Source organism: Parabacteroides sp. AF19-14 (assembly GCF_003635485.1).
In the GTDB taxonomy this organism is placed as follows: Bacteria; Bacteroidota; Bacteroidia; order Bacteroidales; family Tannerellaceae; genus Parabacteroides; species Parabacteroides distasonis.
On sequence record NZ_QTMJ01000010.1, the window covers coordinates 115,343 to 173,013 of the forward strand.

Genomic DNA, 57,671 nt, shown 5'->3' on the forward strand with positions numbered 1-57,671 from the left:
GTATAAGAATAAGGTCAGTTTAGGCTAAATAAAAACATAGTTATGAATTCTTTGAACCTTAGTTATGGTTTGAGAATTTCATAACTATGTTTTTTAAGCTCATATCAGCGGACTTTCCCGGGGTTCTTAGCGATAAAATCCTTCCATCCCGTATACTTCTTTTCCGAGATCGGATTATTGGTTTGGAAATAATGACAAACAGCCGCCGCCAACCCATCCGTAGCGTCCAATTGCGGAAGCATAGACTCATCCGGTATCTTCAGATAGCGTTGTAGCATGCCGGCCACTTGTTCTTTCGCCGCATTTCCATTCCCCGTGATCGAGAGCTTGATTTTTAGAGGGGCGTACTCGAAGATCGGGATATCCCGCTCCAAGGCCGCCGCCATCGCTACTCCTTGTGCCCTTCCGAGTTTCAACATACTCTGTACGTTCTTCCCGAAGAAAGGCGCCTCGATAGCCAACTCATCCGGATGGTATTGATCGATCAAGGCCAAGACCCGTTCGAATATCTTACGCAGACGGAGATAATGATCCTCATATTTATTCAATTGCAGGATTCCCATAGCTTCCAGCTTCGGTTTATTCCCCTCGATCTTCAAGATTCCGTATCCCATCACGATCGTACCGGGGTCTATGCCTAATATAATACGGTCCTTGATCATTTAGGTAGCTCTATATCTTCCAACAGGGTAGAGAATCCAGCGATCTTCTCTTTATAACGTCCTATCAAATCTTGCTGCAAGGCTCCGCCTTCCTTACGCACCCACTCATTCAACGAATCGATATCCCTCGTATGAAACTGTACGGAAAAACTTTCACCTTCCTCATTCCGCGAATCCAAGATCCGTCTCAAATAAGGACTATAAAGGATACCGCTCTCGGAGGCTTTCGGTATATAACTATTCTTCAAATATTCCAGACACTCATCCACGATATCCTTATGGATATGAAAAGTCGTATTATAAACTATCATCTTCTTTCCTTTCTCTTGAAATTTCTTATACAAAGATAGCGCATATATCAAGAAAAGCCTTATATTTGCACATGAATTAACAAGACGGGGCATTAGCTCATCTGGCTAGAGCGACAGACTGGCAGTCTGTAGGTGATCGGTTCGAGTCCGATATGCTCCACAATTTAGCATATATCAAACATTTAGGGAATATCCAGCAACGGGTTTCCCTTTTGTCATTGATACTCTCTATGAGGCTTAGCAGGTATTGGTGTATTAGGTATCAGCCAACCTCTTGTCATAGTCACATATTCAGGGTAATCAGTTAAGACATGCGGCATTTAGTTTAAAACTCTTCTATACCCACACATTTATTTATTTTTTGTGAAGGAGGAATAACTCTTGAAACAGAAGGCTGTTGTGTATAATTTTGCATAAAGGTTATTTTTAAGGGAAACTACAATATATTATTAATCCTAGCCCAATAAAATCAAGGCCAATTGTAATTGGTTTACAACACCTAGAAAATAATATTGTGCAATGTAAAAATGAGGAAACCTTACGAGAAAAACAAGAAAGCCCCACTTTAAAATAAAGCAGGGCCAAAATTATTGTCAAACACTTCGAGCTTAAGCAAACTTAAGCGCAGTTTCATTTATCCTCTTACTCAAATCTAGCAGAGCTTCCGCAAAACGTTTACGTTCCTCTTCCGTAAATTGAGCGGGTTTACCATTAACCTTATTTCCATTTAAACGCTGGTAAAGCCAGTTCTTACTTTTTCCAAAATAAGCCTTCGCTATATAACTCAAAGAGATTGCATTCGCGACATCTCCTAATTCCAAAGCAAGTTTAACATCCTGCAATTCATTCTTAATCGCACGTAATCCTTCACGAGTAGAATCGACAAAAGCCTCACGTTCTTCCCCGGGCATTGATTCCATCTTACGGGCACGCTCTTCTTGAAACATCGCACGCTCCTCGGGAGACAGACTTTGGAACTTTTCAAAATCAGCCTGCATGTCCGCAGTTGGTAAAAATTTTGATAAGTCTCTCATAAATATATTATTTTTATCCCCCCAAAAGAGGGGTCTTGTTTATTACTCAGTTTTTTAGTTTTTCTTCGATCTCCGCAATCATATCCAAAATATCATTGATATATTGCTCGAACTCTGGATCTCCTTTTATTACTCGATTCCCTGTATGGAATTCAAAAAGCAACTTTAGGTTTTCCATTTGTTGAACGAGCTTCTCTCGCTCTTCTTTTGTCATCGACTTAAAATTTATCGTTAATACTCGTTTGGGTTGACAGCACAAATCTAATAATCCAAAGATTATTATACAAATAATCTTCGGATTATTTTCTGCAGTTTTATAGTACTAACAGATCATACCTGCACACCAACATTTGCTGAATGAATCCAGCTCTTCCCTCACTATTAGCAAGAAGGAATATAGGTCGTTATCCCTGCCTTGAATTGGTATGATAACGCTCAGAGCCGCATCTAGCATCTTATCGCCTTTACAGGATAAGGCTTGTACCCTTTTCTCCACCTCAAGGCATAATTCCACCTTGTCTGGCTCAGAACACCTTTGAAGTTTCACCATCAATTTCATAATGGCTCTACAATCGTACAATAAGGAAATTCGTTCTACAAAAGTGAATAATCCCATAAGACAAAATTTAAAGTTGCTTACCAGTTCCCTCTGGTAAGCTATTAAACACAAAAAAGGCGCAGGAACTACTGAATACTACCATCGTGAGGCTCTCGACTGCCCATCTCTAAGTAATAAACAATAGCCCTACGCCCCTATGGAGTATATTGTCCTTTCACAATGTGGAAAGGTATATAACAACATAGCGAGCGAGGGCGTTCTTGCCTATTATCCTTAGAGATTGAAATTGTCGAGATTTCACGATAGGATAATATGTCAAACGCACTTCGTTAACTAAATATGTCTTCCATCAGTGACCTAACGCCTTAGGTGTGACGGACTATAATGCAAAGTTACTAAATCGTTTGAATTGGAAAGAACTTATGGCTTATTAAATGCAAGGTAAACTTAATGAATATATCTAGGGGGGAGGTAGACATGAGGTCGTTCTTCTGTCCGGAATTAAAGGTAGGACATCTAAACTTGGAGCCCTATCGAGGAGTTAATTGTATGTAAATGGTATGTATTATCAACACAAAAAAAGGCAGCTACCATTACGATAGCTACCTTATCATGAAGAGCCGAAAGCCGGACTTGAACCGGCGACCTACGCATTACGAATGCGTTGCTCTACCAGCTGAGCTATTTCGGCAACATTTGTTTCTTTATTTCGGGCGCAAAGATACAGGGTTTATTTGACATCTGCAAGAAGATTCGCTAAAAAATCATCTAAATCCGCATCTAAATCTTTTAATAGAGGATCGTCCAGACGAAGCACATCATCGTCTATGAAGAGAAGTTCCTCTATCACAACAAAATCTTCATCAGTCAAGCTAACAGAAAGAGGTTTCATGAACCGGGGAGCGTCAAAAATATTCTTGGTGGATAAGATCGTAAGGACCGCCTTCACCGAAGCGGCAACCCGCTTATTGAATGCGTTCTCCTCCTCGTTCGAGTTCACCCAATCGAAGATAACGATCTTTTCGATCAAATGCTCCTCATCATCATAAATTTGCAGTTCCCCGCTTTCCGCATCGGCCTGCACATATAAGTCGCTTATAAAATTACCGGACTCATCCTTGGCCAGCTTTTCAATAGCCGACGTAAAAGCATTCTCGATGAGGGATTGAACCTTTGCTATATTTGCGTTCATATATTAATTCTCCTTTATTCGAATATGCGTCAAAAGTAATAATAATTCACCGAATAACGCCGTTAATCCTCACCAAATTGCACATTTAGTTTCTTATCGGAACGAATTCGTTCGGCCAACGCCTGCACATAGAGTTCCAATAATTTGGTACTCTTATCATTATCACCACTATTACGCTTGAATAAATCGTATGATTTATGAGCCCACTCATAGGCTTCTTTTAAATCTCCTCTCATCTCATGGCATAGGGCCAGATTAGAGGCCGCCTTCGCCCGGCTTTTCCAGTTTTCCGTACCCCGGTAAAGCCCGGACCAACGATCTTCCGCCATATCCCATTTCTCATTAGCCGCATAAGCGGAAGCCTCTTTCCAACGTGAACCCATTCCGGTAAAGTACCAACGAGTCTCCTTCTCCCAATGAGGAACAAAATTAGCGTAGACCTTCGCCCCGAAATATTTACCGGCTCCACGCAAAGCATTCTCCGGAGAGGGCAATACCTTATCCAAGATCGGCATATAATCCGCACTTTCCGCCCAATAAATACTATCTTTCATATGTACCGTCGCCAGTGGAGCCTCACGATCGGGAACGTAACTGCGTATCACGCCAGCCATCTGCACGTCGATCATTCCCATTACATACCCTTCGCCCAAGGTACCTACGCTTTTCTTCATATCGAACAGCAAGCGGTCGATGGAGATAACCGCATCGGCACCGGTCTCATCGCATAGCGACGCTACTTGCCCTTGGGTAAGTTTCGTATCCAGAAACGCCTGATTATCTTTTCGAACCGCATCATGGTAAAGCAATACGTCGTTAAAATAAGAAGCCTCCACGATAGCCTCCCCTAAAGTACGGCAAGCGTCAAACAGCGCACTATCCGCTTTCGCTTTGCAAGTATCCTGCTTTTCTCCCTGCAAGGTGTATTCGTAACCCGCATCCTCCGGTTGGGGGACGGCATTGTTTACGATAAGTACTTTAGCGACATTCTCTGGAAATGTCACCTCCGCAGGATTATACGTCTCGATACCTACATAATTAATCGTGCTACAAGCGGACAACAAACCCGCTATGCCTATAAAAAGAATGCTTCTCATCTTCATCTATTTAAAAGGGGGCGATTTACGCCCCCACATTATGTCAAATCACTCACAGCCTTGAAATAGCCGATAGACTCCGCGATCCCCAAGAATGGGTCTTTCATGTCTTTCTCGTATTCCAAGCTACACATTCCCGTGTAATTAACTTCCCGCATCATACGGATCAGCGCAGGGAAGTCGATCTTTCCACGACCGATCTCGATCCCGACTCCCGCCTTCGAAGAATCCGTCACGTCCTTGATATGCATATCAAACACCCGGGTGTGGTATTTCTTCAAGTCGGTCACAGGATCACAGCCGTTTCGCAAGTCATGTCCGACATCCAGACACATACCTATACGGGGGTCTAAATCCTTCGTATGCTCCCAAACGTCCGTAGCGTCGGGATACGTCTTGATATCAGGACCGTGCAAGTGGATGGCGTAATGGAAGTCATACTCCTTCACTTTTTTATCCACATAGGGTAAAAGCTCGTAATTCGGGACACCGACGATCAACTTCACTCCTACCCGCTTCGCATAATCAAACGCACGGTCTATCTCTTCCTCGCTCTTCATATAAATAGGACCTACGGCATATCCCGTCACTTTATGGGCAGCGCATTTATCATGAAAAGCCCTAATCTGCTCATCCGTACTATTCAACGGCAAATGGAAATCCTTGATGCAAAGATAATGGATATCTAATCGTTCCAACGTCTTCAACGTCGTATCTAAATCAAAATTAACGAAAGTATATCCCGCCATTCCCAGATGGAATGGATTTACGGCCTTCGGAGCCTTTGGTTTTACAGGGTCCGGCAAACCGGCCTTAGCGATAGCGGAAGTCCCCAACAAGAGAGCCCCGGCCAATCCTTGCTTAAAAAATAAACGTCTTGAGTGTTTCATGGTTTATATTATATATAATAATGTATACTATCATCATAAACAGTTTTCACCCCGCAAGATAATAAAAAGATCTTTACGAGCCAGCATTCGGACGAATCAGTGGCAAAGTTACATAAAAGATCGAGCCTTTTCCCAGCTCAGAGGTAACCCATATCTTTCCTCCCATTTGCTCTACCAATCCCCGACAGATAGCCAATCCCAGTCCAACGCCTTTGCTCCAACTGTCCAATTGGACAAAACGGCTGAATATGGAATCGATCTTATCTCTCGGTATTCCCTCTCCGCTATCCTCCACGAAAAACTCGACAGAAGCCGCCGTTCTCTTATATCCAAAACGGATGAACCCCTTCTCGGTATGCTTGATCGAATTCGTGAGCAAATTCGTAAGGATTTGTGTCAAGCGGTTCTTATCAGCCTCCATCACCAAGGCCTCGCAGTCGCTCAGTCGCAACTCTATGCCCGACGGCATACGCAACAAGATCATGCTATAAATCTCTTTCATCAGTAAACCAATATCCAGCTCCTTATAAATCAGAGGCATGGAATTTGACTCGATCTTAGAAAGATCGAGCACATCCCCGATCAACCGCTGCAACAACTCATTATTACTTTGGATGATATTTGAGAACTCAAGCCTTGTCTCCCGGTCTTCCTCATCCACCAATACTTGCGAGAAACCTACGATAGCGTTCAAAGGTGTCCGTATCTCATGATTCATGTTCGCTAAAAATGCGGACTTTAGGCGATCGGCTTCCTCCGCCTTTTCCTTAGCCCTCTCTAGCCTCAATCCGTACCGATGCCGGGAATACGAGATATATCCCAAGAAGCAACAGATGATCATCAAAATCGCAAGACCTCCCCCCATTGTCAATAAATTAGCACGTAGATGGCTCGCATCCAGTTCCATCTTCTTATTTGCCAATTCCAGTTTATCCACATCATGCTGGTTCCTCAGCATAGCCAAATCCGCATAAAATTCGGCGCTCATAAGCGAGTCTTTCAAATGCGTATATATTTGATAGGTCTTAGCGGATTTTATCCCCTCCCCTTTCTGTAAAAGGATATCCGCCTTTTTCGCCAACATCAATAGTATTTGGGTATTCTTCTTTTCAGAGCTAACGATAGAGAGTAACGTATCGACAAAGGTTAGAGCCCTGTCATAGTCTTTTATAAATATAGAATAGTCCAGCTCCAAGTTCATAACCGTTTGAGTCTCTCTAACTAAATTCGCCTCTTCCACACAACGTTTGGTCAATATTAAATGCGAATGGGCTAATTTGGCATCATTCATCTCGATACCTTGAACCGCATACGAACGGTGATAGAGATACTTAAGGTAATTCACCGACATCTCTTCATTCAATTCCGTAATCCCATTCCCGTCACAATAGTCGATATAGGCTTTCAACTTCTCCAGATAGCGTTTCCTTGTCTCGACCATCCTCCCTTTGTTCAATATCTGGCGAATGATATAAATCCGCTTGGGCAAAGGGGTGTCACGCTCCTCCATTCCCTGAAGCACCTCTTCGTATAAGGCGATACCTTCACTCATGAATCCCGTCTCGATATAAAAGTCCGCTAACGCTTGGTTCGCCATATCGGCACCCTCCGGGAAATTCAATTCTTTAGAAAGGGCCTTCAACGCATTCACCTCCCGCAGAACCCCATCATCCTCCCGGCGGCTCGTCATGGTATAGATATTCCAGCCTTTTACCCGAAACAGGTCCTCAATACGCCCTACCTCCAAAAACACAGGCTCCGCCTTTTGTATGAAATAGCGCATACTATCCGTATTTTTCGAATAGTAATAGCGAATTAGCCTATACAATTCGTCCGCCTCCTGCCGGCGCAAGCTATCACTCCCCGCCGCCAATATACGAACGGATGACAGTAAAAGCAGGAATAGGAAAATAATACGTAGTTGTCTCATACCGCAAGATTATAATAATTATCACTACGAGCTTATCCTCGGCCGTATCAATGGCAAAGTCACATAGAAGACAGAGCCTTCACCTACCCTCGAAGTAACCCGGATATTTCCACCCATCTGTTCAACCAAGCCTTGGCAAATAGCGAGCCCCAAGCCAACCCCCTTACTCCAGTTATCCAATTGCACGAAACGGCTGAATATCGTATCGATCTTATCTTCCGGTATTCCTTCTCCACTATCTTGCACGAAGAACTCCACGGATAAAGCCGATCTCTTATATCCGAAACGAATAGATCCCTCTTGTGTATGCTTGATCGCATTCGTCAACAGATTTGTCAGGATTTGAGTCAGACGATTCCGGTCAGTCTCCATAACCAGCTCCTCACAATCATATAATTCAAGCTCCACCCCCTCATGCATACGCAATAGGATCATGCTATAAATCTCTTTCATCAAGGTAGGGATATCTTGGTCCTTATAAATGAGAGGCATCGAATTTGACTCGATCTTGGATAGGTCCAGGACATCCGCGATTAACCGCTGCAACAGCTCGTTATTATTCTGGATAATGTCCGCAAACTCTTGTCTTGTTTCCCGATCCTCCTCATCAACCAATACTTGTGAGAAACCGACAATGGCATTTAATGGAGTACGTATCTCATGATTCATATTGGCAAGGAAAGCCGATTTCAGACGATCGGCTTCCTCCGCCTTATCTTTTGCCTGTTTCAATTGCAATCCATATTTATGCCGTGAATAAGAAATATACCCCAAAGAGCAACAAACCAGCAACAATAGAACAAGCCCTCCACCCATCACCAATAATTTCGTACGTGAATGAGCCGCCTCCAATTCCATCTTCTTATTTGCCAATTCCAATTTATCCACGTCATGACGAGCTCGTAAATTCGCTAAATCATTATAAAATGCAGCATTAGTCACTGAATCCTTCAAACTGATATACTCGCGATACGCATCCGCAGCCTCCATTCCATGACCTGAATTATAGCATATTATGGCCTTATCCTTCATCAATCCCAATACGGATACCGCCCTCTTACGTTGTAAGCAATAATCAATTAACTCATTAGCCAATGCTTTCCCCCGCTCATAATCGCCCGATATCCGATAATAGAGTAAACGGATATTAGAAATCGAGAGATATTCATTCCTCATGTTACAGTCTTTAACCAACTTCTCTGCACGAACTAGATGGTAAGATGTGAGGGAGACATCTTTCTTATCAATACCCAGCAAGGCGTAACTACGGTGATAGAGATATTTAACATAATATAAAGGAGTATCTTCGTCTAATTCCTCTATTCCTTTTTCTTCGCATTCCACGATATACTCTTTCAATTTCTTTAAATAAAACAGTCTCTTCGATGCTTGGATATTTTCATTTTGTAAATGCCGGATAACGGTAATCCTTTTGGCCAATGGGGAATCCCTTTTCTCCATATCCAGGAAAACCTCCTCATACAAGGCGATTCCCTCCGCGTCAAATCCCGTACTGAAGTAAAAATCCGCCAGGGCTTGATTCGCCATATCGATACCATCCGGAAAATCAAGTTCGCTGGATAGATCTTTCAATGCCTGTACATTCTCTAGCACCCTTTCCTTCTCGCCATTACTCGATAAAGCGTAAATATACCATCCTTTAATCCGGCAAAGATCCTCATAACGTTTTTGGGCTAAATAAATAGGCTCGGCTTTCTTTATGAAAAAATGCATACTGTCTATATTCCGGGAATAATAATACCGGATGATCTGGAACAAAGCGTTGCCTTTATAAGTATCATCCTTACTCAACTCCGCCTCCTTGAGCAATCTATCCGCATAATATTTATAATCCAGCCCTTGTCCTTTATCACTAGCAAGTTCATCCAACTTCACAAGCCTGTCACCCGAAGGCATTTTTGCCAGCACACATTCCATGCTATCGATATCAGTGGCCGCAGTAGCTACAAATATTGGGGTAAGAGATAAATATATTATTAACAGTATGTTTCGCATTTAAAGTTTACAAAATAGACATCAATTAGTTAACGTGTGGCAAGTTAGTAAAATTTAGACAACAGCGTATCATTATTTACAAGTTTAATATTATAATTTTCAACTCAATCAACAAAAAAGCCTATATCAATCAAAGAAAGATTGATATAGGCTCTTATTTCAAAGAAACAGCTGTTCTCTTTATTTTGTCAAGGCGGCGATACTTTCCTCGATAGACTTAATCTTCGATTCGGCATCGGCTTGCTTTTTCTTCTCCATCTCGATTACTTTCGCCGGGGCTTTGCTTACGAAATTCTCATTGCCTAATTTCTTCATGACAGAAGTCAAGAAACCTTTTTGGTATTTCAATTCTTCTTGAAGCTTAGCCAACTCTTCTTCCACATTGATCAGATTGCCTAAAGGTACGGCATATTCAGTCGTACGTACCAAGAACGATACAGCGCCGGCCGCTTTCTCCTCTACCTTGGAGATGGAAGAGAGGTTACACATCTTAGCGATCACAGCGTTGAATGCCTCATTGTGCTCACCCACGATCTGCAATTCCAGCGCATCCTTATTCGGTATATTCTTTTGCAAACGAATTGTACGGACACCGCCAACGATCTCTTTCACGATCTCGAAAGCATCCAAATAAGCGCTATCCGCAACAGCTACTTCCGGCATTTGGGCAACCATCAAGCTCTCACCTTCCTTACGAGGCTCAAGGGCTTGCCATAATTCCTCGGTAATAAACGGCATGAAAGGATGAAGCAAACGAAGCAAGGCATCGAAGAAACCGAGTGTAGCCTCATAAGTAGCCTTGTCGATCGGCTGCTGATACCCCGGTTTTACCATCTCCAGATACCATGAGGAGAACTCATCCCAGAACAATTTATAGACAGCCATCATCGCCTCGCTCAGACGATATTTACTGAAAGAATCGTCTACCTCGGCGATTGTCTTATCCAGCTGCATCTTGAACCATTTCACGGCGATAGCGGAAGCCTCCGGCTGGGCGATCGTATCGTCTACCGTCCAGCCCTTCACCAAGCGGAAAGCGTTCCATATCTTATTATTGAAGTTACGTCCTTGCTCGCACAAAGCATCATCGAAAGGAATATCATTTCCGGCAGGAGCCGCGAGCATCAAGCCCATACGTACGCCGTCCGCACCGTATTGCTCGATCAATTGCAACGGATCGGGAGAGTTTCCTAAAGATTTGGACATCTTACGTCCCAGCTTATCGCGAACGATACCCGTAAAGTAAACGCTCTTAAACGGCATTTTCCCTCTGTACTCATAGCCGGCCATAATCATACGGGCTACCCAGAAGAAAATAATATCCGGTCCGGTTACCAAATCACTGGTCGGATAGTAATAATTGATTTCCTCATTATCCGGGTTATTGATACCGTCGAACAGGGAGATCGGCCACAGCCAAGAAGAGAACCAAGTGTCCAATACGTCCTCGTCCTGACGCAAATCAGACATGGTCAGATTCGGGTTACCGCATTTCTCTTTCGCCAGTTCCAAAGCTTTCTCTTCCGTCTCGGCTACCACGTAACCGCCTTCCGGTAAGAAGTAAGCTGGGATACGGTGCCCCCACCAAAGCTGACGGCTGATACACCAGTCCTTGATATTCTCCATCCAATGGCGATAGGTATTCTTGAATTTCGGCGGATAGAACTTGATATCGTCGTTCATGACCGGCTCCAAGGCGATCTGGGCTAGATGTTCCATCTTCAAGAACCATTGCATAGACAATTTCGGTTCGATAGGCACGTTCGTACGCTCCGAGAAACCCACCTTGTTCTCGTAAGCCTCTACCTTCTCCAAAAGGTCAGCGTTACGCAAGTCTTCCTCGATTTGCTTGCGGACATCAAAACGATCCATGCCCACGTACAGGCCAGCGGCCTCGCTCAGCGTACCGTTATCGTTGAATATATCGATAGAAGGCAAATTATATTTCTCGCCCAACATATAGTCGTTTACATCGTGTGCCGGGGTCACTTTCAAACAGCCCGTACCGAACTCTATATCTACGTAATCATCCTCGATCACCGGAATCTCACGGCCTACCAGCGGAACGATCACTTTCTTTCCTCTCAGATGTTGGTTCTTCGGGTCGTTCGGGTTGATACACATCGCCGTATCTCCCATAATCGTCTCCGGACGGGTAGTGGCGACAATGGCGTATCCCTCCTCGCCTACGATCTTATAGCGAAGATAGTACAACTTACTATGCTCTTCCTTATAGATAACCTCCTCATCGGACAGGGCCGTCAACGCCTTCGGGTCCCAATTCACCATACGGACACCCCGGTAGATCAAACCTTTCTTATATAGATCGACAAAAACCTTGATAACGCTCTCCGAACGTTTCTCGTCCATCGTGAACGCCGTACGATCCCAATCGCAGGAAGCACCCAATTTACGAAGTTGCTTCAAGATAATGCCGCCATGCTCTTCTTTCCATTCCCAAGCATGCCGCAAAAACTCGTCGCGAGTCAGATCGGTCTTCTTGATTCCTTGCCCGGCCAAACGATTCACCACTTTCGCCTCCGTTGCGATCGAAGCATGGTCCGTACCCGGTACCCAACAAGCGTTCTTACCCATCATACGGGCACGGCGAACCAAGATATCTTGGATCGTATTGTTAAGCATATGTCCCATGTGCAATACGCCGGTGACGTTAGGGGGCGGGATTACAATCGTATACGGCTCACGGCCGTCTGGCTTTGACTTAAAGAAGCCGTTATCCAACCAATACTGATACCACTTCCCCTCTACTTCAGCGGGATTGTACTTACTAGCGATTTCCATATTTTTATAACTAATTAGTCTTTACACATTTCTCGATCCGCAAAAGTACAAAAAATATAGACAAAAAACGCTGAGCATCGGGAAATATAGTCGGCCGAGACAATAGGCATTCCCTGTCGGACACGCCACTATTCTACAAACCACGACGTGGTTTATACAGACCAAGCCGTGGATTGTACAGATCACGACGTGATTTATAAGGACCACGCCGCTATTTTGAAAATAGAGTGAATGGCAATTACTTTTACATCCGGGGATTTGAAGGTTTATTCCTATAACAAGCAAACTATTTATAACGGTTTTTCTATTCCGCGCTATTGCAGTTTCGCGTAAATGCCTGTATCTTCGCGTACTATAAAAAATAGATATGAGAAAGCGATCTGAGTATAAAGGAGGGGATAATCGACGTAAACCCTCTAAAGAACGACGGGTAACGGTGGGTGAAAGTAACACTTTGCTACCTTTCCTGTTCGAGTTATTAAAAGAACAAAGCCGTTCATCCGTGAAAGGATTATTGAGCAGGGGACAGATCTCGGTAAACGGGAAAGTCACCCGGCAGTTCGATGCCCCGCTGAACCCTAACGATACGGTCGGAATCAACTATGGAAGAGGGAAGGTGGAATTCAACAATCCGTTACTTAGAATTGTTTGGGAAGATGATGACCTCATCGTGATCAACAAGAGGGAAGGCTTGCTATCCGTATCTACCGATCGTGTTAAAGAGCGTACGGCATATCGCTTATTAAGCGATTATGTGAAACAATCCGATCCTCGTAATAAGATATTCGTTTTGCACCGTCTGGATCGGGATACGTCTGGTATCATGATGTTCGCTAAAAATCAAGGCGTAAAGGAACAACTTCAATCCAACTGGAGCGAAATGATTACCCAACGTACCTATGTAGCGGTAATAGAAGGCAGGCCGGAGAAAGATACGGATTTGATCGTTTCCAATCTTGTTGAGAATAAGAATATGCAAGTGTATGTGACGTTGGAGGGAGACGGAAAAGAAGCGATCACTCGCTACCGCCTGTTACAAACGAACAATAGCTATTCGCTTCTGGAACTGGAACTGGAAACGGGACGTAAGAACCAAATCCGCGCCCAGATGCAATCTATCGGTCACCCGGTAGCCGGCGACACCAAATATGGAGCGGAGACGAATCCTGCGGGACGTTTGATGCTTCATGCCCGTAAACTCTGTTTTATCCACCCGGTAACGGGAGAGGAAATGCGTTTTGAGACCCGGATTCCGGAGATCTTTTCATCAACAGCAAAGTAACTTTAGCAATAAATAATAAAAATGAAGAAACTCATCAGTTCGATCATGCTGGCGCTATTAGCGCTGGTAGCGCAGGCACAAATACTTACGCCTGTCAAATGGAAAATTAAACTAGACGACAAGGGCGGCGCACCCGAGAAAGAGATCGTCTTTACCGCCACGGCGGACAAAGGTTGGCACCTGTATGACATGAACCTGCCGGAAGGAGGTCCTGTATCTACATCTTTCACATTCGAGACATTGAATGGAGCTGAACTGATTGGTCAACCGGTTCCTTCTGTAAAGCCGACCACGGTTTACGACGAGCAATTCGCCATGAACCTTCGTTGGTATCCGGGTACGGTATCGTTCATCCAAAAACTAAAAATTACCGATCCCACTAAATTCAAGGTAGAGGGCGAGGTGGAATTTATGGCTTGTAATGACGAGACTTGCCTTCCCCCAGATCAAATACCTTTCTCTTTCGATAAGAAAAGTATCCATCTAGATCCAGCTCTGGCAGCTAATAGCTCGACTACAGAGGTGGATAAAGATGACGCCACGACCGTACAGCCGGATACGCAGGTCGTAGCGGAAGATGCTAGCGAGTTGAACACTCCGGACCCTGCCGCTAAAGAGACACCGGCTATGACATCTCCCAAAGCGTCCGACAGCTTAACCGATAGCCCGAATCTTTGGTCTCCGGTGATCGACCAATTGAAAGCGTTCGGTGATTCTACGGTATCGGCGGCAGATACCTCTTGGTTATTCATCTTCTTCGCAGGTTTCTTAGGTGGTTTGATCGCCTTATTGACTCCTTGCGTTTGGCCGATGATCCCTATGACGGTTAGCTTCTTCCTGAAACGTACGAAAGATCGTAAGAAAGCGATTCGCGACGCTATCACCTATGGATTATCTATTATCGTAATCTATTTGGTTATGGGCTTGTTAATTACCGGTATCTTCGGAGCGAGCGCATTGAATGATTTATCAACGAACGCGATCTTTAATATCCTGTTCTTCTTGTTGCTGGTAGTATTCGCAGTCTCCTTCTTCGGAGCCTTCGAGCTGGTATTACCTGCGTCATGGACCAGTAAATTGGATAGCAAGGCCGATTCAACGACCGGTATATTGAGTATTTTCTTTATGTCGTTTACGTTGGTATTGGTATCTTTCTCTTGTACGGGTCCGATTATCGGAACCTTGTTGGTACAGGCAGCTTCTATGGGTACGGCGGTAGGACCGGCTATCGGTATGTTTGGTTTCGCCTTGGCGTTATCCATCCCGTTCAGTGTCTTCGCCATCTTCCCGAATATGCTGCAAAGTATGCCGAAATCCGGCGGATGGTTGAATTCAGTGAAGGTCGTATTGGGCTTCTTGGAGTTGGCATTGGCTTTGAAGTTCCTTTCCGTAGCGGACTTAGCGTATGGTTGGCGTTTACTAGACCGTGAGGCTTTTATCGTGCTTTGGATCGTGATCTTCAGCTTATTGGGTGTTTATTTATTAGGAAAGATCAAGTTTAGCCATGATAGCGAAGTAAAATATGTATCTGTTCCTCGTCTGTTTATGGCGATTATCTCTTTCGCTTTCGCCATTTACATGGTTCCGGGACTTTGGGGCGCTCCGTTAAAGGCGATCAGCGCATTCGCTCCTCCGTTGTATACACAAGATTTCAATCTATACAAAAACGAGGTACACGCCGCGTTCGACGATTATGAATCCGGTATGGCTTATGCCAAGAAGGTAAATAAACCCGTCATGATCGACTTCTCCGGTTTCGGTTGCGTAAACTGCCGTAAGATGGAGGCTTCCGTTTGGACAGACCCTAAGGTGAAGCAAATGCTAGAAAATGATTACGTGCTAATCACTCTCATGGTAGACGATAAGACCAAGCTCCCGCAACCCATCGAGATCCAAGAGAACGGAAAGACTCGTAAGTTGAAGACGATCGGTGATAAATGGAGTTATTTGCAACGAAGCAAGTTCGGTTCTAATGCCCAGCCATTCTACATCTTATTGAATGACGAGGGACAGCCGCTCGGACCTTCATACGCATTCAATGAGGATGTTTCCAAATACATCCAGTTCCTTCAAAACGGATTGAAAGAATTCAAGAAAGAACAACAATAAAACACATACAGAGGGCCGGGTTCTACCCTGCCCTCTTTCTTTTACAATCATTATCGAATAAGTAAATAATATGGCAACTAGAGAAGAGAAGATGGAAGCCTTCGGGCAATTACTCGACATTCTGGATGAATTACGGGTAAAATGCCCATGGGATCGTAAACAGACAAACGAGAGCCTCCGCACGAATACAATCGAGGAAACCTATGAATTATGCGAGGCCCTGATGCGTGAGGATAACACAAACATAAAAAAGGAATTAGGAGACCTGTTATTGCACATCGTCTTTTATTCCAAGATCGGCGAGGAAAAAGAAGCTTTCGATATCAAGGATGTCTGCGACAGCCTTTGCCAGAAACTGATTTACCGCCATCCACACGTATTCGGAGATACCTCCGCCGATACCGCTCAAAAGGTAGAGCAAAGCTGGGAGCAGCTTAAGTTGAAAGAAAAGGGGGGTAACAAAACCGTACTGGAGGGTGTTCCCGCTTCCCTCCCATCCGTAGTAAAAGCGCATCGTATCCAAGATAAGGCCCGTAACGTAGGTTTCGACTGGGAACAACGTGATCAAGTATGGGATAAGGTACAGGAGGAATTTAATGAGTTGAAAACCGAGATAGACAGGATGGACGCAGATAAGATGGAAGCTGAGTTCGGAGATCTCTTCTTTAGCTTGATCAACGCTGCCCGCCTATACAAAATAAATCCGGACAACGCATTGGAACGCACGAACCAGAAGTTTATCCGCCGTTTTAATTATTTGGAGGAGCACACGATCCAAGAAGGTCGTTCCTTGAAAGAAATGACATTGGAGGAAATGGACCAACTATGGAATGAGGCCAAGGCCAAAGGCTTATAAAGCAAGGATAAGGGCAAAACAAAAGGGGAACCGACATCACGTCGCCACCCCTCCCTTAACTTAAACGCCAAAACTAAATCTAAACAAAAAACACAAATAATGATAATATTTTACTTTTTCTGTTTCTCTTCCTTCTTGTTGTCCCGGCCACTCTTCATGAAATTCCGGACAAACTTATATTCCGCATTTCGGTACTTATAGACCTTTTCGGGAGAAAGTATCTTCTTGAATCTCTCAAAATACTCTTTTTCCAACTGTGCCTCTTTTATCTCAACATCCAGACATTCGTCTATCACTTTGTTATAATCAGCATCTGTCGGATTCTCCTTATGTCGAATTTCTTTTGATAACTTACGACATTCACGACCTACCTCAAATTTTTTCTGTCGCAACTCATTGCATAAAGGAATAAATTGTGCAGCTTCCTCAGGTGTAAGGCCAACTTCAGCCGTAATAAAAGCATTCCGCCTTGCTTCGAATGCTTCTCTATCAAAATGTCTTTGCTCTTTCTTCTCTTGTGCCGTAGCATTGAAAGAGAGTAGAACCGAAATCGCCACAAATGTAATAAAAAATATTTTATTCATACAAGTATTATTACAAAAATCTTCGATAAAATTACTATTTTAAACTTTATTCAGAATAGGAAAGTTCCTCATCTAAGAGATAATTGGCGTACTGAGCTTCCAAATACTCCAAATACTCCTCATCTTCTTCCGCTTCAATAGCGTCTAAAGCCGTTGTCGGGACTTCCGTCCGGACCAGTAAAGAATCAGACGCAGTACTACCATCGGAACCGTTTATTCCCACGATAGCCTTGAAAAACAAACCAAGACCAGCGAATACCGCAGCCATGTACAACCACGGACGAACACGATCCATCAAGGAAATCCGTTTCGCCCTCTCCTCCGGCTTCTCGGGGAGCTGACTCATGATCCGCTCCGTAAGCCCTTCCATATACCCTTCCGGTACAGTGAAAGGATTAGTTCCTTTCAAGCGATCTAGGTTGTTTTCTTCTTTTTTCATACTTTTTCTCTTTTTATATTGCTTTGACAGCGATTCGGGCAAAAGGTTTAAACCTCTTTTGTTAAAAACTCCTCGATTTTTTTCACCGCATGATGATACGAAGCCTTCAAAGCCCCGACAGAGGTACCTAGTATCTCGGACATCTCCTCGTACTTCATCTCCTCGTTATACTTCATATTGAAAACCAAGCGTTGTTTCTCCGGCAAGGTAAGAATAGCGTTTTGCAATCTTACCTGTATCTCGTCACCATCGAAGTATTCATCCCCTTTCAAACGTTCCAGCAAAAAGGTATCCGCATCGTCGATAGATACGTTATTCATATTTCGCTGTTTGTTTAGGAAAGTAATGCATTCGTTGATCGCGATCTTATAAAGCCATGTAGATAATTTGGCCTCACCACGAAAAAGCTCGATGTTCGTCCAAGCTTTCAAAAATGTATTTTGGAGTAAGTCGTTCGCATCCTCATGATCCAGTACCATCTTTCGTATATGCCAATACAACTTCTCGCCATACAAGCTTACGACCTTGGCGAAGGCCTCACGTTGTCGGGCCGGGTCCCGAAGCTGTACTACAATTTCGTCTTCTGTATAGGATTGCATTTTTTCTATTTTGGGAAGTGCCCAGAACAGGACTCGAACCTGCACGATCGCAAAACCACTCGCACCTGAAACGAGCGCGTCTACCAATTCCGCCACCTGGGCTTTTTTTAATCATTCTGAAGCGCAACCTATCGGTATTGCGCATACAAAGGTAATCGTTTTTTCCAATTAGCAAGTAAATGAAAATAAAAAAAGCGACCGTCCCTTCCGGAACGGCCGCCCATATCATTAATCACGGGAGTCGATTACATCATACCACCCATTCCGCCGCCCATACCCGGGTTCATCGGAGGCATAGCCGGAGTCTCTTCTTTCTTCTCTGCGATCACACACTCTGTAGTCAAGAACATACCTGCGATAGAAGCAGCGTTCTCCAATGCTACGCGAGTTACCTTAGCTGGGTCGATTACACCAGCCTCGCACAAATTCTCGAAACAGTCCTTACGAGCGTTGTAACCGAAGTCGCCCTTGCCTTCCTTCACTTTCTGAACGATAACGGCACCTTCCTTACCAGCGTTAGCTACGATCTGGCGAAGCGGCTCCTCGATAGCGCGCTTAACGATCTCGATACCTGTAGTCTCGTCCTCGTTGTCGCCCTTCATGCCTTCCAATGCATCGATAGCACGGATATAGGCTACACCACCACCGGGCACCGTACCTTCTTCGATAGCGGCACGAGTTGCGTGCAATGCGTCATCCACACGGTCTTTCTTCTCTTTCATCTCAACCTCAGAAGGAGCACCTACGTAAAGAACAGCTACACCGCCGGCCATCTTAGCCAAACGCTCTTGCAATTTCTCTTTATCATAATCAGATGTCGTATTCTCCATCTGGATCTTGATCTGGCCGATACGAGCTTGGATAGCCTCCTTGTCACCAGCACCATTTACAATGGTAGTGGTATCTTTGTCTACCGTGATCTTCTCAGCGGTACCTAGCATATCCATTGTAGCACCTTCCAATTTCAAACCTTTCTCCTCAGAGATAACCGTACCGCCTGTCAATACAGCGATATCTTCCAACATAGCCTTACGACGGTCGCCGAAGCCCGGAGCCTTAACAGCGCAGATCTTCAAGGAACCACGCAGACGGTTCACTACCAATGTAGCCAAAGCCTCGCTGTCGATATCCTCAGCGATGATCAAAAGAGGACGTCCGCTCTGTACGGTCGGCTCAAGGATAGGAAGAAGGTCTTTTAATACGGAGATCTTCTTGTCATAAATCAAGATATACGGATTCTCCATCTGGCACTCCATCTTCTCTGTATCCGTTACGAAGTACGGAGAGATATAACCGCGGTCGAACTGCATACCCTCAACTACGTCAACTGTAGTTTCAGTACCTTTAGCTTCCTCAACCGTGATAACACCTTCAGTCTTCACACGTTGCATAGCCTCCGCGATCAACTTACCGATAGCCTCGTCACCATTTGCGGAGATCTTCGCTACATGCTCGATCTTCTCGAACTTATCACCTACAGCCTCAGCTTGGTTAGCGATGCTCTCTACAACCTTAGCGACAGCCTTGTCGATACCACGTTTCAAATCCATCGGGTTCGCTCCGGCAGTAACGTTCTTTAAACCGACACCAATGATAGACTGAGCCAAAACCGTAGCTGTAGTCGTACCGTCACCGGCGTTATCGTTTGTCTTGGAAGCCACTTCCTTAACCAATTGAGCACCCATGTTCTCGAACGGGCAAGTCAACTCAACTTCTTTAGCAACCGTTACACCATCTTTCGTGATGTGAGGAGCTCCGAATTTCTTCTCGATAATTACGTTACGACCTTTCGGGCCTAATGTTACCTTAACAGCATTAGCCAACTCATCCACACCTTTCTTCAAAAGGTCGCGGGCATCCATATCGTATTTAATCTCTTTTGCCATGATTGTATCTCTTTTTAATATTGTTGTTTATAAAAATGAATTAGATAATAGCTAAAACGTCTGCTTGGCGCATGATCAAGTATTTCTCACCATCTAGTTCGATTTCCGTACCTGCATACTTACCATACAATACGTTATCACCAACCTTTACAACCATCTCCTCGTCTTTCGTTCCGTTACCTACGGCTACAATCTCACCCTTTAAAGGCTTTTCCTTTGCTGAGTCTGGAATAATAATTCCACCTAATGTTTTCTCCTCCGCAGCGGCCGGCTTAATCAGCACGCGGTCTGCTAATGGTCTAATGTTCATTTTCTTGGTATTTTAAATGTTAATAATATTACGTTTTTAGTTTATGAACTTTGTGTTCACGCCTAAGTCTATGCGAATAGTGTGCCAAACGTATTCACCCGAGTTCGACTGACAATATTTCGGACGAAATAGACAAATATCCGAAGAGATAACTGACAACTTGTCTTTTTGCATCTCTCAAAAGGATTATCAATCGACCAGCAGCGTATTCATGGAATATGCTTTTACGATCGGAGTATAGACTCGATCGCCTATGCGGATGGAAAGGGAACGATCATCACTGGTCTCATTGGCGATAATCAAGGCGATACTGTTATCCGGGTTACGGAATGCCAGCAGATTCGTATAGGCTCCTTCCGTTTCTAATTTATATGCACCGGGCTGGACATAATGGCTGACATGTTTCATCACGTAGTATTCCGGAGTATATCGATAGCTCTTGGTTTGCGGATCTACGACAACCAATGAGTTTTGCGCCCATCCCCAACGACTGATCCCTCCATTTTCCAAAGATATATTCCAATACATATAGGCAGAAACGCCATTATCCAGAAAATGTCGCATCAACCCCCAAGAATACATGGCACCCTTCCAATCGTTCTTGCCATCTCCACATTCTTGCTCGGTTTGGTAAAGCTTCAACCCGGGATAACGTTTGTGGATTCCGGCGATAGCTCCCTTACCCGCCCATTGGAAACCGACACCTTTTACATATTTACCACTAGCGGGATCTGTCAATACCGTATCAACAAGCGACTCATTCGCACGTTCCATCGTGCCGAACATAATATCCACTCCTTGAACCTGCATGGCCGGCCCGAGATAATTACCGATAAAATTAGCCAAAGAAGCCGATGTCCAACAACAACTCGGGAATATTTGCGCAGAGTTGAACTCGTTCTGGGGCATTACGGCAAAGATTGGAATTCCGTGTTTCTTATAGGCCTCGATAAATTTAGAGAAATAGAGGGCATAGGCTTTCAGGTAAAGAGAGTCTTGGATAAACATATCCGTACCTTCATGGCCGACCTTATCGGCCGACAAACCATTTCGATACTTCTCGTCATAATTCTCACCCGTATAGGCTGAGGCATAGTGTTTGTTATATTTCATCCAAGCGGGAGGGCACCACGGGGAAGCCCACAAGCGTAAGTCTGGCTGATACTTCCGAGCGTTCTTGATAAAAGGGATCAACGTTTGTTGGTCATTGGCGATGGTAAAATGTTCCATCGTGAAATCACCGTCTACCTCATCATACGAATACCAATCACGGGAGAAATCATTTGCTCCTACAGGCATCCGGCAAATCGTGAAGTTGGCTCCGACTCCGGGGAAGAAAAGCTCTTCCATGATTTCCTCACGTACACTTGGCTCCAGCTTACTCAAGGAAAGCCAACCTAATTCATTAAAACAGGCTCCGAAACCATCAATTTGTTGTTGATGCTTTTCTGTTAGAATTGTTATATCAATATTAGGTATCGTATCCGCAAGGGCGGAGATCAGATCGGGTTGCTCAGCCCAAGGGGTATTCTCGGTTGTCGTTACCCACTCGGCCCGGGGGGTGAAAGAGCAGGAAGAAAGGTATAAAGATATTGAGAGTATAAAAACAGGTATTTTCATGGTCGTTTCATTAATTTATAAGTTTAGAACCATTTAAACACGGACTACACGGATGACACGGAACACACGGATAAATACTAATACCGTGTCATCCGTGTAGTCCGTGTTCCATAATCCACTATTCTCTAAAAGCGTTCTATCAGCTCCTCGATAGTCACAAGGGTTTGCTCACCCGTGAGCATATTCTTTAAGTTGATTTTATTCTCGGCCATCTCATTCTCTCCGACTATCGCGACGAACGGGATTTTCTTAGCGTCCGCATATCCCATTTGCTTTTTCATCTTAGTAGACTCAGGATATAGCTCTGTACGAATCCCCGCCTTACGAACCTTAGCGATCAGTGGCAATAAATAAATCTCCTCTTTCTGTCCGAAGTTCACGAATAGAAGCTGTGTAGTCTTCAAAGATCCTTCCGGATATAAATCCAATTGGTTCAATACATCAAAGATACGATCAGCGCCGAAAGAGAAACCGACACCAGATACGCCTTCCATGCCAAACACCCCTGTCAGGTTGTCATAGCGACCACCACCCGTGATACTACCGATCTGTACGTCCAAGGCTTTCACCTCGAAAATCGCACCCGTATAATAGTTTAAGCCACGAGCCAATGTCAGATCAAGCTCTAATTCCGCACGGATTGGCGTATGAGAGATGCGCTCCAAAATAAAATCCAATTCGGCTACACCTTTCAAACCAGTCTCAGACGCAGATAATACCTCTTTCAAGGTAGCGATCTTTTCTTGATTTGAACCCTGCAGCATAATGATCGGCTGCAAACGCTCGATCGCCTCCTCGGGTAAACCCTTGGAACGAAGCTCTTCATTCACGTTGTCCAAGCCAATCTTATCCAGCTTGTCGATAGCTACCGTAATGTCTACGATCTTATCCGCCTCGCCTATGATTTCGGCAATACCGGAAAGGATCTTACGATTGTTCATCTTGATACACACACGAATGCCAAAACGATGGAACACCTCGTCCATAATCTGGATCAGTTCCACCTCATTGATCAAGGAATCAGAACCCACAACGTCGCCATCACATTGGTAGAACTCCCGGTAACGTCCCTTTTGCGGACGATCGGCACGCCAAACCGGTTGGATCTGGTAACGTTTGAACGGAAAACTGATCTCATTACGATGTTGTACCACGTAACGGGCGAACGGAACGGTCAAATCATAACGCAAGCCTTTCTCACAAGCCTTAGCAGCAAATCTCAACGGGTTCTTTTCCATTAACTCCTCATCCGAGATACCAGCGAAACAATCACCGGAATTCAATATCTTGAAAAGGAGCTTATCCCCTTCCTCGCCATATTTACCCATCAATGTAGAAAGGTTCTCCATGGCAGGAGTCTCTATTTGCTGGAAGCCATACAAGTGAAATACTTCACGGATCGTGTTGAATATATAATTACGTTTCGCCATTTCCTCCGGCGAAAAGTCTCGGGTACCTTTGGGTATGGAAGGTTTTTGCATGATCTTATGTTTTAAATGATTATTCTGGCCGCAAAGGTAATGTTTTTTGCTCGAAATAAATAAGAAAATAACAATGCCCACTGTAAGGAGCTTACAATCGCAGTCATAAGCATCTTACAATGGGCATTCAAACATCCTTACAATGGGCATCCATGGAAAGCCTCTTCCGAGGCTTATCAATCCCGACTTCTTCCCCCCAAGAATATCATTATATAATATAATAATGTAGCAAGCGAACCTAACGCAGCGACCACGTACGTATAAGCGGCGGAACGTAAAGCATCCTCTGCCTTATCATGCGTATAAGCATTTGTTATACCGGCATTGCTCAACCACGCCAAAGCACGTTGGCTCGCATTGATCTCGACCGGAAGCGTGATAAAGCTAAATAGCGTAGTCGTAGCGAACAAGATTATACCGAATAACAATAACTGAGGAAACGTATGCAATAATAACATACCACCCAGCAACACCCATGTCATGATATTTGAGGCGAAACTAACAACCGGAACCAAAGCCGAACGCATTCTCAACGGAGCGTAAGCGGTAGCATGCTGCACAGCGTGACCGCACTCATGGGCGGCAACCGCGGCGGCGGCGATACTATTGCTATAATAAACCGACTCACTCAAGTTCACCGTCTGGTTAGCGGGATTGTAATGGTCCGTCAGATGTCCGGGTGTAGAAATCACCTTTACATCATAGATACCATTGTCATGCAACATCTTCTCTGCGACATCTTTTCCTGTCATGCCATTCGGCATAGGAATTTTCGAATACTTCTCAAACTTGCCCTGAAGACGGGATGACACCAGCCAACTCAATAGCGCAAATCCAATAAATATAATCCAATACATGCTCATAAATTTCTATCTTATTTAGTTTTATAAAACAACGACAAAAAGTTTGCCAAAGACAAAAATGGCAGGAGACACCCCTTGAGGAATGTGGTCTTCTGCCATTTTGTACGATTTATAACGAGTTTATTCTTCTGTATATCTGACAATCGTCTGTTCACGATCCGGTCCTACGGAAACGATCTTCACAGGCACACCCAGTTCTTCCTCCAAGAAAGAAAGGTAAGCGTTGAACTCCTCAGGGAACTCGTCCTCGCTCCGCATCTTCGTCATATCCGTCTTCCAACCCGGTAATTCCACGTATACAGGTTCGATCGTATCATCGATCTCATACGGGAACTCATTAGTCTCGACACCGTTCATCTTATAAGCCACGCAAGCCTTGATCGTATCGAAGGTATCTAACACATCACTCTTCATCATGATCAATTGGCTTACACCGTTGATCATCACGGCATATCTCAAGGCTACCAAATCAATCCAGCCACAACGGCGTTTACGTCCCGTAACCGCACCGAACTCATGGCCTAATTGACCGATCTTATCTCCCACCTCATCAAACAACTCGGTCGGGAACGGACCGCTACCTACACGTGTACAATAAGCCTTGAAGATTCCATATACCTCACCGATATTCCGGGGAGAAACCCCCAGTCCCGTACAACATCCGGCACAGATCGTGTTAGAGGAAGTCACGAATGGATAAGAACCGAAGTCTATATCCAGCATCGTACCTTGAGCGCCTTCCGCCAAGACCGACTTGCCTTCCTTCAAATAGTTATTGATGACATGCTCGCTATCAATCAATTTGAATTGTTTGAGGTAGTTCAAGGCCTCCAGCCATTGAGCCTCCATCTCGGTTATATCATATTCATAGTTCAATGAACGCAAGATCGCTTCATGTTTTGCTTTAGCGGCCGCATATTTCTCTTCGAAGTTATGCAACAAATCGCCCACACGAACACCGTTACGGCTAATCTTATCCGTATAAGTCGGGCCGATACCCTTTCCTGTCGTACCGATCTTTCCGGAACCTTTTGCGGCCTCGTAAGCGGCATCCAAGATCCGGTGAGTAGGTAAAATTAGGTGAGCTTTCTTAGAGATATAAAGCTGCTTGGTGATATCGTGACCACTCGCTGCCAATGATTCCGCTTCCTGCTTGAACAATAACGGGTCCAGAACGACACCGTTACCGATTACGTTTATCTTTCCACCTTGGAAAATACCGGAAGGAATCGAACGTAACACATACTTTTCCCCGTTAAACTCCAATGTATGTCCGGCATTAGGGCCTCCTTGAAAACGAGTTACCACATCGTAATTCGGAGTCAGCACATCGACAACCTTGCCTTTGCCCTCGTCGCCCCATTGCAATCCTAACAAAACGTCTACTTTCATCTTTTCTATATTTATTATAGGCTATTAATATTCTTATTTAACTGACCTTTGCAACTTAAACTTGCATTTACTGCATAGGCCATAAATGTACAAACAATAATACTCCGGCGTAAAACGAGAGACTTTCAAGTTTCTCATATCCGCTTTCAACGTACTGTTTCGCAGCTCCCGGATGGCCCCGCATCTCGTGCAAACCAAATGCAAATGCGTATCGGCATAAATCCTCAACTCATATTGCACCGACTGGACGGTTATTTGATGACGCACCACCAAACCGGCATCAACCAGTACATCCAACGTATTATAGAGTGTAGCCTTACTGACATGGAAGTTGTCTTGCTCCAACCGATCCGAAAGCATACACATATCAAAATGCCCGGGAAAAGCACATATCTCCTTGAATATAGCATATCTCTCCTCGGTTTTCCGCAGTTTCTTCTCCGTTAGATATTCGGTAAACAACGCACGTATTTCCGTATAAACTTTCGCTTCCATCTCCTAAAGACCGCACAAACGACAAAGTTAGCGCATTTATTTTAAACGCAAAGCCTTACCGATAATATTCAAACTCGAATTTTAATTCATTATAGATTTCTTGTAATTCCGGCGTGTTTCCCGCAGCCTCCTGAAATTCCTTGAAACCGTCTAGGATCCTTTCCGCATTCCCCTCGGATTGACGCCCATAAAACTTCATGGCTTGAATAGACGCTTGTTTCTCTTTCAGCGTAGATTTAAAATCCTTAGTCTCCGCTAGACTACTTAAGGTTTCTGCCAAGAAAGATCCTAAAACCACAGAAGATAAGCTGCCACCTCGCTTAAAATTCTCGGCCCAAGTAAGAAAGGCGACCGTGCGAGCGAACTCATTTTTCTTATCAGCAACCAGATCAGACGTGAAGTCCTCCATATAAGGCAGATGAACGAACAAGTTCCGGCAACAATGCTCCGCGATCTCTAAATAAGGAATCTCCTTGACCCAACGTTTCGCCTCATCCAAAGGCAACGTCTCGGCGGGTTGGAGAAAGGTCGCCAATATCTTAAACTCACGGATGTCTTCTTTCCATAAAGCCGCCGCTAGCTCTCCATTCGGTTTATGCTTACGGGCGATTCCCTTTATTTCGGGGTACGGAACCCCGAAATTTAACTTATATACGATACCTTTCTCACGCATACTCGTAGAAATCACCCCGTTCATCGCCAAACGAAGTTCCTTACGGATCTCCCTTATCTCGTCTTGTAAACTTTCCATCTATTAATCATTATAAGTCGGCAAGAAAGAATAATCACGGCCATAACGAAGCATCTGGTCCGTATAACCTTCCGTATAGTCTAAGACAATATCGGTAACCTCACCGTTAGAGTTCTTTACCTCTCTCATCACAGGGTTGACAAAACCTTTATAGGGAGCCAAGTTTAACTTAGCATAGCGCTCCAAGACCTCCGCATGCAACTCCGGATCTACTTTCACGCCGTATCCTTCAACAAGATTCTTTCCGGCCGCATAGTCACCCTCACTCTTGATACGTTGAATCTCAGCGAGCAATGTCCCAAACAACTCACGTAACCTTGGATAGTCATTCACAACCACATAGGTCTTTCCATTCCGTTTTTTCAGTTCGATCACATTCGCTTCCTTCCCTTTCTCGTAAGCCCACTTAGCGATCAACTGGCGGTTACGCATATGCGCCTCTTCTACATTCTTGCCTAGCTCGATGCGAACCAACTGGGTCATCAAGCCATTCATTATATATTTATAGTATTCCGACTTATAAGCCTCGCCGTCCGGAAGCAATCCCAGTTCCACCAGCTTCGGATCTGCCAAATAATACAGGCCAAACAAATCCGCACGGGTTTCCTCCAGTGTAGAGCTATAGGCTTTCAGCGCATCCGGGTCCGTATTTTCCAGCAATTTACCGGAACCATGTCCCAGACACTCATGTAAATCCGTATGTAGATTATCCGTTAAGAAACCGTACTGCCTCATACCGTTCCGCTCCACGTCACTCCAAACAAACTCTTCGCTAAAGCCATTTCCTTGAGACGCCTTATCATAAGCCTCCGTGATATTCTCTATCGTAACAGACTTCGAGCCATGATCCCTACGAATCCAATCCGCATTTGGCAAATTGATACCGATCGGGGTAGCCGGATAGCAATCACCTCCCAACATAGATACCGTGATTACCTTAGCGCTAACTCCTTTCACCTTCTCTTTCTTGAAACGCTTATCTACCGGAGAATGATCCTCAAACCATTGCGCATTATCACTGATGATTTTCGTACGCTTAGTCGCCTCCTTATTCGTAAAATTCACGGTAGACTCCCAGCTTGCTTTCATTCCTAACGGATCCCCATAAGTCTCGATAAAGCCATTCACAAAATCCACCTCCGAAGCTGTATCCTCTACCCAAAGGATCGAATAAGCATCGAACGTCTTCAAATCGCCCGTTTGATAATATTCGATCAATTTCCCAATGATCGCTTTCTGCGTATCATTCTCGGCGAAAGGCAAGGCTTGTCGCAATTGATCTACGATTTTTTCTATCGCGGCGGAATAAAGCCCTCCTACTTTCCAAACCTTTTCAACGACCGTACCGTTCTCTTTTACCAAACGGCTATTCAACCCGTAAGAGATCGGCGAGATCGTATCTTTTCCCATCTTCATTTGCGCATAGAAGTCCTCTACCTCTTTTTGACTAATGCCTCCCCCGTAATAATTATTAGAAGAAGCCTTGATCAGATCACCGTCACCGCTTTGTACGCTACGCTTTGACATAACACCCGGATCAAAGATTACCGGAGCGATCTCGATCATGAACTGATCCACGTTTTGATTCTCACGAAGAGGTAACTTCTTAGTGTCGATTTGGTGAATACAATCCATCAAGAACTCAGGAGAAAACCCCGGGGCAAACTTGTCCAACGCATAATGATGATGGATACCACTGGAGAACCACACCCGTTTCAAATAGGTTTCCAAAGCCTTGAATTGAGGGTCCTCCCGATCTCCCTTATAATTCGTATAAATAGCCTCCAGTGTCCTGCGGATCGCCAGATTATAGCGTCCATTCTGATCGAAGAATATATCACGTCCCATCAAGGCCGCTTCGGAAAGATGATATAATAGTTGCTTTTGTCGCAAGGACAGGGATTCGAAACCCGGAACTTTATAGCGAAGAATCTCCAGATCAGCGAACTGATCCACTACATAATTGAACTCCTTATCGGAATTTTGAGATGCCGTATCCGACTGTTGGCCTGTACAAGCCGTCATAACCATAGCTGTCATAAGCGATAACATTATTTTTTTCATACTTACTACGATTTGCTTTTCCTATAATATATTACATCTAAAGTACATAGTTTGAAGGCCCGCATTCCAATAAGGGCCAACCGCAAAGATAGAGAATATACAGTCAATATCAAAGGTTTGAGATTTTTTCTCTACTTTTGTAAGTTCAAAAGCAAAGACAAAAAAGAGAATGGAAATAGCGGCATTAGTTTCAGGAGGAGTAGACAGCTCTGTCGTAGTGCATCAACTCAAAGAGGCAGGATACGATCCGACCATCTTCTATATCCGTATCGGCATGGAAGACAAGGATGGCTATATCGATTGCCCGGCGGAAGAGGATATCGAGATCACCTCATATATCGCCCGCAAGTATGGATGCCGGTTCGAGATCGTCTCCTTACACGACGAGTATTGGGATCGGGTGGTAAGCTATACGATCGAATCTGTCAAACGCGGTCTTACCCCTAACCCGGATATGATGTGTAATAAATATATCAAGTTCGGTTGTTTCGAGGAAAAATGGGGCAAGGATTTCGATAAGATCGCTACCGGTCATTATGCCACGACCACGGAGATAGACGGCAAGATATGGCTTTCTACCGCCAAGGACCCGGTAAAAGATCAGACTGATTTCTTAGGGCAAATCACCCGCCTACAGATACAGAAACTCATGTTTCCGATCGGGCATTTAATGAAAAGCGAGGTACGTGCCATCGCCGAGGCCCAGAAATTGCCGAGTGCCAAGCGTAAGGATAGCCAAGGCATTTGCTTCTTAGGCAAGATTAACTACAACGACTTTATAGAGCGTTATTTAGGGAAACGCCCGGGAAAAATCGTGGAACTAGAGACGGGTAAGGTCTTGGGTAAACACAATGGATATTGGTTCCATACGATCGGCCAACGTAAGGGATTGGGATTAAGTGGCGGCCCTTGGTTCGTTATCCAAAAAGACATTAAGCGAAATATCATTTATGTCTCCAACGGCTACGACCCGGAAACGCAATATGGTAAGGTGATCAATATGCAAGGCTTCGATTTCATCACGGAAGATCCATGGGGAGAATTTGAGGGTGAGAAAGAAATCACTTTCAAGATCCGTCATACCCCGGAATTTACGCATGGCTACATCCGTCGTATCGGAGATCTATATCGTGTAGAATCCGACGAAAAGATTCAAGGTATCGCTCCTGGCCAATACAGTGTAATCTACGACAAAGACCATCACTTATGTCTGGGCAGCGGCATGATTATTGATGAGACCAAGTAACACATATTCAGATTTATTCTAAATAAAAAACGGTCGCCTCCAAAAAGAAGCGACCGTTTTTATTTTTCTATCTTATTCTATTAAATAGCATATAAAGAGCTGATAGACTCACCACTACATACACGACGGATCGCCTCTGCAAACATGTCAGCAACAGATAACACCTTTACTTTCTCGCATTTCTTAGCGTAAGGAATAGAATCCGTAAAGATCATTTCCGTTAAAGCGGACTGATCTACACGAGTAGAAGCCGGATCAGACATCACAGCGTGGCTGGCGATAGCACGAACAGACTTCGCGCCATTCTCCAACATCAAGTTCGCGGCTTTCGTAATTGTTCCGGCCGTATCCACCATGTCATCAACCAAAAGGACATCCAAGCCCGTCACATCACCGATAATACGCATCTCGGCCACCTCATTGGCACGCAAACGAGATTTGTGGCAAATGACCATCGGCAAGCCTAAATACTTAGAATAGCTGCTGGCACGTTTCGTACCACCAACATCCGGAGTCGCGATACACAAGTTATCCAAAGGCAAAGACGTCTTGATATAATCCAAGAATACGGAAGAAGCATATAAGTGATCCACCGGCACATTAAAGAATCCTTGGATCTGATCCGCATGAAGGTCCATCGTAATCAAACGATTGATACCTGCCGTGCTCAACATATCAGCGATCAACTTTGCGCCAATAGAAACACGAGGCTTATCCTTTCTATCCTGACGAGCCCAACCGAAGTAAGGGACTACAGCGATGATTGAATGTGCGGAAGCACGTTTAGCCGCATCAATCATCAGAAGCAACTCCATCAGATTGTCTGAATTAGGGAATGTAGATTGTACTAAGAATACATCTCTACCGCGGATAGACTCTTCATAAGAAACAGAGAACTCACCATCGGCAAAGTGCTGGATATTCATCTGTCCCAGAGGACAACCTAAACTGTTGCAAATTTTCTCTGCAAGATACCGGGAGTTCGTTCCCGAAAACACCAAGAAAGGAGTTTGTGCACTCATTATTCCGAATATTTATCTTAAAGTGAATAGATTTGAATTGTGCCGCAAAAGTACAAAACTTATTTACAATAACCTCTTTATATTTGGAAAACTTTCGCAGTTTGTAGAACTTAAATCAAAGGAAAAAGTCACCTAGCTTCATCGGGCAAGTATGTTAAGTTACTTTGGCATTTCACTTAAGTTACTTGCCCGATGAAGCTAGCTGTCCCGTATCAACCACCTAACTCCACCAATGAATTATCTATACAGCACTCCTAAACTTTTCAAGAAAGCTCTTACTTATGGAGAAAAGAGAACTTTAGCATTTTGCCGGAATAAGCCGGGAGTTTCACTTGATAAGGATAAGCGTCTGTTAGCGTACTGATAGTCGTTTCCCCGGTTAACAAGTCGGTCAATTCAGCCGGTTTGTTATCCTCAAAATCAAGAGCCTTGAATGCCTCGACCGGGATATTTACCCATACACATTGGTCGGCACGGTCGAAATTCACGACCACCAGAAGTACCTCGTTCTTCCATTTGCGCAAGAACGCATACTGACGGTTCGGATTGAAATAAGGATTACCGGAGTTCGCGTACATCAAATCATAAAACGCTCCCTCGACAATAACCGGCTCGGATCGTACCACATTCAATAACTTAGCGTACATCTCACGCAACGAGCGTTCTGCCGGCGTTAATTTAGCCCCATCAAAGAGTCCATTATTATTCCAGTTTCGCAAACTCTCGACGCTCCAATAATCGAAGATGGTCGTACGGCCATCACGTCCACTGAAACCTTCCGCGTCCATTCCTCTTTCGCCAAGTTCCTGACCACTATAGATCATAACCGGATTCGTATTCATGGCAGCGGAGACAATCATGCCCGGAATACCCGGACGAGCATCCCCCGCAAAAAAATCAGAAGCGACACGCTGTTCATCGTGATTCTCCAAGAAATTCAACATATTTTTCTGGATTCCCTCCAACGATTGCCAACAATGCGATATATTACTAGCCGGAGCCTGTCCGCACATCACCGCACGAACCGTATCATAAAGACCAACCTTGTCATACAAATAATCAAAGTGTCCCGTATAAATATAATTCCTATACTCATCCGGATTATACACCTCCGCTATAAAGATCACATCACGCACCTTCTTCACCTGAGGAATCACCCAGTTCCAAAACTCTACCGGGACCATCTCAGCCATATCACAACGAAAACCATCCACCCCCTTATCAGCCCAGAACAACAAGATCTCCAACATTTTCTCCCACGTATTGGGAATGGTATTGAAATGGCAAGCACCACCGTGCATATAATCCACGCCGTAGTTCAGCTTCACCGTTTCATACCAATCGTTCTGGCTTGGATAGGCATCGAAATGATTGTTACCGGTCACCTTCGCCGGAAACTCACTATAGGCAAAATCCTCCTCACGCTGCGGATCAAAACGAAGCGTCAAGGTCTGTCCCGGAAGATAATAAAAGTTATTATTCACATCAAAAGCCTTGGACACATTATCCGTTTGACCTAAGTCCTCCACGAAAGGTTCCCGTGCGTCCGAGAAATATTGACGTGCCACATGGTTGGGTACAAAATCGATAATAACCTTCATCCCAGCCTCATGCGTACGTTTCACCAAATCCTCGAACTCACTCATACGGTTCTGGATATTATCCGCCAAATCCGGATCTATATCATAGTAATCTTTTATAGCATATGGAGATCCGGCCTTACCTTTTACTACGGCAGAATGGTCTTTCCGGATGCCAAACATGGTGTAATCGGTTTTTGTAGCGTGCTCTATCACCCCTGTATACCATACATGAGTAACACCTAGTTCTTTGATTTTGGATAAAGCCAAAGGAGTAAAAGCCGAAAACTTACCCACTCCATTCTCGGCTAAACTACCATTCATTACAGGAGATGGTCGCAGATTCCCAAACCAACGCGGGAATACCTGATAAATTACCATCTTGTTTTTTTGTTCCATTGCGTTCATCTATATATAAAGTTTTTGTGGGAAAGCGCTTTGTCCAGACAGACGATTTGTCACGGCATCAGGCCTTTCTTTCTTGCCGCGATCGCTTTCACCAAGGTTTCATATTTATTCTCATCCAACACTTTCTCAAAGCAACGGGCGGCGGCGGAATAGCCAATATTACAAATCACGTCTACATTCTCAAGATCGAATGTCTTATATAAGCCAAACTCCTCCGCCTCTATTAAGACATCACACATCTCTCGATCCTCCAGCGTATTTGCCCGGAACATATAATGATAAGAGCGCTCGGCGATATGGAATATGGTCTGCTTATATTTTTGCGGGATCAACGGGCTTACGTTCACCCCGATAATACGCTCACATTCCTCACGGATGATGGAGACCGGAAAGTTGTGAAATAATCCTCCATCCACATAATGAACGCCATTGATGACTACAGGACTGAAAATAATCGGGATACTACAAGAAGCTGTCACCGCCTCAACAATAGGACCACTCCTAAATTCATGGCTTTCGCCATTATCCAAATCAGTCGCGACAATCACCATCGGAATCTGCAAGTCCTCGATGTTCTTGGTCCGCAAGTGTCGCCTCAAGAAATAACGAAAGCGCTTACTATCGAACAAACCCGCCTTAGGAATCTGCAACTGGGCGAATTCCGAGAACTCACGTCCGGTAAAAAGCTCTTGGATCTCCGCCGCCGAATAGCCATCGGCAAACAAAGTGCCCATTAAGGATCCGACACTGGTACCGGCTATGATATCCGGCTTCAGCCCGCATTCCTCCATCATCCGGAATACTCCGATATGCGCAAAACCTTTCGCTCCGCCTCCGCTAAGCGCCAAGCCCAACCTATAGGGTTTATGGTTTGTCTCTTCTGCCATTTATTTCTTGTCTCTTAATCTGGTAACAAATATGCTGTTTTTTTTAATTAGAAACATTATTATTAGGGAAAAAGTTTCCATCCTCTTTTATTTTTGCTACATTTACACGGAAAGCAAAGGTGTTGTCACATTGTTTTCTTAAGTATAACATTAAATCTACCATGTTATGATTACGAGTATTTTCTGGATTATTCCGTTAGCGTCTGTCCTAGCGCTAGCATTTGCCTGGTTCTTCTTCAGGCAAATGATGAAAGAGAGTGAAGGAACTGAGTTGATGAAAAAGATCGCCTCCTTTGTGCGTGAAGGGGCGATGTCGTATCTGAAACAGCAATACAAAGTAGTCGCCTCGGTTTTCGTTGTCCTAGTAATCTTATTCTCTATTATGGCCTATGGCTTCCATGTGCAAAACGAATGGGTCCCGATCGCCTTCCTGACAGGAGGTTTCTTTTCCGGATTAGCGGGTTTCTTAGGCATGAAGACAGCGACTTATGCCTCGGCCCGTACGGCGAACGCTGCCCGCACTTCCTTGAACAAAGGCTTACAAGTCGCTTTTCGAAGCGGGGCGGTCATGGGCTTAGTAGTCGTAGGACTTGGATTGCTGGATATCTCATTCTGGTATATCCTGTTAAATGCTTTCATCCCAGACGAAGCTTTGGACCCGACCCATAAACTCACCATTATCACGACAACCATGCTTACATTCGGAATGGGTGCCTCCACGCAAGCCTTGTTCGCACGTGTGGGAGGAGGAATTTATACGAAAGCCGCCGATGTCGGAGCGGATTTAGTAGGTAAAGTTGAGGCTGGGATCCCGGAGGATGATCCTCGTAACCCGGCGACAATCGCCGATAACGTAGGCGACAATGTAGGTGACGTCGCCGGTATGGGAGCCGACCTATATGAATCTTATTGCGGTTCTATCCTAGCGACCGCCGCATTGGGAGCCGCCGCGTTCGTTTCTTCCGGAAGCGTAGAATTACAATATAAGGCGGTTGTCGCCCCAATGCTTATCGCCGCTGTCGGTATCATTTTATCTATTATTGGTATTTTCGCCGTCCGTACGAATGAGAACGCAACGATCAAGCAACTATTGAAAGCCTTAGCCATAGGAACGAACTTGAGTTCCGTATTGATCGCTATCTCCACGTTCGGGATTCTTTATGTATTAGGCATGGAGAATTGGTTCTGGATCGGTTGTTCCGTGATCGTAGGTCTGCTAGTCGGAATCGTGATCGGGCAGGCGACAGAATATTATACCTCTCAATCCTATAAACCGACCCGGCTCGTCTCCGAAGCGGGACTGACCGGGCCGGCAACGGTTATTATCTCCGGTCTCGGACTGGGGATGCTCTCTACGGCCATCCCGGTACTTGCCGTCGTGGTCGGTATTATTTGTTCCTTCTTGTTCGCCTCCGGATTCGACTTCACGAACGTGGGCATGGGATTATACGGAATCGGTATAGCGGCCGTAGGTATGCTATCGACCTTAGGTATTACGTTGGCTACAGACGCTTACGGCCCCATAGCGGATAATGCCGGAGGCAACGCCGAGATGTGTAACCTAGGGAAAGAAGTCCGCAAGCGTACAGACGCATTGGATTCATTAGGAAATACGACTGCCGCTACAGGTAAAGGTTTCGCTATCGGTTCCGCCGCGTTAACCGGCTTGGCTCTGTTGGCCTCTTATGTAGAAGAGATCAAGATCGGTTTGCTCCGTTTAGGAGAGACCGTCCTGAATTTTACCGATGGCAGGAGTATCGAAATATCTAAAGCCTCATTCTCGGACTTTATGGTATATTATGATGTTACCTTAATGAATCCGAAGGTGCTGGCCGGAATGTTCCTAGGTTCCATGATGGCATTCATGTTCTGTGGCCTTACGATGAATGCTGTAGGGCGTGCGGCCGGGCACATGGTGGAGGAAGTTCGCCGTCAGTTCAAGGAAATCAAGGGTATTCTGACTGGAGAGGCACAACCGGATTATGCCCGTTGCGTTGAGATCTCGACGAAAGGAGCGCAACACGAAATGGTACTTCCCTCCGTTTTAGCTATTATCGCCCCCATCTTAACCGGACTCATATTTGGTGTGACGGGTGTTGTCGGATTATTGATCGGTGGATTAAGCACGGGCTTCGTATTAGCCGTATTCATGGCGAACGCCGGAGGAGCATGGGATAACGCGAAGAAATTCATCGAGGAAGGAAACCACGGCGGCAAGGGTAGCGAGGCGCATAAGGCAACCGTTGTCGGCGATACGGTTGGCGATCCGTTCAAAGACACTTCCGGCCCGAGTTTGAATATCCTTATCAAGCTGATGAGCATGGTAGCGATCGTGATGGCGGGATTGACGGTGGCTTGGAGTTTGTTTTAATAGTTGACCGTTAGTAGTTGGCAATTGACAATTAGAGAAGTAAATTGACAAATTAATAGAGAAAACTAAATAATTGTCAATTGTCAACTGTCAATTGTCAACTGTTTTGTATTTTTGCGTCGTGAAGTTACGAAAAGAGTGTAATTTATTGAAAATGAGCGTAGGTTAATTGCTCTTGATAGTAATAGGTTACGATTTAGTTAGTTATCTACTGCATTATCCTTCTGCGCGTCGCGTAACCTTCAAAGAACTCTTTGTATGCAAAAGTAGCTATTTTATCCGAGATTTTGATATAAACTCCCGGATTTTTTATCACCTCATTCATTAGTTTTTCCGTAAAAGCGGTATTGTTCGTCGGAACACCATTGCCCAAAACGAGTTTAGAACAAACGTGTGCCGACTACCGCATAGCCAGAGAAAAGGGCATTGCCTCACGCCTAAACGATGTTTAGACTGATGAAGCAATGCCCCTTTCTTTTGCGTCTATGCCAAGAGGTGCTTTTACGGGCTACCAGATGATTTTTCTTTTTTAGCTGTTTTTTGTGCCGGAAGCGGAAAGTGAATGCAGAGAGTGTCAGCCTGCCCCATAAATGAAACAAGCGGCCACACACAGCGGGCAATCCGGGAAGAATGATTGTTGCCACCCGGCTGGACAAGTCCCGTCGGATCGGAAAACAATCATACTCCCTTTGTTGTGGTTTGCCCTTTTCACGCTTCCGGTGATGTCTTTTTCCTTTTGGTGATTCCTTTTTTACGGATTTTCCCCTGAAGTTTTTTCTACCCAATCTGCCTCTGGTTTCGTTTACCTCCATTTTGCGCCTTTCAGTGAGCCGCATCAGTCAGTCATTTTCGTTCAGGGCGCAAAGGTAATTCCGGGATTGGACGGGAAAGCAAGGTCAAGCCTCCTGTTTTCTGCGGAAATCTCCAGCCCTTCGGGTAGTATTTCCCCGAAAAACCTTGCATTCCCTAATCCCTACCTTTTCAAGCACCCGAAACGAAAACGACCGATGCGACAGAAAGACGCATAAAAAAAATGTCGGATAAACGAGAGGCAGATAAGATAGTTTGAAACTCAACTCCCTCAGCTCTTGAATCCGCATAAAAAACAAAAAAATCAAAAACAGCGAAGATATGACGGCAACGGCAAATTTCAGACAAGTGGCGCAATACATCGGGTTGGCGATATGCGGCTTGATGATGCGCACCGCCTTCGGGGTGTTCGGCATCCTTTGGGACATCATCAGAGAGATTATAAACGGAGTGTTCCGAGTGGCGATAGGTGTAATCGTGGCTATCCTTTCCACCATTGCCTACTTCGGCTTCATCCTTTGGTTATTCACCCTTTAACCCTTACCGACATGGCAAAGAGAAACAGCAAGACGGTAGCGCAGCAGTGCAGATATTACGAGGTGGACAACATCTTCGTGTATATGGTGGAAACGTACATCAACGGTAATTTTGAAACTTTCCGAAGATTGTACCACGAACTGAACAAGGACACACGGAGGGACTTCATGGACTTCCTTCTCAGCGAGGTAGAGCCGACCTATTGGAGAGAGAGACTTAAACAGACAATCTAAAAACGACAGCGATATGAAAGGAACAGACCATTTCAAAAGAACGATACAAATGTATCTGGAACAGCGGGCGGAGGAAGATACGCTCTTTGCGAAGAAGTACCGCAACCCTGCCAAAAACATAGACGAGTGCGTGACCCACATTCTGAACTATGTGCAGAAAAGCGGTTGCAGCGGCTTCACGGACGGAGAGATATTCGGGCAAGCCATCCACTACTATGAGGAAAACGAGATAGAGGTGGGCAAACCTATGAACTGCCAAGTGGTGGTGAACCATGTTGTGGAACTCACGGAAGAGGAAAAGGCGGAGGCACGTCAGAACGCAGCTCGCAGATACCAAGAGGAGGAACTCCGCAAGTTGCAAAACCGCAACAGACCGCCAGCGAGAAAAGTAACCCAATCCCAACCCTCATTATTTGATTTAGGCTTATGAAACCGAAGACCAAGATACAGAAAAAGGTGGCAAGACTTTCAGCCAACCTTCGCCCCATATCAGCGACACAAATAGATTGGGCATACCGCCACTGTATTGAACATATCGGCTACCGCACCAAGAAAGGGAACATTACCTGCTCCGACTGCGGTCACGAGTGGTACAGCAACAGCGTACTGTGCGACACCCTTGAAGGCTGTACCTGCCCCAAATGCTATGCCAAACTCAAAGTGCAGGACACACGCAAACGTATCTACAAGGAAACGCAGTATTTCAGCGTGATAACCACCTGCAAAGGCTATCAGGTAATCCGTGTGGCGCAGGTCAGATGCGAGAGCAGGAAAGGCGAGCCGATGCACTTCTATTGCCACGAGGTTGTGCAGCGTTGGATTTCACCCGACGGTAAGGTTACGGACATGGCGTTGCTCCGTGGCTTCACATTCTATTACTGCGATGTATGGGCATTGTGCAGCGCGATGGAGATAAGACCGCACAACAGCCTATACGATGATGTTGTGGCAAGAAGCTGTGCATATCCTAAGATGAGGGTATTACCCCAACTCAGACGCAACGGCTTCAAGGGCGATTTCCACGGCATTTCCCCCGTGCGTCTTTTCAAAGCCTTGCTTTCAGACCCAAGAATTGAAACCCTTATGAAAGGCGATGAGATTGAGGTCATGAAACACTTTCTTTTCAATGCCCGTACTGCCGATGAATGCTGGGCATCATATCTGATTGCCAAGCGTCACAAGTATCGGATAGACAACTTCTCCATGTGGTGCGACTATCTGCGTATGCTCAACAAACTCGGTCAAGACCTCCGCAACCCGAAGAACATCTGCCCCGAAGATTTCATGGCGGCACACGACAACGCAACTCGAAAGATTGAAGCCATACACGAGAAGGAACGGGCCGAACAACGCCGCCGCTGGGAGATTGAAAGGCGTGAGCGTGAACAACAGCGGCAACTGCAAAGGGAAAAAGATGCGGAGGATTTCATTGCCAACAAATCCAAATTCTTCGGATTGGTAATCACTGACGAGGAAATAATCGTCAAGGTACTTGAAAGCATAGACGAGTATTACAGCGAGGGCAAGGCACAGAACATCTGCGTGTTCGGCAGTGAATACTACAAGAAAGCCGACACCCTCATACTCTCGGCAAGGATTGGCGGTGAGATAATTGAAACCGTAGAGGTGGATTTGCGGACACTCAAGGTGGTGCAGTGCCACGGCAAGTACAACCAAGACACCGAATACCACGAGCGCATCATAGACCTTGTGAACAAGAACGCCAACCTTATCCGTGAGCGGATGAAAGCGGCATAGCATAAACCCTAAAACAACATTGATATGGAAGTAAGAATCGAAAGCATGATTTGTGTGTGGGACGATAAAATCCCCACCTTGTTCCTTGAATTTGTAAATCTCCTCACTCTCTCAACAAGTGAGGAGGGATTAAGAAAGAGCGTAAAGGAGTTTGCCGAGAAGCACGAACTTGACAAGTTTTTCCTTTACGGCTTCGGCTCTCACCATTTCTACCTGCACCAACGCTACACGAGCAACCCCGAAATAGTGATGAAGAACAGAGTTCTGTCAGTACATTTTTAATCATCTAAAAAGCAACATTATGGCAACACGAATGACCATCAACGGAGTAAGCACCTGTACGGAAGCAGGGACGGAGAAATATGAGCGTTTCCAATCGGGTATCGGCAGACGCAAGCGGACACTTGTGCAGTACGACTACCGCCATACGGACGGAGAACTGTTCACTTGTGTCAAACCCACATTGGACGAGTGCCGAACCGCAAGGAACAAGTGGCTGAACGCAAAGCAGGGAAAGGAGGGCAACCGATGAACACGACCTATCAAACGCTGATAGTCAAATTCAGCGAACCTATCGCGGCATTGGACGGTATCTTTGACGATGCCCAAGCGTGGGGAACGGACACCCTCAAAGGGTGGATAGATGATTACGAAAGCACACGTTTCACCGCCACCGACAGCCATACGGCAGTCATCACGAGCGAGTACAATATGGAGTGTGTGAAGGAGTGGCTGCAACGGCAGACACCCATTGCCGAGATGCGAGAATTTTGAACAAGTTGGCGGTGTCCGCACCGCCAGCACTTAAAACCCTAAAAACAACGAATATGATAGCACAGACGATATTACAGCAGATAGGTGGAAAACGCTTTACCGCCATGACAGGTAGCCGAGATTACATCAATATGGGCAACGGCTTACGGATGAGCCTTGCAAGGAACAAGACAAGTGCCAACCGCCTTGACATCATCTATGATGCGGGGGCAGATCTCTACAATATGCGCTTCTACCGCAGGACATTCAGCAAAAAGACATTCGAGTGCAGGACGAAGGACATTGCCGTACACGAGGGTATCTATTTTGATATGCTGGAGGAAATGTTCACGATGGTGACGGGACTTTACACACGCTTTTAAGAAGAGGAACGGGCGGTAAAATCGCCGCCCGCTACTTTTGTCAGTGAGCAGTGGGCGGCACAAAAGTAGCAAAAAGCCCAAGTTCCAATCTGTGATACAATTTACAAAAACAAGTTTTAATCATGGAAGCAATCAGACAGAACGGAAAAATCATCTTGCACAGCAACGACGGCATAAGCATAAAGATGATTTTCAGAAACCTTACGGGAAGGAATTTTCAAGGTCAGGAGTATGCGGACTATATTAGCCACATCGCAATTGGGAGCATGGGGTTTACGCCCGGTAGCATTGAGCATTGCAGGGACGGTGGCGTGATAGACACGGGAACAATCCCGAATGTATGAAAAGCGGAAAATCCAATGAAGTTGGCGGCTTCATCGGATTTTTCCGAAATAATCATTAAGTATTTTAATTTTGAAATGTTTTTTGTAAGAATGTTAGTAGTTTAGACATATCTTCCTTTCGATATATCATTTCACAAACTTTTTGAACAAATACATTTTCTTCTATTCCTTGTTCTTTTAAGTTTTTAATGAGGTAATTATAAAACGCCTTGTCGTCATTCTTTTTGATTAAACTATCCACCACTTCTTTTAGTGATTTAACTTTGAAAAAACGGTCACCTATTTCCTTGAAAAAATCAGCATCTTTATTTACAATAATTTTTTCATGTAGGTATTTTTCCAAACTATGTATTGGCAGAAAATTTATTGTTAAATTAGTATATAATCCCTTTTGCTTATATAGTTGTTCAAAATCCGGTTTTACATCACCATCAAGAACACTTAATACTTTTGTTCCAACCCCTGCTAAATTTGACTTACAAATATCATCTTGCATTTTTAACACATTCTCCCAACCACCACTTGGTAGAATATTAATCAATTTACTTTTATACAAGGCATTTTCATCAATTATATTCTCCAATATATATTTAGCCAACACATCCTCTACTAAAATAAGAAAATCGTATCCCGAATGTTGATAAATATCTCGTGTTGCATATGATGGATAACATGGATTTACAATAGCGATATTATCCAACTCCTTTTGTAAATGAAAAATATTTGAAGGCTTTATTTTCCTAAGTAATTCTATTGAATGACTTGAAAAATATATAGCAAGATTATACTCTGTAGCCAATTTTTGCAAAAAATCAACTAACCTCATGATTGCAGATGGATGCAATGCTAATTCAATTTCATCTATCAATATAAGCCGTACATCTTCAGACTTTGCAGGGCGAACAATGACAACATTCAACATATGCAATAAGCTAATCAACATATTTTCTCCTGCACTCATACAAAACTGATTAACTATTCCATTAGTTCCTTCAATGAAATATGGAATTCCTTTGAACGCTTTAAGTTGTGCTAATGTTCTATTTTTAATGCGTTTAAGATTTGTATAGAAATCATAATTTCCATGCAAAATATAACTTAAATTGCGCGAAACAAACGAATCTGCATCAGTTAAAATTGTATTATTAACTCTTTCAGCTTTTAGTAATGTATCATAATTTGCATCTATAAAACGCATTCCATGTATTATGCTACCTTCATAAAAACCTTTTAGAGATATTATATCAGTTGAACTACAACTCCATCCTCTACTGGCTTTTGTCCAAGAATTTTCTTTTCCATCATAGGATATTGTGATTTTACTATTAGATGAATAATCATGAGGTTGAAAAACATTGAATGCAGAGTTACGTACAACCTTAGAAATGACTGTCATGATAGTACTTTTGCCTGTTCCATTAGCTCCAGTTATAGCATAAAGTCCTGTTTCTATTGGTAGATTTAACTCAATATTATTGATGTTCTTTAATTGTTCTATTTTTATATTTAATTTATTATTCATAATTGTTCTGTCTTTGGACGCAAAATTAGGCATTTTATACTGAATGACAAAATGTTATCATAAAATAATACAACTAAAGTAATATTGAGGTGATACATAATTACCCCTGCTCTTGAATTATAAAACAGAGGTAATTATTTTTTTTACGAATTTTGCATCAATCACGGGATATACAGCAGCGCAAACTCCACCTTTCTCCGTGTGAGCAGCATGGCATGGCGTTTTCCCTTGTAACTGCAAAAAGCAATATATTCATGGTAGATGTTCCTGTCGCCAGCCTCCAACTTCTTTATCAAGGTGCTTTTGGGGATTGTCTTGCTACCCAAAAGCCGGTATGGACCCACGTTGTAGGCAAGCGTGGCGAGTAAAAGGCTGTCTTTCCCGAACTGCCGGAACATCGCGCAGAACTTCCGCAAGTCTTTCCGCAGAAGCACGTCCGCCTGCCGCTTCGTCATGGTTCGTGCCGAATATCTTTCGTCCGGCAGAATTTTGTGACCCCAACCCACGTATGGGTGGTGTTTTTCCGAGTGCCAGCCCTCAAAATATTTCGTGCAGCACACCGCCCTCTCGAAAAGTGGCAAACGGTAGATTGCCGCCTGCCCGTCCATTCCCTCTCGGCGGCTGATCCGTGCGGACACGGAACAGACCGCCATAAGCGAACAGAGCATTACCATGAATACACGCATCATTTCAGCAAGGGGCTGAAGTTGCCGATGGGAACGATGGTCAAACCGTCATCCTTTACATTCCGGTTGTTGAAGTCAAATTCCAGCTCGAAGGAGTTGCCGAAGTTGTCCTCCACCACCACAATAAAGTTGTGCGCCTCTTCGCCCTCCGCCGTGTAGTACAGGCGGAACTTTTCGTTCTCCAGCAGGTAGCGGTCGTTGGGCAGGAAGGTGATGCCGTTATCCATTTTCAACTTTCCTTCTCCCTCAAACTGAAAATAGCGGATGGTATAAAGCGTGTTAGCGAAGTCGCCCTCCTTTTTCAGTTCACAGCGGATTTCCACCGTCTGCCCCTTTGTCACCTTGTTCGGCACGGGCATGACCTCCACCGTGAAGGGATAGGACTGTTGGATGTCCATGTCGTCATCGCACGACACGAGGGTGAATGACACAGCGGCTATCAGGCATAACGCCACCACCTTAAAGATGTTTGTACTCTTGTTTCTGTTGTTCAGTATGTTCATTGTTCTTCGATTTTTAGATGATTGTTTTTCTGTTTTTTCGTTGTCCGTTGCAGGTACTCATTCAAGTCCTTGCAACCGTCATAGAGGGAGGAACGGTCGGCGACACGCGCCCCATACCGTTTGGCAAGAGCGTCAAGCGTCCGCCGTCCGGCTTCGTCACGGTCAAGGAAGCATCCGATGCGCCCGTAGCCGTCCAGCAATTCCGCCGCCTTCTCCACGTTGGCGACAGAGTTCAGAACAAGGCAGTCAGCGTTACCGGTTACGCCAAGCGTCACAGCGGAGAGAAAGTCCATGAAGCCCTCAAACACGAGGCACTCGTCAGCCGGGATTTCCTTCGTCCTTGCCAAAGACACATCTTTTGGCGGGATGCACCCCTTGAAAAATCGGCTTCGGACTTCATATCCACCTGCCATATTCAGGAAACCGACAGCAAAATACCGTTTTCCACGCACACTGTAGTTCAGACGGCAACAGTGACGGGATGTGATGGCGATGGGTATGCCACGTTCCGCCAGATAGTCCGTCAACGGTGAGCGAAGTAACGGAGCGACCTCCACATCCTCAAAGACGGGTTCGGTCGGCTTCGGGAGATAGGCGGGCTTTTCCCATCCGGCAACCGTCATATTGGCGGCTTCCGCTATGAACTTCGCTTGCTTCATGAAGTCATCGCTTTGCAGAAACTCCCCGGCAAGCGTGAAGATGTCGCCGCCCTTGCCCAAACCGAAGTCGTACCAGAGCTGTTTCGCCACGTTCACACGGAAAGAGGGTGTGCGCTCGCCCCTGTACGGGGCAAGATACCACAGCTCGTTACTGCTCCTTCTAACAGGCTCATGCCCCAGCCGTGCGAGAAAATCCGTAAGCGGCATCCTTCTGACAGCATCTATTTCCGTCCTTTCCATGCCCGTGTCAGTTGATGATGAACTTGATACCGACCCCGAACTGCGTGTGAAACTTCCGCGTGTCGCCACCCCAAAGGCAACGCTCCCGCAGATTGGCAAGCAGGGCTATACGGTCTGCCACGTAGCATTCCACATCGAGCGTCAGCGCGCCGCCGTAGATGAAGGCGTCCCGGTCGTGCAGCGTAGAACCGTCATGCAGCACCTTCGTTCCCCAGTTCACCGACTCATATCCGGCAAGAGCCGAAGCCCCGGCATAGACGAACACGATTTTTCGAGCGTCCGACAGTATCTTGAAGTAATAGCCGCCCTCCGCCGTGAACTGCGCCACGGGTATCTTGGTGTTCTTGTAAGGATTGTTTTTCAGGAGGTATTCGCCACCGAACACCCACTTGTTTCCCCTCTTCGTGTAGGTGGAAAGAGACGCCCCGAAACTGTAGCCGCCGTCCTTGCCACCGGGATTGAAACCGTCCGCCATGTCCGCCCTTACCTCGATGCCATGCATCTTCGGCAGACACCGCTGGGCGTGCGCCTGCCCCGTGAAAAGGGCAAGCGACGCGATGATTATTGCGATGTATTTTCTCATGGTCAGCGCACTTGAAGTTCGTTAATGGTGCTGGCTCGTACCAAATCCTCGTTCTCAATCACGAAGGACTGGTGACGGCCGCCGTTCTTCTCGTTCAGCTCCACCACGAGGCACTTGTCGTCGGGGATGGTGAACTTCGCCATCGTGAAGACCGTGCGCTCACTTTTTTTGCCCGGCACGAGAGTGGCGTAGTTCTGCGCACGGAGCGGCAGAATGATCTGCTCCTGCACGGCGGTACGTTTCGCCACCTTCTTGTCCACGATTTTCCAAGTGATGTAGTCCACATCGAAAGGCACGTTGCTCTGGTTCTTTATCTCCGTGTGGAAGTAGAGTAAGCCGTTGTGCGTGTAGATGCCTTTCAACAGGTATTGGATGCCGAAACGCTTGCAGCCGATATGCTTCACCTCGCGCTTGTTCTGTTTGTGGATGGACTTCATGATAAGGCGCACCAGCATCGGGCTTTCGCTGCCCAGCTCTTTCAGATAGATTTCCTGCGCATTGTTCGGGCGGTTCACCGTACTGCCGTCATGGATGAAATCGCACATCTCCACGTTGAGTAACAGCGGTTCGGCGGCGTACTTCACGTTGAAGGTGTAGAAACTGCCGTCCTCCGTGATGACGGACATATTCGTTTCGTTGGGAAAATTTCTCACGGTAGCCTTCACGCGGATGACGTTCTCCGCTCCGTCGGCTTTCCCGGCAATCAGGTCGGGCGAGCCTAAATCGACATAGCGCACCTCCGCCGGAAAAATGACGTGGACGGTCTTGTCATAGGTCACTTCCAGTCCGTGCGGCGGTATCATGCGGTCGAAGGTCAGCTTGCGCGACAGACCGTGATACAGGTCGCCGTCCGCCTCCTTCTGCGGATAGACCTCCTTCGTCAAGGTCGGCTGTTCACTTCCTTTGGTCGTTTCAACGGTTACATTCTCCTGCGCGTTGGCAGTTGCGATGCCCATAGCGAGGGCAAACATGATGATTACTTTTCTCATTACTTTTGGATTTTAGTGGTAAATGTTTTTTTGATTGATTGTTGTTTTCAGTCCTTTTCCTGATAGAGCATGACCCTGTACCCGGCTTTCAGATGCACCTTTACGGTTCGCATCTTCTTGGCGATGTACTGGCTCGTGCCTTGTATCAGCCCCTTGCCCAAATCGGAGGCGAGCTGCGCCCCGGCATTGGTGGAGATGTTGATGCTGCTCCCTAACGAGCCGCCCATGTTGGCGGCGACCTCCCTGACGGCGTTCATCTCCATCGAGTTCGGGATGAAGATACCGGGCTGTCCGTCCGTGTCATAGACCGCAAGCTCCACCGGGATAATCGTGCCATCGTATTCCAGCGAGGTGACCTCGATGTCGAGCCGCTCACCCTGTATCTTGCCCGTGCCGACCACCACTGCATTGCGTGGGATTGTTCTGCCCGCCACCGCCATAGGCTCCAGCAGGCGCAACCTTACCGTCTGTCCGTCCGTCACGCTCTGCGCACCATGCACACATGCCGGGATGGTATTCCGGTCCGATACCTCTGTAGTGCCGACAGCCGTGTTGAACCCCCGGTTGCGCTCCTGCGAGAAGGTGGCGACAAACTCCGCGTTGCTCATGGGCTGTGCAAGGGAGGAAACGACTTGGCGGGTCACTTGCCTTACGGGTGTCGCCGTGTTCTTCTTTCCCTTCTGCACGGTGGAAGGCTCTGCCGCCTGTTCCGGCTTTCCTCCGTTCTGACCGCCCATGTACTTTGCCGCCAGCTCATAGGACTTCTCCATAAGTGCCACCTGTTCGTCCATAGATGAAGTCCTGCCCTTCTCGCTTTCCAGTTCCGACTCCAGCGAGGCGATGCGCTCCAACAGCTCATCCATCTCGGCATTGTCGTTCTTCGGCTGTTCGTAGAAGTTGCCGAGGGTGGCGTTCAGGTCACGGTAGGCGGCTGCGGAGGATTGGATGGTCTGCGGCGTGGCGGGCTGTGCCTTTTCCTCTTTGCCGCCCGGATTGGCGAGGTCGAAGTCCGTCCCGTCCTCCGTTCCAGCTATCTCGCGGTCGAACATGTCGCCCAGCTGCCCGATGGCACGGTTGCGGCTCTCCAGACGCTCTTCCATCTCCCCATGCTCGTAGGCTTTCAACTTGTCGCCGATAATCTGCCGGTTCGCCTTGTCCGCGTCGGGCATCTCGGTGTTGTATCCGTCTGTTCCCGGCTGTTGCTCCTTGCCGGAGGACGGGGCGAATATCAGCCACATCGCCCCGATGAACACCAGCACCATAGCGGGCAGGACTATCATCTTCTGCCGTTTCAGCCGCTGCGCCTCGGTCAGCGGTTCGCGCCCCTTTTTCGGCTTTCCCGTGTCGGGAGCGGCTTTGTTCTCTTTCGTCGGTTCATTCTTCGTCTGTTCCATATAAATAAGGTGTTAAGTGATTGTCAGTTTCCACCGGGGTCGGCAGTTCCACCCGTCCGGCGTGTCCCGTTTCCATGCGTAAGCCGTCGTTCCTGCCGATGTCATAGACGGCTCTGCCGAAGGTGTAGAGGGCAAGCACCGCGAAGGCGGCGAGCATCCCCAGTACGATGCGGCGGCGTGTTTCCGGCGGCAAACCGTCCAGATACCCTTTGAGCCTTGCCACCAGCCGTTTCCGTTTGTCGTGGAGCTTCCAGTACACGCCCCACATTGTTTTTCTGATACTTTTTACTTTCCGTTTCATAATCCGTTACCGTTTGATAGTCTGTAAATCCTTATTCTCGATGATGGTGAAACCCTCGATGGTGAAGCCGTTGGGATTGTCGTCCGACCGTGATGCGTTCAGCAGGCGGCAGGTGGTCACGAGGCTGCGCTCGGTGACGTTGCTTTGCCGGATGATTTTCTGCGTGGCGTAGGTCACGGCTCGGTAGGGATAGGCGTTGAAGTCACACACCACGCTGTCCACCTTCAACACTTGGTTGATGTTTCCGGCGATGATGCGGTTGTAGTACCCCTTCTCGGCGAAGTCCGAATAATAGTGGTACACGCTCTTGTCTGCCAGCAGCAAGGCACGTTTTACGTTGTGTTCAATCGCGCTTTTTTCAGGTGACAGCGTGAAGAAAAGCTCGTGGAAGCGGCGCACATGCTCCCGTGCCTCCGCTGGACGGTTCTGCGACAGATCCTGCGACAGCGCAAGCATCAGCGACTTGCCGTTGTCCAACACATAGATTTTCTCCCGTTGCTTCTCCGCGAAACGGTAGGAGTTCCACACGCTCCACACCGTCACCACGGTGCACAGCGAGAGGAAGACGATACCGAACAGGCGTATCTGCCTGAACGATGATTCGATGTTTTTAAGTGACTTAAATTCCATTGTTGTTTATTCGTTTTTAATTGTCAGTTGATTATTTCAGCAGTTTCCCGGCACGTCCGACCACGTTTCCTGCGGCTGCACCCGCCACGCTGCCCGCCATGCTTCCGGCTCGTCCCGCCATCTGGTTCACGTTGCGACCGTAACCGCCCATGCCTCCGGCTTGGATAATCCAGCCGGCAACGGTGGGAATGGTGAAGTATCCGATGATGCCGATGCAGAGGAACACGATATACACCCCGTCGCTCGAATCCAGCGAGAAGTTCGGGTCTGCCTGCATCCGCTCGATGTCGCTTTGCAGCATCAGCACCTGTATCTTCGCCAGTATGGTGCTGAACATGTCCGACACCGGAAGCCACAGATAGACCTGTATGTAGCGGCATATCCACTGCGTGAGCGTGCTTTGGAAACCGTCCCATACCGACAGGGCGAAGGCTATCGGACCGAGTATCGCCAGCACCACGAGAAAGAAGGTGCGGACGGTGTCTATCACGAGGGCGGCGGCTTGGAACAGCAGTTCCAGTATCTCGCGGAAGAAGTCGCGGATACTCTTCTTCATGTTGTACATTCCCCGGTCGATATACATTCCCGCCATCGTCACCATGTCGGAGGGCGACCAGCCGAGTTCCTCCAGTTGCTTGTCAAATTCCTCGTTGGACACGAGGTAGGCGGTTTCGGGGTTGCGTACCATCGCCTCGTATTCCAGCTTGTCCTTCTGCTCCCGGTATCGGTTCATGTCCAGCGTTTCCGCCTCCAGCATCTTTGCCGTGCCCTGTACGACGGGTGAGAGGATGCTGTTTATCGTGCCCAGCACCACAGTCGGGAAGAACATGATGCACAGACCGATGGCAAAAGGACGGAGCATCGGGAATACGTCTATCGGTTCGGCTCTCGCCAGCGACTGCCATACCCGGTAGGCGACGTAGAACAGCGCACCCAGCCCGGCGATGCCTTTCGCCACACCCGCCATGTCCCCACATAGCGGCATCATCTGCTCATAAAGTGAGCGTAAAATCTGATGAAGGTTATCGAACTCCATAGGCTTACCAGTATCTTTCGTTCATGTTCCCGTACAGCCCCATGATGCGGTCGAGGTCGTTCTTTTTCTTCGCACGCAGATAACTCACGGAGATGTTCTTGTTGGTGTAATAGCTCACAAGGTTGCGGTAACGCTTCATTTTGGAGTAGCAGCGTTCCACCACGTCCATGCGCTCCTTGTCGGTCATGGAGAGCGTGGTGATGTTCACCACATTCTTCAGTTCCGTCAATACTTCGTTGCTCTCTTCCAGCAGTTTCGTGTAACCGAAAGCGATTGCCGACAGCTCTTCTGGTCTGAAATTTCCATCACGGAGCATCCTTTGGAAACTGTTTACATAAATGTCGGTGATGTCGCCTACCATCAGGATGGTCTGCTGCACCTTGCGGGCGTCCTTGACGAGATTGTTCACCGATTTGAGGGCATCGTAATACTTTTTGCCCTGCTGATAGATTTTCACCGTTTCCTGAAAGTTGCTCACCATGTTCGTGGCAGTCTTGGAGGTATGGATGATGTTTTTGGAGGCATTGATGATACCCTGCGCCAGATTGCCCGGATCGCTTACGACCCACTGTGCGCTTGCCCTGCCTGCGAAAAGCAGGCACAGGCAGATAATCATTGTTATTCTTGTTCTCATGTTACTTTGGATTTTAGTGGTTGTTATTCTTCTGTCGGGTGTCCCGGCTGCGGTTTCACCCGCACATAGTCGCCGCCCGGCGAGAAGGTCAGCACGTCCGTTGCCTCGTTGTAGGACACGTCGATGCGGAAGCCGGTGTTCATGAACAGGTTGTCGTTTTCCTCCTGCAAGAGATAGGTTTCCGGTTTCAGCTTGCGGCGCAGACCGCTCCGGCGGAACACCGTCACCTTGTAGGCTTCGCCCTCCTTGTAGATAAGCACATCGGGCTTCCCCTCCACGCTCTCCCAGTTCCCGCACAGCATATCACGGCGGTTATCGACCACATCGCAGGATTGCAGCATCATGACCGCCAATCCGATCAGGCACTTGCTGACTTGCAGCATTTTAACTTTTGATAAATTCATACGCATTTCTTGTTTTTAGCTGATGATTAAATGATTAACTTTTGGTTCTCCGCTTCTCGGCAAGTTGCCGGATGGCGGCTTCGATGTCGCCGCCCAACTTCTCCGCCAGACGGTAAACCTCCACTTTCTCCGTTTCCTCGGTGGTGTACGCCAGATATTCTTCTGCACTGACCTCGGTGGCATAGACCGCCGATTGTGTGCCACCCAAGCCTATCCACACCTCCTTGTAGAGCCGTGAAGGGTTGTTCGCCATGTTGATGGAGAGTATCTGCCCTTTCTCCTTTTCCGTCAGTCCGAGCAACGCCTGTATCTGGTCGAACTTGTTCATGTACTTGCGCTGGTCGAGAAGTATCTTGCAGTCGGAGTTGTTGATGATGCTCTCCTTGACCACGGGAGAGGAAATGATGTCGTCCACCTCCTGCGTCACCACGATTGCCTCGCCGTAATATTTTCTGACCGTCTTGTACATATAGCGCAGATATTCAGCCATGTTCGCTGAAGAGAGAGCCTTCCAAGCCTCTTCCACAATAAGCTGTTTCCGTACCCCTTTTAGTCGCCGCATCTTGTTGATGAAGGCTTCCATGATGATGATGGTCACGACGGGGAACAGTTCGCGGTTTTCCTTAATCGAATCTATCTCGAAGACAATGAACCGCTTGCCGAGCAGGTCGATGTTCTCCGTGGAGTTGAGCAGGAAGTCGTAGCGTCCGCCCCGGTAATACTGCCGCATGGTGGTGAGCATGTTGTCGATGTTGAAGTCGGACTTCTCCACCTTGATGTCACGCTGTGCCAGTTCCTTGCGGTAGTCGTCACGCATATACTCGTAGAAGGTGTTGAACGACGGCACGATGCTACGGTCGGATTGGATGCGCTCAATATAGGCACTCACGGCACTGCCCAGCTCGCCGCTCTCCGTCTTTGTCACCTTGTCGTCCTCCGACTTCCAGAGCGTCAGCAGCAGGGTCTTGATGCTGTCCTTCTTCTCCACGTCGAAGATGTAATCGTCGGTGTAGAACGGGTTGAACGATATGGGCTTCTCTTCCGTGTAGGTGAAATACACGCCGTCCGCTCCGCCTGTCTTGCGTCGGATCATGCCGCACAAGCCCTGATAGGAGTTTCCCGTGTCCACCAATACCACATGTGCGCCTTGCTCATAATATTGGCGCACGAGGTGGTTCATGAAGAAAGACTTGCCGCTGCCCGAAGGACCCAGCACGAACTTGTTGCGGTTGGTGGTGATTAATCCGTACCAACATTTATTTATTTAATACTGAATATCAGTTAATTATGGTATAAAGCACATCAATATTAATATTTTTAAAGCATACAATTTGCATACAAATAGAGTGATTATAAGAAAACAGAAAAGGATATTTGTTGTTAAGGGGTAAATGTGGTAGGAGATGTTTTTATATCTGTTTTCTCTCGTTTTTCAGTGAAAAATAGACATGATACTGGCAAAAAGAGAAAGAAACTCTGTTTTTCTTTTTTCGCCAGCATATATAATTTGCTGTCTAAATAAGTTTAGTTCGTTTTGGATATACAGACAAAGAAACGTACTAAACCTTTGAACTTAAAAATATAACAAACATGTTATGTTACATACTTTTTTGAATATTTAAACAATGTAGTTAAGTACTATCAAGCATATTTCAGGCATTTTTTATACATTTGCACCAATGACAAGTAAATGATGACTGAATTTAATTCATATATGAGCAATATAGACATAGATTTTTTTAAAGAATTGTGTCTAAAACATGGAGAGTTACGACATTATAAAAAGAATGAGTTTATTCTCCATGAAGATGATGTATGTTCTTTCTTCGGGTTTATCTTGTCAGGCGTAGTCAAATACAGTTGCACCAACCGGACAGAAAACAAACCGTATAATGTCGGTTTTTCCTTTCCAAATGAATTTATAGGCGATTATCCCACTTGCTTATATGGCATGAAATCAGAATTGAATATACAGGCGATAATCCCGTGCGAGATTTACATCTGTTCTTCTGCATTCTTACAGCAAAAATTCGAGGAGAACAAAGAAAGCCAACGGATAGCCCGTATCGCAGCCGAACAGATGTTTTTCCAATCATATTCACGTTATTTGGATTTATTCAGATTCACACCGGAAGAGCGTTACCTCCAACTTTTAAAAAAATGCCCTGCAATCCTTCAAATGGTATCACTAAAAGAAATAGCATCCTACCTTAAAATTACACCCGTACACATGAGCCGAATCAGACGCAAGCAAAGTCTTGACAACAAAAAATAAACATAGGTTTAGAAATTTACATTCATAACAATATTCCAAGAGTATCTTAATCTGCCAAAGGATTCTTCTTTTTATCTTTGTCTTATCTTTGGTTGGTTCAACGAAGAGACAAAATAAAGATTGAATGAGTTAAACAAGAGATTAAAAAAGAGAATATGAAAACAAAAGAAATTCTTGGAATACTTATGCTATTCCTCTGTACATTCAGTTTTATAAGCTGCGACGATGATAATGAACAGACAAATGAATTAACCCCCGAAGCACTTTATCAGACTTCATGGCGTGGAACAGGACATTGTGAGGCTTGGACAGTACAAAATATGGGGGTCGGTATGCAATTTGTAGATACTCGGAAAGGGAAAGTAAATTGGGAAGGTTACGATGAAATTGATATTACTTATACAATAGAAGGGAAATATATCACATTTAATAGCAATGCTTTATATTTGGGGGGAGCCCCTTGGATTATCAAAAGCTATACCCAAAAACATATAACCATTATACAGAATGAAATTAGTCCAGATAAAGAGAAAGTAGCTACAATTGAATTAGAGAAAATAGATTAAACTGAATCATAGGAACATTAAGTTGCATAAATGTATGCTACAACAAAACAAAGAGAACCGTGAGATTCGCAAATTGAGCAAAGAAAGGATGAAAGAACATATAAATACCTTGTAAACAAAGGGAAAATGCAGATTCATCTAATATTCCTTTATGTGCTATTATCGGGCTGGTCTATGTGCTGAAATACAAGGAAAAGAGATTCACCTTGTTCTCTTACATAGGATTGGTTATTGGGATAGGATGAGCAATTTATATGCTACTGATAATAAGGTCAATGTAAATCAAAGTAATATGAAACTGAAATATATATTGAATGCTATAATATTTGTTTTGGCATTATCTTTTTTGTCTATGTGTATATTTAAGACTACAGAGTTAAGTTTGAAATGTATGCAATTTGCTGTATCTATCTCCTGTATAGGAGCAATGTTTTCTACAAAAAGATATAGATACATATTTGCATCTATTGCTTTAATCATTATAGGAATATCTTTTTTACTTTAGATGTCCATAATAACGATAATGATTTGATTGTTGCTAATGTCTTCATAATAGCATCTGTCAAGTATATTTACTTCAGCAAACGCCCCCGTAGGTGCAGTTCCTATTCACAATTAAATCATTGCCTAATCATCATCCAAACAATTCAGCGGATTGGGGATTTTGGGCTTTTCAAATTAGACTATCCGCAAATATAGAAAAAGTGCAATACACCACGAAGATGCACTGCACTTTTCTCCATATATTGGGTGGGCTTTAACATTTACAGTTTGTATCCCTTGTTTTCCCGGTTTATGGCTTGCCCAGTCGGTTGGCTTCCTTTTTCAACCGCTCGGCTTGTTCATTGAGCAGCCTTGCACGCTCCAACGCTTCCGCCTGCTTCCTACTGCGGTATTCAAAATCCGTCACCGAATCAGTCAAGTTTTGGATGAAAACGTTATCCCGTTCCCTACTGAAATTCGTTTCCAGCAAATCAAGGCAGTCCCCGTCCGCTTCCCCTTTCATCAGAATGTAGCGGTATTTCATATCGTTGTCCTGCAACTGCTGCATCCGTCCAGCCAAATGGATATTCAGGAACAAGGAAACGAAACAGATAACCAGCCCTGCCAAAAAGAGAAGCAGTTTCGGACGCAACAAACCGCTTATCCGCTGGGACAGCGATGCTGGTTCGGTTTCCGCTTTTTCAGTTGTGCGTTCCTTATGGTAAGAATCCAACGCATCCAGCATTTCTTTCAGACAACGGTAGGTAGCCGTTACAAATTTTCTCACTTCTCCTATGGATTGCTGCTGCTCCTGTTCCGTATTCTTTATGTCGGCAAGTTGGCTTTGGATAGCCTGCAATTCCTTTTCGGGAACAGCCGGATTATTGTGCAGTTCCGACAATGCCTGTTCGATTGCGTTCAGCCTTTCGATAGTTTCTTCCCGACTGGCTGGCGTTACCTGTGCTTCCTGCTTCTCTTTCAATTCCGTAACCATTGAGAGAAGCCCCTCTAAAATCAAATTTTCCTCCATGTATTTACAATTTAAGTTGTTTTTTCTTTTTCTTCTTCTTTCTCAAATTAAAATTAGGTTCTTCATCCACTGGGGGAGAAGAAGCGGAAAACAGACCGAGCGAACCAGTTATCAACGGACTGTCAGCCTTGCCCGGTACAGGTGCTTGTTCCCGAACGGGCGCGAAAGTTGTTTGCCGTTGGCTTCCGGCAACATTCATTCCTGCATACCCGAAACATTTGTCCAGTTTGGAAAAACTGAAACTCCGGTCTATCTCCGAACCCTTGAACGTGTATTCACCTTTGGAAAAGGATATGCCCTGTATCTCGTCGGTCTGTCCCTTTCGTTTGAACCGGACGGTAATACCCTTTTCTGCTAACCGCTCCTGTAACTGCTGCCAGTTACGGGATTTGCCGATTTCGTTCTTCACAGCCGTGTAAATCTCGTATTTCGACTTGTCCGGCTCTTTCAGTCGGTGCTGCTTTACCTGTTCTTTTCCACCAGCGAAATAAAGCCCGTGTTTGGCTTTCAGCTTCTTGCATACCTGTTCGTTACGGTACATATCGTTCCTGTCCGAAATGGTCTTGCCGTTATTGTCTATGCGGTTGAACACGATATGCACGTGCGGATGTTCCCGGTCTTGATGACGCACGATGATATACTGCGTATTGGTGATTTTCATTTCACGCATATACTCCTGCGCAAGCTGTACCATCTTCCCGTCTGTCAATTTGGGCGCATCCACTGTCGAATAACTTAACGCAATATGTCCGACAGGCTTCTTCAAATCGGGATTCATCCCGGTCTGCATACAGAAGCTGCGGATTATATCACCCCGGCTTTCAGTCAGAACCCCGTCCGCATGAAGCAAAACCGCCTGCTCCTTGCCGAGCACATAGTTCACACAGCCCTTAAAACCGCTTCCCTTTTTTATTTTTCCAATCATCCGACAAATGGTTTATGATTCCAATAATCCTGTTTTTGAGCTTCACCAGTTCCACCGCCACCAGTGCGAAACCTCCGGCATTCGCCCGGTGCGCCAACTGGTTGATGTTGTTGGCTTCCCCTGCCAGTTTGCGGATGGTGTCCGCATCCTGCCTGTTCAGCCGGGGTATGACCTCTGCCGAAACAACCGCCTGCCTTACATACTCACTGACACGCAACCCGGCTTCCCCGGCTCGCTTCCTGATGGCGTAATACTGCAACTCGGTCAGTTTCGTACTGACAACCCGTTGCTGCTTCTCTATCCGTTTCTTTGCCGGACGTCCCCCCGGCTTGTCCTTTATACTCGTCATGGTTTTTTACGTTTGAATGGTGTCTTAAAAATTGCGACCAACGGGAGAAATTTTCTTTGCGGTGAGCAAAGCAAGGTAGTTTCGGTTTACCGAAACATAACCTTGCTCTCCAAATAAACCGCCAGCCGTTGATAGTCCTGCCGGATTAAATGCCCCTGCCTCTCTTTTGTCTTGGGGCGGCACGTTGTCCGGTTTCCTGCTTCGTTTCCTGCACTTGGCTGGCTTCGTTTTTCTGTTCCTGCTTCCTGCCGCACAGGTAATCGTTCAAGTCCGAATATCCCCTGTAATTGTGTGAGAAGTCACGTACACGGTAGGAGTATTCCAACTCGATATCCCGTGTCGCTTCATATCCAGCCTTGTCATTGTCAAGCATACAGTGGATGCGTTCATACAGGGACATCACGTCAAGGGCTTTCGACACATTGGCGGTAGAGTTAAGAATGACATAATCCTGCCTGTCAAGGTCGGGCATGGTCGGACAGTTCCTCATGCGGAGCGTAAGGAAAGAGAGGTAGTCCATGAAACCCTCGAACACCAGACATTTCTCTCTCGGCTCTCCCTGCTGCCGTATATGGGTGATGTCTTTCGGGGCGATGCAGCCTTTGAAAAAAGAGTTGCGCACCTCATAACCTCCTGTCATGTTCGGGAAACCGATAGCGAAGAACGGTCTGCCGTTATTGGTAAAATGGAGTTCCTTACATTCTCTTTTTGCCAGTTCGATATTGATACCCCGTCCCTGCAAGTAACGGAGCAATGCCGGATGGGTAAGGTCACGGACTTCCAAATGCTGGAAACTCGGTTCTTTCCTACGCTGGGGAAAAGAAAAACTGACCGGACGGATGTGCGGTGTCTGTTCCGCTATCCGGTTTAAAAGGTATGGCAAGCTGTCTGAACAATAGAGTTCCT

The 57,671-nt window shown here is 45.8% G+C and carries 59 protein-coding genes, 3 tRNA genes and 2 pseudogenes (2 of these 64 running past the window's edge); 18 read left to right on the forward strand and 46 right to left on the reverse strand.

Annotation, left to right across the window (positions count from 1 at the left end):
- On the forward strand, nt 1-6 hold the 3' portion of the coding sequence (gene gdhA / locus DWX33_RS11810) for an NADP-specific glutamate dehydrogenase (RefSeq protein WP_005868539.1). Its footprint begins 1,329 nt before the window's first position; the window shows 6 of its 1,335 coding nt (coding positions 1,330-1,335); its start codon lies beyond the left edge, outside the window; its stop codon occupies nt 4-6.
- Between the two features lie 98 nt (nt 7-104).
- On the opposite strand, the gene ruvC is transcribed toward gdhA, so the two are convergent.
- Nucleotides 105-662 (reverse strand): crossover junction endodeoxyribonuclease RuvC, encoded by a 558-nt coding sequence (gene ruvC / locus DWX33_RS11815; protein ID WP_005858764.1) that lies wholly within the window; start codon nt 660-662, stop codon nt 105-107.
- Nucleotides 659-973, reverse strand: a complete 315-nt coding sequence (locus DWX33_RS11820; protein WP_005868538.1) for a DUF4286 family protein — start codon at nt 971-973, stop codon at nt 659-661. Before DWX33_RS11820 ends, ruvC begins: the two co-directional genes overlap by 4 nt.
- A gap of 86 nt (nt 974-1,059) precedes the next feature.
- Here DWX33_RS11820 and DWX33_RS11825 point away from each other — a divergent pair.
- A tRNA-Ala gene (locus tag DWX33_RS11825) sits at nt 1,060-1,133 on the forward strand.
- A 448-nt stretch (nt 1,134-1,581) separates the two neighbouring features.
- Here the strand turns inward: DWX33_RS11825 and DWX33_RS11830 are convergent.
- The 10 genes from DWX33_RS11830 to DWX33_RS11875 all read right to left on the reverse strand — a co-directional run bounded on the left by DWX33_RS11830 (nt 1,582) and on the right by DWX33_RS11875 (nt 12,493).
- Nucleotides 1,582-2,007, reverse strand: coding sequence for a DUF5053 domain-containing protein (locus tag DWX33_RS11830; protein WP_008772583.1), 426 nt, complete (start codon nt 2,005-2,007; stop codon nt 1,582-1,584).
- 46 nt (nt 2,008-2,053) lie between these two features.
- Nucleotides 2,054-2,221, reverse strand: a complete 168-nt coding sequence (locus DWX33_RS22560) for a hypothetical protein (RefSeq protein WP_008772584.1) — start codon at nt 2,219-2,221, stop codon at nt 2,054-2,056.
- Between the two features lie 108 nt (nt 2,222-2,329).
- The gene (locus DWX33_RS11835; protein WP_122377459.1) at nt 2,330-2,623 is read right to left on the reverse strand and encodes a hypothetical protein; all 294 of its coding nucleotides are present in this window, start codon (nt 2,621-2,623) and stop codon (nt 2,330-2,332) included.
- Nucleotides 2,624-3,184: 561 nt separating this feature from the next.
- Nucleotides 3,185-3,257: transfer RNA gene (locus DWX33_RS11840), tRNA-Thr, on the reverse strand.
- Between the two features lie 39 nt (nt 3,258-3,296).
- On the reverse strand, nt 3,297-3,758 hold the full coding sequence (locus tag DWX33_RS11845) for a hypothetical protein (RefSeq protein ID WP_008772585.1): 462 nt from the start codon (nt 3,756-3,758) through the stop codon (nt 3,297-3,299).
- 62 nt (nt 3,759-3,820) lie between these two features.
- Nucleotides 3,821-4,855, reverse strand: a complete 1,035-nt coding sequence (locus DWX33_RS11850) for a DUF6340 family protein (protein ID WP_036618298.1) — start codon at nt 4,853-4,855, stop codon at nt 3,821-3,823.
- A gap of 38 nt (nt 4,856-4,893) precedes the next feature.
- On the reverse strand, nt 4,894-5,745 hold the full coding sequence (locus DWX33_RS11855) for a sugar phosphate isomerase/epimerase (protein ID WP_122380459.1): 852 nt from the start codon (nt 5,743-5,745) through the stop codon (nt 4,894-4,896).
- A 73-nt stretch (nt 5,746-5,818) separates the two neighbouring features.
- A complete protein-coding gene (locus DWX33_RS22875) occupies nt 5,819-7,675 on the reverse strand; it encodes a sensor histidine kinase KdpD (protein ID WP_233570176.1) in 1,857 nt (618 codons plus the stop codon).
- 24 nt (nt 7,676-7,699) lie between these two features.
- Nucleotides 7,700-9,691, reverse strand: coding sequence for a sensor histidine kinase KdpD (locus DWX33_RS11870; RefSeq protein ID WP_122380460.1), 1,992 nt, complete (start codon nt 9,689-9,691; stop codon nt 7,700-7,702).
- Between the two features lie 180 nt (nt 9,692-9,871).
- Nucleotides 9,872-12,493, reverse strand: coding sequence for a valine--tRNA ligase (locus DWX33_RS11875; protein WP_005868508.1), 2,622 nt, complete (start codon nt 12,491-12,493; stop codon nt 9,872-9,874).
- A gap of 367 nt (nt 12,494-12,860) precedes the next feature.
- Between DWX33_RS11875 and DWX33_RS11880 the strand changes: the two genes are divergently transcribed.
- The 3 genes from DWX33_RS11880 (at nt 12,861) to mazG (ending at nt 16,740) form a co-directional block, all read left to right on the forward strand.
- Nucleotides 12,861-13,775: an RluA family pseudouridine synthase gene (locus DWX33_RS11880; protein WP_087346012.1), complete on the forward strand. Its 915-nt coding sequence runs from the start codon at nt 12,861-12,863 to the stop codon at nt 13,773-13,775.
- Between the two features lie 21 nt (nt 13,776-13,796).
- On the forward strand, nt 13,797-15,884 hold the full coding sequence (locus DWX33_RS11885) for a cytochrome c biogenesis protein CcdA (RefSeq protein ID WP_122380461.1): 2,088 nt from the start codon (nt 13,797-13,799) through the stop codon (nt 15,882-15,884).
- Nucleotides 15,885-15,954: 70 nt separating this feature from the next.
- Entirely contained in the window at nt 15,955-16,740 is a 786-nt protein-coding gene (gene mazG, locus DWX33_RS11890; protein WP_122380462.1) for a nucleoside triphosphate pyrophosphohydrolase, read from the forward strand.
- A 110-nt stretch (nt 16,741-16,850) separates the two neighbouring features.
- Here mazG and DWX33_RS11895 read toward each other — a convergent pair whose 3' ends face one another.
- From DWX33_RS11895 to DWX33_RS11955, 13 genes are all read right to left on the reverse strand, one after another.
- Entirely contained in the window at nt 16,851-17,324 is a 474-nt protein-coding gene (locus DWX33_RS11895) for a hypothetical protein (protein ID WP_005858783.1), read from the reverse strand.
- A gap of 46 nt (nt 17,325-17,370) precedes the next feature.
- On the reverse strand, nt 17,371-17,763 hold the full coding sequence (locus DWX33_RS11900; protein WP_009017030.1) for a hypothetical protein: 393 nt from the start codon (nt 17,761-17,763) through the stop codon (nt 17,371-17,373).
- 47 nt (nt 17,764-17,810) lie between these two features.
- On the reverse strand, nt 17,811-18,362 hold the full coding sequence (locus DWX33_RS11905; RefSeq protein WP_008772592.1) for an RNA polymerase sigma factor: 552 nt from the start codon (nt 18,360-18,362) through the stop codon (nt 17,811-17,813).
- 18 nt (nt 18,363-18,380) lie between these two features.
- Nucleotides 18,381-18,464, reverse strand: a tRNA-Leu gene (locus DWX33_RS11910).
- Between the two features lie 143 nt (nt 18,465-18,607).
- Nucleotides 18,608-20,248: a chaperonin GroEL gene (gene groL, locus DWX33_RS11915; protein ID WP_005858786.1), complete on the reverse strand. Its 1,641-nt coding sequence runs from the start codon at nt 20,246-20,248 to the stop codon at nt 18,608-18,610.
- Nucleotides 20,249-20,288: 40 nt separating this feature from the next.
- Nucleotides 20,289-20,558 (reverse strand): co-chaperone GroES, encoded by a 270-nt coding sequence (locus tag DWX33_RS11920; protein WP_005858788.1) that lies wholly within the window; start codon nt 20,556-20,558, stop codon nt 20,289-20,291.
- 189 nt (nt 20,559-20,747) lie between these two features.
- Nucleotides 20,748-22,178 (reverse strand): glycoside hydrolase family 30 beta sandwich domain-containing protein, encoded by a 1,431-nt coding sequence (locus DWX33_RS11925; RefSeq protein ID WP_122380463.1) that lies wholly within the window; start codon nt 22,176-22,178, stop codon nt 20,748-20,750.
- A 125-nt stretch (nt 22,179-22,303) separates the two neighbouring features.
- Nucleotides 22,304-23,659: a histidine--tRNA ligase gene (gene hisS, locus DWX33_RS11930; protein WP_009017028.1), complete on the reverse strand. Its 1,356-nt coding sequence runs from the start codon at nt 23,657-23,659 to the stop codon at nt 22,304-22,306.
- A gap of 176 nt (nt 23,660-23,835) precedes the next feature.
- Nucleotides 23,836-24,522 carry a zinc metallopeptidase gene (locus DWX33_RS11935; protein ID WP_005868492.1) on the reverse strand — a complete coding sequence of 229 codons (687 nt, stop codon included), beginning with the start codon at nt 24,520-24,522 and terminating at the stop codon, nt 23,836-23,838.
- A 120-nt stretch (nt 24,523-24,642) separates the two neighbouring features.
- The gene (locus tag DWX33_RS11940) at nt 24,643-25,914 is read right to left on the reverse strand and encodes an adenylosuccinate synthase (RefSeq protein ID WP_057316735.1); all 1,272 of its coding nucleotides are present in this window, start codon (nt 25,912-25,914) and stop codon (nt 24,643-24,645) included.
- 33 nt (nt 25,915-25,947) lie between these two features.
- Complete coding sequence (locus DWX33_RS11945; protein WP_022193204.1) at nt 25,948-26,409, reverse strand: Fur family transcriptional regulator; 462 nt, start codon at nt 26,407-26,409, stop codon at nt 25,948-25,950.
- A gap of 55 nt (nt 26,410-26,464) precedes the next feature.
- Nucleotides 26,465-27,160: a DNA alkylation repair protein gene (locus tag DWX33_RS11950; protein ID WP_005858799.1), complete on the reverse strand. Its 696-nt coding sequence runs from the start codon at nt 27,158-27,160 to the stop codon at nt 26,465-26,467.
- A 3-nt stretch (nt 27,161-27,163) separates the two neighbouring features.
- Complete coding sequence (locus DWX33_RS11955) at nt 27,164-29,224, reverse strand: dihydrofolate reductase (protein ID WP_199713295.1); 2,061 nt, start codon at nt 29,222-29,224, stop codon at nt 27,164-27,166.
- Nucleotides 29,225-29,393: 169 nt separating this feature from the next.
- Between DWX33_RS11955 and mnmA the strand changes: the two genes are divergently transcribed.
- On the forward strand, nt 29,394-30,470 hold the full coding sequence (gene mnmA / locus DWX33_RS11960) for a tRNA 2-thiouridine(34) synthase MnmA (protein WP_005868490.1): 1,077 nt from the start codon (nt 29,394-29,396) through the stop codon (nt 30,468-30,470).
- A gap of 80 nt (nt 30,471-30,550) precedes the next feature.
- Here mnmA and DWX33_RS11965 read toward each other — a convergent pair whose 3' ends face one another.
- The 3 genes from DWX33_RS11965 to DWX33_RS11975 form a co-directional block, all read right to left on the reverse strand.
- On the reverse strand, nt 30,551-31,492 hold the full coding sequence (locus DWX33_RS11965) for a ribose-phosphate pyrophosphokinase (RefSeq protein ID WP_008772599.1): 942 nt from the start codon (nt 31,490-31,492) through the stop codon (nt 30,551-30,553).
- A 275-nt stretch (nt 31,493-31,767) separates the two neighbouring features.
- Nucleotides 31,768-33,471: an alpha-amylase family glycosyl hydrolase gene (locus DWX33_RS11970; RefSeq protein ID WP_008777935.1), complete on the reverse strand. Its 1,704-nt coding sequence runs from the start codon at nt 33,469-33,471 to the stop codon at nt 31,768-31,770.
- A 59-nt stretch (nt 33,472-33,530) separates the two neighbouring features.
- A complete protein-coding gene (locus DWX33_RS11975; RefSeq protein WP_005868483.1) occupies nt 33,531-34,367 on the reverse strand; it encodes a patatin-like phospholipase family protein in 837 nt (278 codons plus the stop codon).
- 166 nt (nt 34,368-34,533) lie between these two features.
- Between DWX33_RS11975 and DWX33_RS11980 the strand changes: the two genes are divergently transcribed.
- Nucleotides 34,534-36,738 carry a sodium-translocating pyrophosphatase gene (locus tag DWX33_RS11980; RefSeq protein ID WP_057327919.1) on the forward strand — a complete coding sequence of 735 codons (2,205 nt, stop codon included), beginning with the start codon at nt 34,534-34,536 and terminating at the stop codon, nt 36,736-36,738.
- A gap of 275 nt (nt 36,739-37,013) precedes the next feature.
- Here the strand turns inward: DWX33_RS11980 and DWX33_RS23175 are convergent.
- Nucleotides 37,014-37,203: pseudogene (locus tag DWX33_RS23175) on the reverse strand (hypothetical protein).
- Between the two features lie 666 nt (nt 37,204-37,869).
- Here DWX33_RS23175 and DWX33_RS12000 point away from each other — a divergent pair.
- The 9 genes from DWX33_RS12000 (at nt 37,870) to DWX33_RS12040 (ending at nt 41,556) form a co-directional block, all read left to right on the forward strand.
- Nucleotides 37,870-38,085 (forward strand): hypothetical protein, encoded by a 216-nt coding sequence (locus tag DWX33_RS12000; protein WP_002560959.1) that lies wholly within the window; start codon nt 37,870-37,872, stop codon nt 38,083-38,085.
- 11 nt (nt 38,086-38,096) lie between these two features.
- Nucleotides 38,097-38,318, forward strand: a complete 222-nt coding sequence (locus DWX33_RS12005) for a hypothetical protein (protein ID WP_002560960.1) — start codon at nt 38,097-38,099, stop codon at nt 38,316-38,318.
- 13 nt (nt 38,319-38,331) lie between these two features.
- The gene (locus tag DWX33_RS12010; RefSeq protein ID WP_002560961.1) at nt 38,332-38,748 is read left to right on the forward strand and encodes a PcfK-like family protein; all 417 of its coding nucleotides are present in this window, start codon (nt 38,332-38,334) and stop codon (nt 38,746-38,748) included.
- Nucleotides 38,745-40,076, forward strand: coding sequence for a PcfJ domain-containing protein (locus tag DWX33_RS12015; RefSeq protein WP_002560962.1), 1,332 nt, complete (start codon nt 38,745-38,747; stop codon nt 40,074-40,076). The genes DWX33_RS12010 and DWX33_RS12015 overlap by 4 nt, the downstream gene beginning before the upstream one ends.
- 24 nt (nt 40,077-40,100) lie before the next feature.
- Entirely contained in the window at nt 40,101-40,358 is a 258-nt protein-coding gene (locus tag DWX33_RS12020) for a hypothetical protein (protein WP_002560963.1), read from the forward strand.
- Nucleotides 40,359-40,377: 19 nt separating this feature from the next.
- On the forward strand, nt 40,378-40,608 hold the full coding sequence (locus DWX33_RS12025; RefSeq protein WP_002560964.1) for a DUF3873 domain-containing protein: 231 nt from the start codon (nt 40,378-40,380) through the stop codon (nt 40,606-40,608).
- Entirely contained in the window at nt 40,548-40,850 is a 303-nt protein-coding gene (locus tag DWX33_RS12030) for a hypothetical protein (protein ID WP_306425397.1), read from the forward strand. The genes DWX33_RS12025 and DWX33_RS12030 overlap by 61 nt, the downstream gene beginning before the upstream one ends.
- Nucleotides 40,851-40,903: 53 nt before the next feature.
- Entirely contained in the window at nt 40,904-41,212 is a 309-nt protein-coding gene (locus DWX33_RS12035) for a hypothetical protein (RefSeq protein ID WP_002560966.1), read from the forward strand.
- Nucleotides 41,213-41,334: 122 nt separating this feature from the next.
- Nucleotides 41,335-41,556, forward strand: coding sequence for a hypothetical protein (locus DWX33_RS12040; protein ID WP_004356138.1), 222 nt, complete (start codon nt 41,335-41,337; stop codon nt 41,554-41,556).
- A gap of 64 nt (nt 41,557-41,620) precedes the next feature.
- Here the strand turns inward: DWX33_RS12040 and DWX33_RS12045 are convergent, their stop codons facing one another.
- The 13 genes and pseudogenes from DWX33_RS12045 to DWX33_RS12105 all read right to left on the reverse strand — a co-directional run.
- Complete coding sequence (locus DWX33_RS12045; RefSeq protein WP_002560968.1) at nt 41,621-43,078, reverse strand: ATP-dependent endonuclease; 1,458 nt, start codon at nt 43,076-43,078, stop codon at nt 41,621-41,623.
- 161 nt (nt 43,079-43,239) lie between these two features.
- Nucleotides 43,240-43,767 carry a hypothetical protein gene (locus tag DWX33_RS12050; protein ID WP_002560969.1) on the reverse strand — a complete coding sequence of 176 codons (528 nt, stop codon included), beginning with the start codon at nt 43,765-43,767 and terminating at the stop codon, nt 43,240-43,242.
- The gene (locus tag DWX33_RS12055) at nt 43,764-44,267 is read right to left on the reverse strand and encodes a DUF3872 domain-containing protein (protein WP_002560970.1); all 504 of its coding nucleotides are present in this window, start codon (nt 44,265-44,267) and stop codon (nt 43,764-43,766) included. The genes DWX33_RS12050 and DWX33_RS12055 overlap by 4 nt, the downstream gene beginning before the upstream one ends.
- Complete coding sequence (locus DWX33_RS12060; RefSeq protein ID WP_002560971.1) at nt 44,264-45,166, reverse strand: toprim domain-containing protein; 903 nt, start codon at nt 45,164-45,166, stop codon at nt 44,264-44,266. The genes DWX33_RS12055 and DWX33_RS12060 overlap by 4 nt, the downstream gene beginning before the upstream one ends.
- 7 nt (nt 45,167-45,173) lie before the next feature.
- Complete coding sequence (locus DWX33_RS12065; protein WP_008764729.1) at nt 45,174-45,749, reverse strand: conjugal transfer protein TraO; 576 nt, start codon at nt 45,747-45,749, stop codon at nt 45,174-45,176.
- A gap of 2 nt (nt 45,750-45,751) precedes the next feature.
- A complete protein-coding gene (gene traN, locus DWX33_RS12070) occupies nt 45,752-46,738 on the reverse strand; it encodes a conjugative transposon protein TraN (RefSeq protein ID WP_002560973.1) in 987 nt (328 codons plus the stop codon).
- Between the two features lie 47 nt (nt 46,739-46,785).
- Nucleotides 46,786-48,132 carry a conjugative transposon protein TraM gene (gene traM / locus DWX33_RS12075; protein WP_002560974.1) on the reverse strand — a complete coding sequence of 449 codons (1,347 nt, stop codon included), beginning with the start codon at nt 48,130-48,132 and terminating at the stop codon, nt 46,786-46,788.
- Nucleotides 48,113-48,400 carry a TraL conjugative transposon family protein gene (locus DWX33_RS12080; protein ID WP_002560975.1) on the reverse strand — a complete coding sequence of 96 codons (288 nt, stop codon included), beginning with the start codon at nt 48,398-48,400 and terminating at the stop codon, nt 48,113-48,115. The genes traM and DWX33_RS12080 overlap by 20 nt, the downstream gene beginning before the upstream one ends.
- Nucleotides 48,401-48,439: 39 nt before the next feature.
- Nucleotides 48,440-49,063 (reverse strand): conjugative transposon protein TraK, encoded by a 624-nt coding sequence (traK, locus tag DWX33_RS12085; protein WP_002560976.1) that lies wholly within the window; start codon nt 49,061-49,063, stop codon nt 48,440-48,442.
- A gap of 31 nt (nt 49,064-49,094) precedes the next feature.
- A complete protein-coding gene (gene traJ, locus DWX33_RS12090; protein ID WP_002560977.1) occupies nt 49,095-50,099 on the reverse strand; it encodes a conjugative transposon protein TraJ in 1,005 nt (334 codons plus the stop codon).
- A 4-nt stretch (nt 50,100-50,103) separates the two neighbouring features.
- Nucleotides 50,104-50,733: a DUF4141 domain-containing protein gene (locus tag DWX33_RS12095; RefSeq protein WP_002560978.1), complete on the reverse strand. Its 630-nt coding sequence runs from the start codon at nt 50,731-50,733 to the stop codon at nt 50,104-50,106.
- 23 nt (nt 50,734-50,756) lie between these two features.
- Nucleotides 50,757-51,137, reverse strand: coding sequence for a DUF3876 domain-containing protein (locus DWX33_RS12100; protein ID WP_002560979.1), 381 nt, complete (start codon nt 51,135-51,137; stop codon nt 50,757-50,759).
- A gap of 34 nt (nt 51,138-51,171) precedes the next feature.
- A pseudogene (locus DWX33_RS12105) lies at nt 51,172-52,377 on the reverse strand (TraG family conjugative transposon ATPase); the annotation flags it as partial.
- A 453-nt stretch (nt 52,378-52,830) separates the two neighbouring features.
- Here DWX33_RS12105 and DWX33_RS12110 point away from each other — a divergent pair.
- Together DWX33_RS12110 and DWX33_RS12115 are read left to right on the forward strand one after the other, a co-directional pair.
- Nucleotides 52,831-53,412 carry a Crp/Fnr family transcriptional regulator gene (locus DWX33_RS12110; protein ID WP_008645841.1) on the forward strand — a complete coding sequence of 194 codons (582 nt, stop codon included), beginning with the start codon at nt 52,831-52,833 and terminating at the stop codon, nt 53,410-53,412.
- A gap of 155 nt (nt 53,413-53,567) precedes the next feature.
- Nucleotides 53,568-53,978: a hypothetical protein gene (locus DWX33_RS12115; protein WP_004309979.1), complete on the forward strand. Its 411-nt coding sequence runs from the start codon at nt 53,568-53,570 to the stop codon at nt 53,976-53,978.
- 793 nt (nt 53,979-54,771) lie between these two features.
- On the opposite strand, the gene DWX33_RS12130 is transcribed toward DWX33_RS12115, so the two are convergent.
- The 4 genes from DWX33_RS12130 to DWX33_RS12145 form a co-directional block, all read right to left on the reverse strand.
- Complete coding sequence (locus DWX33_RS12130) at nt 54,772-55,491, reverse strand: hypothetical protein (RefSeq protein ID WP_117543722.1); 720 nt, start codon at nt 55,489-55,491, stop codon at nt 54,772-54,774.
- Nucleotides 55,492-55,495: 4 nt separating this feature from the next.
- Entirely contained in the window at nt 55,496-56,416 is a 921-nt protein-coding gene (locus DWX33_RS12135) for a relaxase/mobilization nuclease domain-containing protein (protein ID WP_117678390.1), read from the reverse strand.
- Nucleotides 56,382-56,765 carry a MobC family plasmid mobilization relaxosome protein gene (locus DWX33_RS12140; protein ID WP_004315361.1) on the reverse strand — a complete coding sequence of 128 codons (384 nt, stop codon included), beginning with the start codon at nt 56,763-56,765 and terminating at the stop codon, nt 56,382-56,384. The genes DWX33_RS12135 and DWX33_RS12140 overlap by 35 nt, the downstream gene beginning before the upstream one ends.
- A 145-nt stretch (nt 56,766-56,910) precedes the next feature.
- Nucleotides 56,911-57,671, reverse strand: the 3' portion of a protein-coding gene (locus DWX33_RS12145; protein WP_007656447.1) for a toprim domain-containing protein. It continues 205 nt past the right edge of the window; 761 of the gene's 966 nt are visible here — the last part of the coding sequence; its start codon lies beyond the right edge, outside the window; its stop codon occupies nt 56,911-56,913.

Bases quoted from the DNA above. Each gene is read 5' to 3' on its own strand.
- ruvC (WP_005858764.1), bottom strand. From the start codon at position 662: ATGATCAAGGACCGTATTATATTAGGCATAGACCCCGGTACGATCGTG.
- DWX33_RS11820 (WP_005868538.1), bottom strand. From the start codon at position 973: ATGATAGTTTATAATACGACTTTTCATATCCATAAGGATATCGTGGAT.
- DWX33_RS11830 (WP_008772583.1), bottom strand. From the start codon at position 2,007: ATGAGAGACTTATCAAAATTTTTACCAACTGCGGACATGCAGGCTGAT.
- DWX33_RS22560 (WP_008772584.1), bottom strand. From the start codon at position 2,221: ATGACAAAAGAAGAGCGAGAGAAGCTCGTTCAACAAATGGAAAACCTA.
- DWX33_RS11835 (WP_122377459.1), bottom strand. From the start codon at position 2,623: ATGGGATTATTCACTTTTGTAGAACGAATTTCCTTATTGTACGATTGT.
- DWX33_RS11845 (WP_008772585.1), bottom strand. From the start codon at position 3,758: ATGAACGCAAATATAGCAAAGGTTCAATCCCTCATCGAGAATGCTTTT.
- DWX33_RS11850 (WP_036618298.1), bottom strand. From the start codon at position 4,855: ATGAGAAGCATTCTTTTTATAGGCATAGCGGGTTTGTTGTCCGCTTGT.
- DWX33_RS11855 (WP_122380459.1), bottom strand. From the start codon at position 5,745: ATGAAACACTCAAGACGTTTATTTTTTAAGCAAGGATTGGCCGGGGCT.
- DWX33_RS22875 (WP_233570176.1), bottom strand. From the start codon at position 7,675: ATGAGACAACTACGTATTATTTTCCTATTCCTGCTTTTACTGTCATCC.
- DWX33_RS11870 (WP_122380460.1), bottom strand. From the start codon at position 9,691: ATGCGAAACATACTGTTAATAATATATTTATCTCTTACCCCAATATTT.
- DWX33_RS11875 (WP_005868508.1), bottom strand. From the start codon at position 12,493: ATGGAAATCGCTAGTAAGTACAATCCCGCTGAAGTAGAGGGGAAGTGG.
- DWX33_RS11880 (WP_087346012.1), top strand. From the start codon at position 12,861: ATGAGAAAGCGATCTGAGTATAAAGGAGGGGATAATCGACGTAAACCC.
- DWX33_RS11885 (WP_122380461.1), top strand. From the start codon at position 13,797: ATGAAGAAACTCATCAGTTCGATCATGCTGGCGCTATTAGCGCTGGTA.
- mazG (WP_122380462.1), top strand. From the start codon at position 15,955: ATGGCAACTAGAGAAGAGAAGATGGAAGCCTTCGGGCAATTACTCGAC.
- DWX33_RS11895 (WP_005858783.1), bottom strand. From the start codon at position 17,324: ATGAATAAAATATTTTTTATTACATTTGTGGCGATTTCGGTTCTACTC.
- DWX33_RS11900 (WP_009017030.1), bottom strand. From the start codon at position 17,763: ATGAAAAAAGAAGAAAACAACCTAGATCGCTTGAAAGGAACTAATCCT.
- DWX33_RS11905 (WP_008772592.1), bottom strand. From the start codon at position 18,362: ATGCAATCCTATACAGAAGACGAAATTGTAGTACAGCTTCGGGACCCG.
- groL (WP_005858786.1), bottom strand. From the start codon at position 20,248: ATGGCAAAAGAGATTAAATACGATATGGATGCCCGCGACCTTTTGAAG.
- DWX33_RS11920 (WP_005858788.1), bottom strand. From the start codon at position 20,558: ATGAACATTAGACCATTAGCAGACCGCGTGCTGATTAAGCCGGCCGCT.
- DWX33_RS11925 (WP_122380463.1), bottom strand. From the start codon at position 22,178: ATGAAAATACCTGTTTTTATACTCTCAATATCTTTATACCTTTCTTCC.
- hisS (WP_009017028.1), bottom strand. From the start codon at position 23,659: ATGCAAAAACCTTCCATACCCAAAGGTACCCGAGACTTTTCGCCGGAG.
- DWX33_RS11935 (WP_005868492.1), bottom strand. From the start codon at position 24,522: ATGAGCATGTATTGGATTATATTTATTGGATTTGCGCTATTGAGTTGG.
- DWX33_RS11940 (WP_057316735.1), bottom strand. From the start codon at position 25,914: ATGAAAGTAGACGTTTTGTTAGGATTGCAATGGGGCGACGAGGGCAAA.
- DWX33_RS11945 (WP_022193204.1), bottom strand. From the start codon at position 26,409: ATGGAAGCGAAAGTTTATACGGAAATACGTGCGTTGTTTACCGAATAT.
- DWX33_RS11950 (WP_005858799.1), bottom strand. From the start codon at position 27,160: ATGGAAAGTTTACAAGACGAGATAAGGGAGATCCGTAAGGAACTTCGT.
- DWX33_RS11955 (WP_199713295.1), bottom strand. From the start codon at position 29,224: ATGAAAAAAATAATGTTATCGCTTATGACAGCTATGGTTATGACGGCT.
- mnmA (WP_005868490.1), top strand. From the start codon at position 29,394: ATGGAAATAGCGGCATTAGTTTCAGGAGGAGTAGACAGCTCTGTCGTA.
- DWX33_RS11965 (WP_008772599.1), bottom strand. From the start codon at position 31,492: ATGAGTGCACAAACTCCTTTCTTGGTGTTTTCGGGAACGAACTCCCGG.
- DWX33_RS11970 (WP_008777935.1), bottom strand. From the start codon at position 33,471: ATGGAACAAAAAAACAAGATGGTAATTTATCAGGTATTCCCGCGTTGG.
- DWX33_RS11975 (WP_005868483.1), bottom strand. From the start codon at position 34,367: ATGGCAGAAGAGACAAACCATAAACCCTATAGGTTGGGCTTGGCGCTT.
- DWX33_RS11980 (WP_057327919.1), top strand. From the start codon at position 34,534: ATGATTACGAGTATTTTCTGGATTATTCCGTTAGCGTCTGTCCTAGCG.
- DWX33_RS12000 (WP_002560959.1), top strand. From the start codon at position 37,870: ATGACGGCAACGGCAAATTTCAGACAAGTGGCGCAATACATCGGGTTG.
- DWX33_RS12005 (WP_002560960.1), top strand. From the start codon at position 38,097: ATGGCAAAGAGAAACAGCAAGACGGTAGCGCAGCAGTGCAGATATTAC.
- DWX33_RS12010 (WP_002560961.1), top strand. From the start codon at position 38,332: ATGAAAGGAACAGACCATTTCAAAAGAACGATACAAATGTATCTGGAA.
- DWX33_RS12015 (WP_002560962.1), top strand. From the start codon at position 38,745: ATGAAACCGAAGACCAAGATACAGAAAAAGGTGGCAAGACTTTCAGCC.
- DWX33_RS12020 (WP_002560963.1), top strand. From the start codon at position 40,101: ATGGAAGTAAGAATCGAAAGCATGATTTGTGTGTGGGACGATAAAATC.
- DWX33_RS12025 (WP_002560964.1), top strand. From the start codon at position 40,378: ATGGCAACACGAATGACCATCAACGGAGTAAGCACCTGTACGGAAGCA.
- DWX33_RS12035 (WP_002560966.1), top strand. From the start codon at position 40,904: ATGATAGCACAGACGATATTACAGCAGATAGGTGGAAAACGCTTTACC.
- DWX33_RS12040 (WP_004356138.1), top strand. From the start codon at position 41,335: ATGGAAGCAATCAGACAGAACGGAAAAATCATCTTGCACAGCAACGAC.
- DWX33_RS12045 (WP_002560968.1), bottom strand. From the start codon at position 43,078: ATGAATAATAAATTAAATATAAAAATAGAACAATTAAAGAACATCAAT.
- DWX33_RS12050 (WP_002560969.1), bottom strand. From the start codon at position 43,767: ATGATGCGTGTATTCATGGTAATGCTCTGTTCGCTTATGGCGGTCTGT.
- DWX33_RS12055 (WP_002560970.1), bottom strand. From the start codon at position 44,267: ATGAACATACTGAACAACAGAAACAAGAGTACAAACATCTTTAAGGTG.
- DWX33_RS12060 (WP_002560971.1), bottom strand. From the start codon at position 45,166: ATGGAAAGGACGGAAATAGATGCTGTCAGAAGGATGCCGCTTACGGAT.
- DWX33_RS12065 (WP_008764729.1), bottom strand. From the start codon at position 45,749: ATGAGAAAATACATCGCAATAATCATCGCGTCGCTTGCCCTTTTCACG.
- traN (WP_002560973.1), bottom strand. From the start codon at position 46,738: ATGAGAAAAGTAATCATCATGTTTGCCCTCGCTATGGGCATCGCAACT.
- traM (WP_002560974.1), bottom strand. From the start codon at position 48,132: ATGGAACAGACGAAGAATGAACCGACGAAAGAGAACAAAGCCGCTCCC.
- DWX33_RS12080 (WP_002560975.1), bottom strand. From the start codon at position 48,400: ATGTGGGGCGTGTACTGGAAGCTCCACGACAAACGGAAACGGCTGGTG.
- traK (WP_002560976.1), bottom strand. From the start codon at position 49,063: ATGGAATTTAAGTCACTTAAAAACATCGAATCATCGTTCAGGCAGATA.
- traJ (WP_002560977.1), bottom strand. From the start codon at position 50,099: ATGGAGTTCGATAACCTTCATCAGATTTTACGCTCACTTTATGAGCAG.
- DWX33_RS12095 (WP_002560978.1), bottom strand. From the start codon at position 50,733: ATGAGAACAAGAATAACAATGATTATCTGCCTGTGCCTGCTTTTCGCA.
- DWX33_RS12100 (WP_002560979.1), bottom strand. From the start codon at position 51,137: ATGAATTTATCAAAAGTTAAAATGCTGCAAGTCAGCAAGTGCCTGATC.
- DWX33_RS12110 (WP_008645841.1), top strand. From the start codon at position 52,831: ATGACTGAATTTAATTCATATATGAGCAATATAGACATAGATTTTTTT.
- DWX33_RS12115 (WP_004309979.1), top strand. From the start codon at position 53,568: ATGAAAACAAAAGAAATTCTTGGAATACTTATGCTATTCCTCTGTACA.
- DWX33_RS12130 (WP_117543722.1), bottom strand. From the start codon at position 55,491: ATGGAGGAAAATTTGATTTTAGAGGGGCTTCTCTCAATGGTTACGGAA.
- DWX33_RS12135 (WP_117678390.1), bottom strand. From the start codon at position 56,416: ATGATTGGAAAAATAAAAAAGGGAAGCGGTTTTAAGGGCTGTGTGAAC.
- DWX33_RS12140 (WP_004315361.1), bottom strand. From the start codon at position 56,765: ATGACGAGTATAAAGGACAAGCCGGGGGGACGTCCGGCAAAGAAACGG.